Here is a 57671-nt window from a genome sequence, read left to right as displayed (position 1 = left end):
GCCGTATCGGCGTCGGCAACCACCTGATCCTCGGTGGCGACAACATGGACCTGGCGCTGGCCCATCTGGTCGAATCACGCATGAACGAAGCCGCCGGCGACAGCGCGCCGCGCGAACGCCTGAGCGCCGCGCGCCTGGCCCAACTGACCGAACGCTGCCGCGCCGCCAAGGAACAGTTGCTGGCGCCCGACGCGCCGGAAGTTGTGAGCGTGACCCTGCTCGGCTCCGGCTCGCGCCTGATCGGCGGCAGCCGCAAGGCCGATCTGCGCCGCGAAGACATCGAGCGCGTGGTGCTGGACGGCTTCTTCCCGCTCAACGTGGAGCAGGAAGGCGCACGGCGCGCGCGTGCCGGCATCGTCGAATTCGGCCTGCCGTATGCGAGCGATCCGGCTGTCACGCACCACCTGGCGGGCTTCCTGCGCCAGCACGCGGCGGCGGCGCGTGAAGCGCTCGGCCTGCCCGCGGACGACGACACCCTGCCCGTGCCGGACACCTTGCTGCTGAACGGCGGCGTGTTCCGTGGCGTGGCGCTGGCCAATCGCCTGAGCGAAGTGCTGGTACGCTGGCGCGGCGCCCCGCTCACCATCCTGCACAATGAGAATCCGGACGTGGCTGTCGCCCGTGGCGGCGTTGCCTATTCGCTGGCGCGCCAGGGCCAGGCCCCATCCATCGAAAGCGGCGCGGCGCGCAGCTACTACCTGCTGTTGGAAGGCGAACGCGCCAGCGGCGGCGCCCTGCGCGCGGTCTGCCTGCTGCCGCGCGGGACGCCTGCCGCCACCGAGGTACGCCTGATCGATCGCACGTTCGCGCTGCGCCTGGGGCGGCCGGTGCGCTTCCACCTGGTGTCGACGATTGCCGATGCCGGCCAGGCGCCGCAGCCGGGCGAACTGGTCGACCTGCCTGCAAATGACGTGGTACGCCTGCCGCCGATCGCCACCGTGCTGCGCGCCGCGCCCGGTGCGGCGGCCCTGAGCGACATTCCGGTGCAACTGGTGACGACGCTGAGCGAAGTCGGTTCGCTGGAAGTGCATTGCGTGGCCGCCGATGGCCAGCGCTGGCAATTGGCTTTCCAGTTGCGCGAGGCCGAAGGCGGCGACATCCTTGAAACGCCGGAAGAAGAAACGCTGCCGCCGCAACTGGGCGCTGCCATCGACAGGATCGACCGCATCTTCGGCACCCGCTCGAAACAGGTCGACCCAAAAGAGGTACGCCAGCTGCGCGCCAGCCTGGAACACCTGCTGGGCCGGCGCGAAGGCTGGGCCACGCCGCTGCTGCGCCGTTTGTTCGACGCGCTGATGGAACGCGCCAAGGGCCGCCGCAGGTCCGCCGAGCACGAACGCGCCTGGCTGAACCTGGCCGGCTACGCGCTGCGTCCCGGCTTCGGCCACCCGCTCGACGGCTGGCGCATTGAGCAGCTGTGGGCAATGTTCGAGCCTGGCGTGCAGTACCACAAGGACAGCCAGGTGCGCGCCGAATGGTGGACGCTGTGGCGTCGCGTGGCCGGCGGTCTCGACACCGACGCGCAGCTGCGTTTGCTCGACGACTTCGCCTTCAACCTGCAGGCCGATGCGTCGGAACGCGGCAAGCGGCCCATTACCCTGGTCGACGGCAGCGAAGAGGACATGCTGCGCCTGGGCGCCTCGCTGGAACGGATTCCGTCCGCATACAAGGCCGAGATCGGGAACTGGATGATGGAGCAGATCGAGGCCATTCCATCGAGCGGCGCGAAGCTGGATGCGAAGACGGCGGCCAGCTATACGCGCTATTTGTGGGCGCTGGGCCGGGTCGGTGCGCGCCAGTCCTTCCACGGCAGCGCGCACGAGGTGGCTCCAAGCGAGGCGGCCGAGGAATGGCTGGGCAAATTGCTGAAGCTGGACTGGAAGAAGGTCGAGCCGGCGGGCTTTGCCGCCACCCACATCGCGCGCATGACGGGCGACCGCTCGCGCGACGTGTCGGAGCCGGTGCGGCTTGAGGTACTGCGCCGTCTCGGGGCAACTGGCGCGCCCTCGTCATGGACCGCGATGGTGCGCGAGGTAGTAGAGCTGGACCAGGCCAGCGAGACGCGGATGCTGGGCGAGGCGCTGCCGCCGGGGCTGAAGCTGCTGCGCTAGCATGGCGGATCGTGGTGCGGCCTCCCGCCCGCACCGCGTCTGCGCAATATGCATGACCGATGGCACATGTGCGCCGTGTGCGGCTTTCCTAGAATCTGGGCTCCACCAACCAAGGAAAGCACCATGCTCAAATCACTCTTGCCCCTCGTCGTCGCCTCCCTGTTCGCATCGTCGGCGCATGCGCAGCAAGCATACGTCGGCGCCGCACTCGGCAACGGCACCAGCCTGAAGTACCGGACCGCGCCTGGCGCACCCGCCGGCGAGGACATGACCCTGTTCGGCAGACTGTACGGCGGCTATGCGTTCGACGACACCTGGGCGCTGGAAGGCGGTTTCGCGTCGTATGGAAAAGCGACGTTCGACAAGGCCGAGACCGGCGCGCCCTACGACACCACCCTGAAAACCAACCTGGTGTACGCGGCGGTACGCGCCAGCTACCGCCTCAACGATGCCTGGTCGTTCAACGGCAAGCTGGGCGCGGCGCGCCATTTCCAGGAACTGGACCAGGGCGACACGAGCACGCGACACCATGAAGTGCGGCCGATGTTCGGAATCGGCGCCGCCTACAACCTGACGCCAAGGGCCGCCCTGACACTGGAACTGAACGACTACGGCACGGTGCGCACGCCCGACTCGAAGCTCATCGTGCGCAAGCTCGAGGCGGGCGCCAGGTTCAGCTTCTGACATTCAGTAACGGTAGGTCAGCATCACCGACGACGCCAGGCTCCTGCGCCTGGCCACCCAGGGGCTGGTTGCCGCACTGCCTTCCAGCCGCCTGGATTCAAGCGTCATACTGGCGGTGTACTTCGGGTTTAATTCCCACAGCCAGGCGCCCTTCAGATAGACATCCTTTACTCCGCCCGACGCGTCCTTGCCGGCGTCGAAATTGGCCTGCAGGTAGCGCCGGTCCGACAGCCGCAGGCCGGCTGCAAGCCCGAGCGCGTGATGCGGCGCCACGCTGTTGAAAGACGCCAGCTGCAGGTCGAGCAGTCCGCCGTTGCCGCCGCCGGCCATGCGATGGCCACGCGCCCTGATGCTCAGGTTATGCAGCACCTGGTATTCCCAAAAGGCGCCGACGAGCGGCCGCGGGCTGCCATGCCCGCCATGCGCGGACACCCGGTCGCGCCCGAAGCTCAGCAGCGGCCCGTAGCGCAGGTGCGGCACGGTCGAGAGCTGCTTGCCCAGCCAGAGTCCCTGCAGGAATACGCCATTGCTCCACTCCCCTTCGAAGTGAGGGCGCAGAAAGGCCGAGCGCCGTGCGCTGCCCTCCTCCTCGTCCTGGTACACCAGCGCGGCGCCGACAACGAACTCGCGCGAGTGCTCGGGCATGAGAAAAGGCGCATCGGCGGCGCAGGCGGCGCCGGCCAGCAGCGCGGCCAGCGCCCAGACGGATCTCAGATGCACCCCATCTCCAGTCCACGCAGCACGGCGCGCACGCGGTCGCGCACGCCCAGCTTGGCGAGGATGCTGGACACGTGGTTCTTGATGGTGCCTTCGCTCGGCCCCAGCGCGGCGGCGATCTCGGCATTGTTGAAGCCCGCCGCCATCAGCGCCAGGATCTCGGTCTCGCGGCCGGTCAGCGCCGCTGCCGGTGCAGGCCCGATCTCGCTACTGCTGCGTTCATAGCTGGCGCGGGTACGCTCGGTCAGCGCGGGACGGAACAGGGTTGCGCCCGCCGCCACGCTGCGGATGCCATCGGCCAGGCGTTCGAGCGAAATGTCCTTCAACAGGAAGCCGCGGGCGCCGGCACGCATGCCGTCGAACAAGGCCGCGTCATCGTCGAAGGTGGTCAACAGGATCGTGGGCGGCAGTGCCGCGCCTTCGCGCTGCAGCAATTCGATGCCGGAAACCTCGGGCATGCGCACGTCCAGCAGCAGGACGTCCGCTTGCGCCGCGGCGATGACGCCTGGCGCGCCGGCGCCGTCGGCCGCTTCGGCCACTACGCGGATGTCGGGCGTCAGCTCCAGCAGGCCGCGTATGCCGCTGCGTACCAGCGTCTGGTCGTCCACCAGCACAACCCGGATCATGCCGCCACCCCGTACGCCGGCAGTTCGATCGACAGCGCGAAGCCGCGGCCGGACCTGCCGTCGATGCGCAGCATGCCGCCCAGTTCCGCCACCCGCTCGCGCATGCCGGCCAGGCCGTTGCCCTCGGGCGCGGCACTGCCGCGGCCATCGTCGGCCACCGACGCAACCAGCGCTTCGCCACGGCGCGCTACCCGGATCACCAGTCTCGACGCACGCGCATGGCGCATGGTATTCGTCAGTGCCTCCTGTACGCAGCAGAACAGGGCGTGGGCCGCCGCCGGCGAACAGGCGTCGATGTCGTCGGCCAGTTCGAGCGCGATCGCCGGCGCCGGAATGCCTGCGCATAACAGCCGCAGGGCCTGGCCGATACCGACCTGGCGCTGTTCGCGCTCCATGCCGACCACGCCGCGCACTTCCGACAGCAAGCCATGGGCCAGCTCGCGCGAGGTGTGCAGGGACGCGCCGGCGCCGGTCCCGGCCTGGCGTAGCGCCAGGTCGAGGTGCAGGTTGAGCGCAGTCAGGTGATGCCCGATGGAGTCGTGCAGGTCGCGCGCAATGCGCATGCGCTCGGATGCACGCACCGTGTCGCCCAGCAGCGCCTGGGTCGCCTGCAACTGCGCATGCGATGCGGCCAGCTTGAAACGCACTTCGCGGTCCTTGCGCACCAGCCAGGCGAAAGCAAAGGCCAGCGGCAGCATGCAGCGCTCGAAGACCAGCACCGCCAGCACCGTACGGACACTTGCGTCGCCCAGTTGCGACTCGGCCTGCAGCAGCAGCCAGGCGTCCAGCGCCATGCCCGCCACGAACTGTGCGGCCAGCCCGGCAAGGCCGGTGCGCAGCGGCAGCAGCGCCGCCAGCTGCACCGTCGCCAGCAGGCTGAAGACGAGCGAATCGAGCACCATGCCGATGGCCAGCTGGACTCCGATCAATAGCATCGTACCCGGGCCGCCCTTGCGGAAGGTGCAGCGGTACAGCAGGACGATGAAGAGCGCGATCAGCAGCGCCTCGGCGCCCACGAACAGGCGCAGCGCCAGCTCCGCTCTTTCCGAACCTGCCCTGACGAGCGAAGGCGCCGGCGTAAACATGGTCGCGACCTGGGTGGCAGCCATGCCGATCGGATTGTGCAGATTGTCTCCACTCGTCCCGCGCACCCAGCGCGACGCCAGTTCCGAGATGGCGCAAATGCCACCGGCGGCAAGCGCCGCGCCGGCGTAGCGCGTGGCGGCAGGCGGCCGTTCATGAAGAGGGAGTGGGTGCATGTTTGCGTTATGATATGTCCAAAATGCAATTTTACGCGAGCCCCTGCGGCGTAGGAAGCGTCTGGCCGCCCGGCCATGACTTTCGGCACATGGAAAGCACTTCCGGGGCGGCCATAGAATGGCGCTGCTGGATTACCACTGCGCCTTGACAGGATTCGATGAGGAAAACGATGTTCGCCGGCCTGGCGCTGGCTGTTGCAGCCTTGCTTGTGCAGGCCCGGGCCGCGCCGCAACCGGAGCAGGTACCGGAACCGGAACCGCCCAAGGTGTTCGTGAACGCGGCGCGCGACTCGGAATGGCACAGTTACCGGCGCGCCTACCAGGCGGCCCGCTTCTTCGAACCTTATCTGCGCACCCGGCCGCTGATCCAGGCGCACATGCAGATCCGCCCCTTGCGGCCGGACGTGCCGATGGAGGGCCTGCGCGTGCAAATCGTGGGCGAGACGACGAACGTCGAGATTGCGGTCGACGAAATCGGCCGCGCCGTGCTGCCCATGCTCAAGACCGCGTTTGACGAGGATGCCGTGCTGCGCCTGAACCGCCAGAAGGGCCACTACGCTTTCAGCGGACGCTACTCGATCCGGGAAAAGGCCGACGGCATCTATCCGTCCGCCGAACTGCGCGCGGCGTGCGCACAGTTGATCGATGCGCAGCGTGTATCGGGCTACCGCTTCCGGCTGCTGGGCAAGCACTGCGCCGGCGTCAAATTCGTCTACCGCCTGTCCGGTGGGCCGCCGCGGGTGCTGCATCGCGACGCGGCCGGTACCGAGCGGCTGCTGCCGATGAGCGAAGGACAGCCTTTCGAGAACAATACGATGGGGCGGTACAAGGTCGCGCTCTACCGGTTTGCCGACTGGCCGGCCGATGGCGTGGTGTTCACCGAGACAAAGCCGGTCGCCCTCGGCACCCTGTACGAATAAGCGCAGGCAGTCGAGGCGGCAGGATCTACTCCACCAATACGGAGAGGTCCCGCCCTTCCACGGCGACAAGCCCCGCGTAGTCGGCCACATACACCCGCAGGATGTATTCGCCCGGCGTCAGCCCGCCCACCTTCCAGCTCCCCGGCAGCGCCTGCCCACCCTGCAGGGTATTACTCACCGCATACGCAAAGCGCGTGGTCTTGCTGCCATATACCGTGATCCCGCTGCTGTCTGCATACATCAGCTTTACTGCCTCCTGATCGCGCGGCAGGCGATCGTACACCTGCGTGATCAAAGGCTGCTCGAAACCGGCCACCGGCGTCCCATCCGCACGCAGCACCTGGTAGCCCAGCTTGTACAGGCCCAGGCGCCGGCGCGCCAGGTTGCCGTCCATCTGGTCATACGCATCGACCACGATGTTCACGTCGCCCATCGCGCGCTCGATGCGCAGCGGCTCGCCCTTGCGCCCCGCCTTGATGCGCCGCCCGCCGCCGTCGTACAGGGCGATGCCGTTGATGGTCGGCGCGATCGTGTCGCGCAGGCCGATGAAAGGCAGCAGCAGCGGATTCGACGGCGCCCCGGCCGGGTAATGCTCCATGTGCACGTGCGCCATCGGATTGATGGTGCCGAGCGCATCGCCCACGGCAAAGCGGGTGCCGCGCTGCACGCGCACGCGCTCGGGCTTGCCGCGCGCGTCGAGCAGCAAATGGAAGCGCGGATCGAGCGCCTTGCCATTGCTCTCGCGCCCCACGCGCATGTGGATGTACGACAGCGGCCCGACGCTCATGCCCTCGACCAGGTTGCCGAAGGCCCAGTTCGGATACGGGTCGCTGACTTTGGAGGGCACGATGGCCAGCACGCGCGCGCCGACGTCGGCACGGATGTCCAGGCCCGCATGGAAGTGGTGGCGGCTTTCGCCATCGTAGCTGCCGCGCACCTCGCCCATCACGCCCACCACTTCGTGCACTTCGGTCTGCGGCCCCACCGGCCAGGGCATCGGTTCGGTGCGCGTGACCGGCGCCGCCGGCAGGGGTGTCGGTACCGCTTCGCCCTGGCGCGGCGCGGCCAGCGAGAACACGCGCAGCGCCTGGGCGTCGGCCACCACCAGGCTGCCGTCGCGGCGCACGGCAATGCCGCGCGGCCCGAACAGGCGCACCGTGCCGTCGCTGCCATAGCTGGTTTCCGGCGGACGGTCGGTGTCAGGCAGCGCGTGATAGGTGAAGTCCGGTGCGATCTGGACGATGCGCCCGCCCGCGCCGCTGGACACGTACAGGTAGCCGTCTTTTGTGAGCGCCAGCCCGGCGGGCCGGGTCAGCACCGGCTTCGGCTCGCCGGGGATCGGCGCCGCGACCGTCGTTACCATACCGTCCGCGCCGATGCGGCGGACCGCGTTGTTGCCGGTATCGGCCACGAACAGCGTACCGGCCTTGTCGACCGCGATGCCGACCGGCGTATCGAAGCTGGCCGTGGCGGCGGCGCCGTCCATCGCACCCGGCCGGCCATTCCCGGCCACCGTGGTCACCGCGCCGTCCGGGGCGATGCGGCGGATGCGGTCGTTGTAGGTATCGGCGACAAACACGTTGCCATCCCGGTCGACCGCCACGCCCACTGGGCCGTTGAAGCGCGCCGTGCGGCCGATGCCATCGAGGTAGCCGGGCTGGCCATCGCCGGCGAGCGTGGTCACGCTGCCGTCGCGCGCGATCTTGCGGATCGCGTGGTTGCCGGTGTCGGCCACGTACAGATTGCCGGCGCGGTCCAGCGCCAGCGCGGACGGGGTGTTGAAGGCAGCCGCTTCCCGCATGCCGTCGGCAAAGCCTTCGCGCCCGCCGGCGTAGGTGCCGACCACGCCGTCCGCGCCGATGCGGCGGATGCGGTTGCTGTCGCCGCCGTCGGCGATGAAGACGTTGCCCTTCACGTCGACCACCACGCCGAAGGGGTCGCTGAAGCGGCTGACGGCGGTGCCGTCGACCACACCGTTGATGCCGTCGCCGGCCAGCGGCGTCACGCGCGCCGTCCATGAGGGCTGGGTGGCCGCCTCGAGCAGCGGCAGCAAGGCGCGGCGCGGTGCGCTGGCGTCGCCGCTGTTCGTGAAGTACCAGGCTGCGCCGCCGCCCAGGAGAACGGCGCCTGCCAGCGCCGCGATGACCGTTATTCGTTTCACTGCTTACCGCCCGCTCGTTGCTGAACCCGGCAGTCTACCCGATCGGCAGGGTTTGCATTGGCGCCTCGCGCCTACCGTATGCCGCACTCTGCCGGGAATCGCTACCATCGATTACAGCCGCCGACACCGTCGGGTCGCGGCGCCACTTTCACCAACCCAGGAGCACACATGGATTCGAACAACGAGAAGCCGGCCGATGGTGCGCAGCCATCGCGCCGACGCTTCGTCAGCACCGTCGCCACCGGTCTTGCCGCATCGGCCGCCGCAGTCGCCACTTCCCCCGCCATGGCCCAGAACGGTGATGCCGCGCCAGGCCAGCCGCCCGCCGGCCGCGCAAAGGATGCCGCCGCACGCTACCCGCGCCCGCCCTTCGCCGTGCAGTCGCAGCCCTGGCCCGCGCTGGCCAGCAAGATGAACCCGCGCCCCGACCACGGCGAGACCACCTACCGCGGCAGCGGACGCCTGGCCGGGCGCAAGGCACTCGTCACCGGCGGCGACTCGGGCATCGGCCGCGCCGCCGTCATCGCCTTTGCGCGCGAAGGCGCAGACGTCGCCATCAACTACCTGCCGGCCGAGGAAGCCGATGCGCGCGAAGTAGTAAAACTGATCCAGGACGCCGGCCGCAAGGCGGTGGCCATTCCCGGCGACATCCGCGACGAAGCCTTTTGCCGCAAGCTCGTGGCCGAGGCGGTGCGCCAGCTGGGCGGGCTCGATATCCTGGTCAACAACGCGGCGCGCCAGCAGTCGCACGACTTCATCCTCGAGCTCACGACCGAGCAGTTCGACTGGACCTTCAAGACCAACGTGTATGCGATGTTCTGGATCACGAAGGCGGCGATTCCGCACCTGAAACAGGGCAGCTGCATCATCAACACCGCTTCGGTGCAGGCCTACAGCCCGTCGGAGAACCTGCTCGACTATGCATCGACGAAATCGGCCCAGGTGGCATTCACCAAGTCGCTGGCCAAGCAGCTGGGCAAGAAAGGCATCCGCGTGAACGCGATCGCACCGGGGCCGATCTGGACGCCGTTGCAGGTCTGCGGCGGGCAGACGCCGGAAAACCTGAAGAAGTTCGGGGAAGAGTCGCCGATGGGCCGCCCAGGCCAGCCGGCCGAACTGGCGCTGGCGTTCGTGACGCTGGCGGCGGACGAGTCGAGCTACACGACCGGGCAGGTGTACGGCGTGGCCGGGGGCGCGGGGAATCCGTAATCGCCGCCGCTACTACGGCAAGGATCGACGGCCGCGCGGGACAAGCGTCCTGGAGCGGCCGGCAAGGCTTGCCGGTAATGCGATCAGCGCTTGCGCAGCAGGCGCGTCAGCAGCGACGAGATCGAGCGGGTCGGGATCAGTTTGCCCAATGGGCCGGGGTGGTTGCAGCGCGAAGTGACGGTCATCTCTTTAGCCTCCGAAACATTACTTGGCAGAATAACTACACAGCTGAGTTTCTTCTGTGCGCCAGCGCGCATAGCGCTATCTTAGGCATGCTCGAATGACGCTACCGTGACAGGCAAACGCGCGCGCCCCGGCACGATTGAGCCATATCATGGGTGCAGCAAGGACGGCCCCTATCCTCGACAGGCGAGCGCTTGCAACCATATTTTCCATACAGACCAGGGAGAACGAAATGGGCTACGCAGATCGTGACAAATATGGCATGTACAAGGACACCGGCAGCGTCGGTCCCGGCCCCTCGCTGATGGGCGCCGACACGCTGATCGGCGACAGCGTCGTCAACGGGGCGGAAGAAGACCTCGGCGACATCAAGGAAATCATGCTCGACATGAACACCGGCCAGGTGGCCTACGCCGTGCTCGCCTTTGGCGGCTTCCTCGGCATGGGCGAAAAACTGTTCGCCGTGCCCTGGCAGGCCCTGCACCTCGACACCGTGAACAAGCGCTTCGTGCTGAACGTCGAGAAGGAACGCCTGAAAACGGCGCCCGGCTTCAACAAGGATTCCTGGCCCGACATGGCCGACGTCACCTGGGCTAACGGAATCCACAGTTTCTATGGCACCGACCCGAGCCGCGGCGGCGCCCCGACCATGGGTCCGGGCGTGGTGATGAGCGGAACGGTGGGCGGGCTGAGCGGCTCGGCCTCGAGCATGGGTGCGGGCGGCGGGCTGGGTGCCGGGCATGCGGGCAGCGGTACGGGTGCGGGTGCGGGCGGGAGCCTGGGCGGCGCCGGTGGAGGCACGATGGGTAGCGGCACGGGGATCAGCGACGATTCGGCGCTGGGCACCGGCGGTGGCGGCAGCATCGATCCGCGTCCGGGCAACCTGGGCGATGACAAGGACCTGAGCAAGATCAGGGGTAGCAATATCGGTTAAGAGTGACCGAGAGATCCGCCATCAACTTGGTGGCGGAGCTTCCGCAAGCCTGCGGCTACAACCGTACGGTGGGCACTCCGTGCCCACGCGAACGCATGCGCCGTGTTGGCTTCTCATGCTGACGCAGCCTAATCACACCAACACAGCATCCCAAAGCGCCAAGTTAGCGCCAACAATATCGCCGGCGTTCCGGAGCGCATCATCCCCGCCGCCGACGTTGGACGAGCACGTAACCGCGTGGGCACGGAGTGCCCACCGTACGGTTACTGCCGCTGGCCGAAAACGGCCTTAGCGAATCATCGACTCCCACACCTTCTGCAGTCGCTTCGCCGACACCGGCATCGGCGTCCTCAACTCCTGCGCAAACAAGGACACGCGCAATTCCTCCAGCATCCAGCGATACTCCGTCATGCGCGGGTCCAGGCTCTTGCCCGGCTGTTTGGAAATGCGCTGATACTGGCTGGCCGCGTTCTGCCATTCCGCCATCAACTGCGCATCGCGCGACGGATTCCCGCGCAGCTTTTCAAGCCGCACGTTCATCGCCTTCAGGTAACGCGGGAGGTGCGCCAGCTGGCTGTATTCGTTATCGGCAATGAAGCGCTTGTGCACCAACGCCTGCAACTGCGCCTGCATGTCGGCCGCCACCGGCGCAGCCAAGCCATTCAAGCGCTTCGGCATGCCATGGAACTCCGACAAAATCGACCCCACCAGGCGCGCGATCTCGTTGATCAGCAAGCCGATGCGTCCCTTGCCCTCGTCCTTGCGCTTGTTGAACGAGGCAGCATCGTGCGGCAGCGGGTCTTGCAGGCAGGCGATGTCGATCGCCTTCTGGATGATCTGGTCGCGCAGCTCCTCCTGCGAACCCACCGTCATGAACTGCATGCCCATGCCCTGCAGCCCCGGGATGTTCTTTTCGGCAAACTTCAGCTGGTCCTTCAACTGCAGCGCAAACAGCCGGCGCAGGCCGATGCGGTGCGTGCGCGCCGCCACGTTCGGATCGTCGAACACCTCGATGTCGCAATGCGTGCCCTTGTCCACCAGCGCCGGGAAGCCGATCAGCGTCAGCTTACCCTGCTTGATTTCCAATAGCTCCGGCAGCTCGCCGAAGCTCCAGCTGGTCAGCCCCGTATGCTGGCTGACGGCCGGCGCCGCAGCCGGAGCAGGCGCATTCCCGCCCTTCCCCTTGCCCTGCGGCGCAGGTGCAGCCGAGGCAGCGGCAGGCGCGGCTACCGGCGTCGAAGGCGCCTTGCCCTTGCCCCAGGCCGCCGGCGTCGCCACGGCAGGCCGCAGACCGCCCACGGCCGCCGGCGCCGCTTCTGCCATCTTCTGGAAACTCTCGCGCGCCTGGCTGCCGAGTTCGGCCTGCAAGGTGGCGAGATTGCGCCCCATGTCCAGCTGGCGCCCATGCTCGTCGATCACCTTGAAGTTCATGAACAGGTGGGCCGGCAGGGTCTCCAGTTTGAAGTCGCCGGTCAGCACGTTCACGCCGGTCTCGGCGCGCACGTCCGCAATCAGCACGTCGATCAGGTCGCCACGTCCGAACACGCCCGCCGCATGGATGCGCTCGACGAAGCGCGCCGCGTAGTCCGGCAGCGGCACGCAGTGGCGGCGCAGCTTTTGCGGCAGGGACTTCAGCATCAGGTGCACGCGCTCCTTCAGCATGCCCGGCACCAGCCAGGCCGCGCGCTCCTGCGGAATCTGGTTCAACGCGAACAGCGGCACCGACAGGGTCACGCCATCGCGCACACTGCCCGGCTCGAAATGATAGGACAGGCCCATCTCGATGCCGGTCACGTTCATCGTCTTCGGGAACAGCTCGGTGGTCACGCCGGCCGCCTCGTGGCGCATCAGTTCTTCGCGGTTCAGGTACAGCAGCTTGGGGTTGTCGCGCGAGGCGTCCTTGTACCACTTCTCGAAGCCGGCGCCGTTCACCACGTCCTTCGGAATCTCGGCGTCATAAAACGCCGCGATCAGTTGGTCGTCGACCAGCACGTCCTGGCGCCGCGACTTGTGCTCGAGGTTCTCGATCTCCTTGATCAGCTTGAGGTTGTGCGCGTAGAAGGGTTGGCGCGTGTCGTAGTCGCCGGCGACCAGTGCGTCGCGGATGAAGATCTCGCGCGCCTCGTACGGGTTGTGCAGCGCGTAGTTGATGCGCCGCCCGCTGTAGACCACGATGCCGTACAGGGTCGCGCGTTCCAGCGCACTGACCTGCGCCGGACGCTTTTCCCAGCGCGGCTCGCCCCAGGATTTCTTCAGCAGGTGCCCGCCGATCTTTTCCAGCCACTCGGGCTGGATTTGCGCCACGGTGCGCGCGTACAGGCGCGTGGTCTCGACCAGTTCGGCCGCCATGATCCATTTGCCGGGCTTTTTCACCAGCGAGGAACCCGGCCACACGTGGAACTTGATGCCGCGCGCGCCCAGGTAACCGGCGCCCGGCTCGTCCTCGCCCTTGAAGCCGATGTTCCCCAGCAGGCCGGTCAACAGCGCCAGGTGCAATTGGTCGTAGGTGGCGGCGGCCGCGTTCAGGCGCCAGCCCTGCTCGCGCACGATGGTCAGCAATTGCGAATGCACGTCGCGCCACTCGCGCAGGCGCACCTGCGACAGGAAGTTGGCGCGGCAGTTTTCCTGCAGCAGGCGGTTCGACTTCTTGTGCGCGATGGCGTCCTCGAACCAGGCCCAGATCTTCAGGTAGCTGTTGAACTCGGACTTCTCGTCGGCGAACTTCTTGTGCTTCTCGTCGGCCTGCTGCTGGTATTCCATCGGCCGGTCGCGCGGGTCCTGCACCGACAGGGCGGACGCAATGATCAGCATCTCGTTCAGGCAGTCGTTGTCGACAGCCGCCAGGATCATGCGGCCCACGCGCGGGTCGAGCGGCAGGCGCGCGAGCTTGCGGCCGAGCGGCGTCAGTTCGTTGGTGTCGTCGACGGCGCCGACTTCCTGCAGCAGCTGGTAGCCGTCGGCAATCGCGCGGCCTTGCGGCGGCTCGATGAAGGGGAAGGTCTCCACATCCGTCAGGTGCAGCGACTTCATGCGCAGGATGACGGCCGCCAGCGACGAACGCAAGATTTCCGGCTCGGTGAATTTCGGACGCTGCAGGAAGTCGTCTTCCTCATACAGGCGGATGCAGACGCCGTCGGCCACGCGGCCGCAACGGCCGGCGCGCTGGTTCGCCGCCGACTGCGCGATCGGTTCCACCTGCAGCTGCTCGACCTTGTTACGGAAGCTGTAGCGTTTGACGCGCGCCAGGCCGGCATCGACCACGTAGCGGATGCCGGGTACGGTCAGCGAAGTCTCGGCCACGTTGGTCGCCAGGACGATGCGGCGCGCATTCGTGGTGCGAAACACCTTGTCCTGCTCCTCCACCGACAGGCGCGCGAACAGCGGCAGGATCTCGACATGCGGCGGATGCTGCTTGCGCAGGGCTTCGGCGCAGTCGCGGATCTCGCGCTCGCCCGGCAGGAAGACCAGCACGTCGCCCTGGCCGATGCGGCACAGTTCATCCACGCCATCGACCACGGCGTCGATCAGGTCGCGCTTGTCGCGCGCCTGTTGCGCCTTCGGGGCGGGCTTGTTGTCGACGCCGCCGCCAACGACCACAGGATCGCGGTCGACCGGACGATAACGCACTTCCACCTTGTACAGGCGGCCCGAGACCTCGATAACGGGCACCGCCGGCTTGCCTTCCTGGGCAAAGTGGCGCGCGAAGCGATCGGCGTCGATGGTCGCCGACGTGATGATGATCTTCAGGTCCGGACGGCGCGGCAGCAGCTGCTTCAGGTAGCCGAGCAGGAAGTCGATGTTCAGGCTGCGTTCGTGCGCTTCGTCGATGATGATGGTGTCGTAGGCACGCAGCAGCGGGTCGGTCTGGGTTTCGGCCAGCAGGATACCGTCGGTCATCAGCTTCACCGAGGCGCCCGGCTGCAGGGTGTCGTTGAAGCGCACCTTGAAGCCCACGTGCTCGCCCAGCGGCGAACCGAGTTCCTGGGCGATGCGCTTGGCCGTCGAGGACGCGGCGATACGGCGCGGCTGGGTGTGGCCGATCAGCGCGTTCTCGCCGCGGCCCAGCTCCAGGCAAATCTTCGGCAGCTGGGTCGTCTTGCCGGAACCGGTTTCGCCCGACACGATCACGACCTGGTGCTCCATCAGCGCCTTGGCGATCTCGGCGCGGCGGCCCGATACCGGCAGGTCCTCGGGATAGCTGATCGGTGGCAGCGGATTGCGCACGCGCGGCGCGCGCGGCGCCCTGGCGTCGTCGCGCGGTGGACGTGGCGCACGTTCGGCGCGCTCGCCCTGCGGTGCACGCTCGGCACGCTCGCCCTGCGGCTGGCGCGGCTGGCGTGGCTCGCGTGGCTGCCCGTCCTGCGCCGGCCTGTCTTTTGCACTACGCTCGCCCTGCGGCTGACGTGGCTCGCGCGGCTGCGGCTTGTCCTGCGCGCCGCGCTCGTTCTGCGGCCGCGGCGCACGCTGCGCGCGGCGCTCGCCCTGCTCGCCGCCCTGCGCTTGCGCACCGCCCTCGCCCGCATGCCGGCGTTCGCCTTTCGTCTGCAAACGCCCGTCCGGCGTCTGCGTCATCGGCGCGCGCAACTCGCCGCCGGCACGCTCGCGCCGCGGGTTCGATTCGGATGGAGAAGATGCTGCGCGCGCCGCGTCCGGCGAAGGCTTGTTACTCTGTTCAGACATTGTTTTTACGAGGTATTTGGTGCGCAAGTCGCGCAGCGAATTATAATGCGGCAAATGGAAAACCCTACCCAATTCGTCCAGTGGCTGCGCTCTGTCGCGCCGTATATTCATGCATTTGGCGGCAAGACTTTCGTCGTCGCTTTCCCGGGTGAACTCGTGGCCGCCGGCGCCCTGCCGGTGCTGGCGCAAGACCTGTCCCTGCTGGTCGCACTCGGCATTCGCATCGTGCTGGTGCACGGTTCGCGTCCGCAGGTGGCCGAGCAGCTCGGCCTGCGCAATGTCGAAGGCCGCTTCCATAACGGCGTGCGGATCACCGACACCGCCGCCATGGAATGCGCCAAGGAAGCCGCCGGCGAACTGCGTCTCGACATCGAGGCCGCCTTCAGCCAGGGCTTGCCGAACACGCCGATGTCGAACGCCCAGATCAGCATCGTGTCGGGTAACTTCGTGATCGCCCGCCCGCTCGGCGTGATCGACGGCGTCGACTTCGAACTCACCGGCATGACGCGCAAGATCGCGGCCGACAAGATCGCACCGATCCTGCAAACCGAAGACAACCTGGTGCTGCTGTCGCCGCTGGGCTTCTCGCCGACCGGCGAGGTGTTCAACCTGACGATGGAAGACGTGGCCGCCTCGGCCGCCATCGCCCTCCACGCCGACAAGCTGATCTACATTACCGAAACGCCGATGATGACGGATGCTGCCGGCGCCGAGATCCGCGAATTGTCGTCGCACCAGGCCGAAGCCGTGCTGCAGGCCGGCTTCCTGCCGCAGGATGCGTCGTTCTACCTGCAGCACGCCATCAAGGCCTGCAACAGCGGCGTCGACCGCGCCCACATCGTGCCCTTCCAGATGGACGGCTCGGCCCTGCTCGAACTGTTCACCCACGACGGCGTGGGCACCATGATCAGCCACGAGAACCTGGAAAGCCTGCGCCAGGCCACAATTGAGGACGTTGGCGGAATTATCAAGCTCATCGAACCACTGGAAGCCGACGGCACCTTGGTCTATCGTGGCCGCGAGCTGATCGAACGCGAGATCGACCAGTTCTCGGTGATCGAGCACGATGGCGTGATCTTCGGCTGCGCGGCGCTCTACCCGTTCCCGGACGCGAAGATGGGCGAGATGGCCTGCCTGACCGTGAACCCCGACGTCCAGGCCCAGGGCGACGGCGAGCGCATCCTGAAGCACATGGAAAACCGCGCGCGCGCCGCCGGGCTGACCAAGCTGTTCGTGCTGACCACGCGCACCGCGCACTGGTTCAAGAAGCGCGGCTTCCAGCCGGCCACCGTCGACGACCTGCCGAAGGACCGCGCCCACATGTATAACTGGCAGCGCAAGAGTCAGATTTTCATCAAGACTTTATAATCTCGGTTTTAGAACCTCAAATAAACCGTCGCGAGCGGCAGCAATGTTGGCCGAGAAGCGCAGCTGTACGGTTGTACAGCGAGCATCGCAGGCCGACAGTGCAACGCGCAGCAGGTTTGTTTGAGGTTCCCTTTACTCACGAATTTCAGGAGCACAACCATGGCCCGCACCGTCAACTGCATCAAACTCAAGAAGGAAGCCGAAGGCCTGGACTTCCCGCCCGTGCCAGGCGAAATGGGCAAGAAGCTCTACATGCAGGTTTCGAAAGAAGCCTGGCAGGCATGGCTGAAGCACCAGACCATGCTGATCAACGAAAACCGCCTGAACCTGGCCGACGACCGCGCGCGCAAGTACCTGGCCACGCAGATGGAAAAGCACTTCTTCGGCGAAGGCGCGGACCAGGCTGTCGGCTACGTGCCGCCGACCGCGTAATCAGAGATCGAGTCCCAGCTGCTCGCCCCCTTCGGGCGGGTAGATGATGCGGGTGCCCTCCACCTGCGCGAACGGCGTCAGCTTGTGCGGACGCCGTTTTTGTTTGCCGATGATGTCTTCCACCTCCACCCCGCGCACCAGCAGCGCATCGCCCACCAGCGAACGGTGGCAGCGCCAGGGCACGGCTTCGGCGCACATCAGGGCGCAGCGCGTGGTCTCGGCCAGGTCGACCACCAGGTCCACGTTCCTGTTGAATTCCGGCGTCTGCATGTAGTCCGCGTAGCCCTGGAACGAGGTATTGCGCCAGCCGCCGTTGGGCGAATCCGGGCGCGGACGGCGCAGCCCGCCCAGGCCGGGAATCTGGCGGTAGGCGATGCCGGCTTCCTTCAGCGAGGCCGGCAACTGGTCTTGCCCGAACTGCGGATTGTGGCGCGACTTGGGAACGGTGCGGATATCGAGCACGCACTCGACCTCGTTCAGGCGCAGCAGCTCGATGAATTCCTCGATGGACTGGTTCGAATGGCCGATGGTGCAGACGGTGTGCGTGCTCACGGGGGTCTCCGGCGGGTAGGAGTCCTATTGTCGCGCAGGTGCGCGAACGGCAGCGCAAAGTAGCAAGGTAGGGTGGGCACTTGTGCCCACGCGGTAGAACATCAGATGATCGTACTGCTTCGCGAAGCGGTGGGGTGTACGAGAGTACGACCGCGTGGGCACAAGTGCCCACCCTACACGGTTTCGGCTGCGCGCTTCGACGCCTTCACCGGTGCCTTGTACCCCAGCACCACACCCTGCGCCAGCACCAGCGCCACATATCCCACCAGCTCGCACAACTCTTCCAGCACCTGCGAATGCGCCACCCAATCGCGCGCAAACGCCGGCACATGTCCTTCCCCGAAGGTCGAGCCGAGCGCGGCGCCGAGCACCACGAGCACGCACATCCAGGGGAAGCCGCCGCCCACGATCACACGCTTCAGGTAGCGGTGCACGCCATGACGCCAGCCGGTCACGAACGACGCCAGCACCAGCAAGCCGGCAATCGCCGGCACCAGCGGCCGGTAAGGCAGCACGCGCGACGAGAACACCGGCCCTTCGGGTCCGAAGCCCAGCGGCGGCAGGAACACGGCGCCCCAGCTCAGTTCGCGGCTGGCCAGCAGGAACCAGACCGGCACTGCGCACAGGCCCAGCATGGCGGCGCCGTCTCTCGGGCCGCGCAGCCAGGCACGGCCCGCCAGCACCAGGCCGGCCAGCAAGACCACTACCTGGGCATTTTCGATGATCCCGTTTTCCCAGCTCCATGCCAGCGGAATGACGAGCGACAGCGGATAACAGAGCAACAGGCACAGCAGCAAGACGCGCTGCAGGCCGACAAACGATTTGGTATGCATGAAGAAGTACGCCGGATCAGGCTTCTACCGTACGCGCACCGGCCAGCGCCGGCGCCTTGAAGCGCAGCAGCACGCTTTGCGCCGTCACCATCGCCAGGTAGCCCACGCATTCGGCCATCTCTTCCAGCACTTCCGAACGCTTGACCAGGTCGCGCGCGAAACTCGGCAAGTGGCCTTCGCCGATGGTCGAGCCGAGCGCGGCGCCGAGCACGATGAGCACGCACAGCCAGGGGAAGGCGCGGTGCGCGACGATATTCTTGAGGTGGCGGTGCACGCCGCGGCGCCAGCCAATGGCCAGGGACGCCAGCACCAGCAAGCCGGCCACGAAGGGGACCGCCGGCCGGTAGGGCAGGATGCTCGACGAGTAGACCGGACCGTCGGGGGTAAAGCCCAGCGGCGGCAGGAACACGGCGCCCCAGCTCAGTTCGCGGCCGGCAAGGATCATCCAGATCGGAATCGCGCACAGGGCCAGCGCCGAGCGCACATCGTTCGGGCCGCGCAGCCAGGCGCGCGCGGCAAAGAACAGGCCGGCCAGCAAGACCACGACCTGGGTATTTTCCACGACGCCGTTTTCCCAGCCCCAATCCACCGGCACCATGCGCGAGAGCGGATAGCAAAGGAAGAGGCACAGCAGCAGGAAACGCTGGAGGTAGATGCGGCGTGGGTCGATCCGGTCGAATTGGGCGGAAAGTGGATTCATGGATAAAAGGAGGAATCGGCAGGCCGAAGAGCCCGCCAAAAATGACTGGTCAGTCACTAAACCTGCCAATATACACGATTCATTCGGAGGCTTCACATCGACTTGCGCCTCGGCAAGCATCAGGAAAGCAACAGCCTTCCCGAAGCCGGCACGGTCTTACATCTTGCGGCACTGGCGCAGCTCGCAGCGCGCCATGAACACCTTGCCGTCGGCACATTGCATGCGGTAGACCTCGACCGGTCCTTCCGCGGTCACCAGCCCGGCGCCGCCGGTGCCAAGGCAGGCATGTTGCCGCGCCAGCTGCTCGACCGTGTTCGACGACACGCCCACCCGGTAGGGAACGCGCTCGATCGGCACGCCATTCGCGTCGGCCAGGCCCGCCGCGGGGGCACGGCTGGACGCCGGCGCCGCGGCCGCCGGCATGGGACTGGACCTGAACATCGCGCAGCCACCCACCAGGACCAGGGCCGTCAGCGCCAGCAGTCGTTTCATCGCGTCTCCGTGGAATGAACAGTCAGGATCAGAAGGACAGGGTCTTGACGCCGTCGGCGGTGCCGAGCAGGCAGACGTTGGCGCCGCGCTGGGCGAACAGGCCGACCGCGATCACGCCGACGATGCCGTTGATCTGGGTTTCCAGCGCCACCGGATCGGCGATCGCCAGGCCGGCCACGTCGATGATCTCGCCGCCGTTGTCGGTGATGAAGGCATCGGTGCTGCCTGGCTTGGTGCGCAGGCGCGGCTGGCCGCCGAGCGCCGCCAGCCGGCGGATCACGGCCGCGCGCGCCATCGGGATCACTTCCACCGGTAGCGGGAAGTTGCCGAGCGTCGGCACCAGTTTCGAGCCGTCGGCGATGCACACGAATTGCTTCGACACCGAGGCGACGATCTTTTCGCGCGTGAGGGCCGCGCCGCCGCCCTTGATCATCGCGCCTTCGTCGGTGATCTCGTCGGCGCCGTCGATGTAGACGGCAATCGATTCGACCTCGTTCAGGTCGAACACCGGAATGCCGTGGCCGCGCAGGCGCGCCGCGGTGGCTTCCGACGACGCGACGGTGCCCTTGATGCGGTCCTTGATCTTCGCCAGCTCGTCGATGAAGAAGTTGGCCGTCGAGCCGGTGCCCACGCCGATGATTTCGCCCTCGACCACGTAGTCGATGGCGGCGCGTGCAACGGCTTGCTTGAGTTCGTCCTGAGTCATGATGATTCGCCTGGATTGGTAATGGATAAATCGGTAATGAGGGTGACATTCTAGCGGATCGCCCCGCCCTTCTTCCGCCTTTCGGCCGGCGCGCCGCCCGGTTCCTGCGCGCCGGCGGCGTGCATATCCGAATTCGCCGCATGCATATCCATAATGCATTGCCGAAACGACAAAAATCTCCGACACTGTTCAAGATTAATCTCTGGCATCGGATTTTGACAGGCAGAACGGAATGAAGATCTTCACGAAGAAACGGGTCATCGTAGCCGCCCTCCTCCTCGGCGCCGGCGCCGTGGCCCTCGCCGTCGCCAGCCGCGGCAAGGAACCGAAGGTGCCGCCGCTGGCTTACCGCGTGGCCACCGTCGACACCGGCAGCATCACCCACACCGTTACCGCCACCGGCACCATCAACCCGGTCGCGCTGATTAACGTCGGCTCGCAGGTCTCGGGCACGGTGGTCGAGCTGAAGGCCGACTTCAACGACCGCGTGAAGAAGGGGCAGGTGCTACTGAAGCTCGACCCCACCATCTTCAACGCCCAGGTCGGCCAGGCGCGCGCCAGCCTGGCCTCGAGCCAGGCCTCGCTCAGCCTGGCCCAGTCCAACTACGAACGCAACCGCCAGCTGGTGGCGCAGAATTTCGTGTCCGGCTCGGCACTCGACCAGTCGCGCCGCGAGCTCGACGTGGCGCGCGCCAACATCCTGCTGGCCAAGGCCCAGGTCGACCGCGCCCAGGCAGACCTCGACAACAGCGTGATCCGCAGCCCGATCGACGGCGTGGTCATCAAGCGCACCATCGACCTGGGCCAGACCGTCGCCGCCTCGTTCAACACGCCGAACCTGTTCCAGATCGCCCAGGATCTCACCAAGATGCAGATCGACACCAGCGTCTCGGAAGCCGACGTCGGGGCGCTGAAGAGCGGCCTGGCCGGACGCTTCGTGGTCGATGCCTATCCGAACCGCGAGTTCAACGCCACCATGCGCCAGTTCCGCCTGGCGCCGAACGTGGTCCAGAACGTGGTCACCTACAACGTCGTGCTCGACGTCGACAACACCGACGAACTGCTGAAGCCCGGCATGACGGCCCAGGTGCGCCTGGTGGTCGACAACCGCCCGAAGGCGCTGCGCATCCCGACCGCGGCGCTGCGCTTCCGCCTGTCCGACGAGGAGCAGGAAAAGGAACGCAAGGCCGAGCGCGAAAAGCAGGATGCGAACAAGACCGCGGCTGCGGTCCCGGCCGCGGCGCCGGACGACGACCTGGCGCTGCAGGACCGCAGCGACACTGCGCGCGTCTTCAAGATCTACAAGCTCGACGCCCGCAACCAGCCCAAGCCGGTGGACGTGCGCATCGGCCTGTCGAACTTCCGCTATACCGAGATCGTGAGCGGCGACCTGAAGGCGGGCGAGCGCGTGGTCACGCGGTCGCTGGCGCCAAGCCAGGGCATGTGATGCATCAGGCCCTGATTGACATCCGCGCCGTCACCAAGAGCTACTTCTCCGGCAGCGTCGAAACCCCGGTGCTGTTCGGCGTCGACTTGCAGGTCGAGCGCGGCGACTTCATCGCGGTAATGGGTCAGTCGGGTTCCGGCAAGTCGACCCTGATGAACATCCTCGGCTGCCTGGACCAGGCGACCGGCGGCGACTACCTGCTCGATGGCGCCGATACCCGGGCATTGAGCCGCGCCCAGCTGGCCGAGATCCGCAACCGCACCATCGGCTTCGTGTTCCAGAGCTTCAACCTCATCAAGCGCATGAGCGTGGCCGAGAACGTGGCGCTGCCGCTGATCTACGCCGGCGTGCCGCGCGGACGCGCACTGGCCAAGGCCGCGACCGAACTCGAACGGGTGGGCCTGGCCGGCTTCGGCAAGCGCACGCCGAACCAGCTCTCGGGCGGCCAGCAACAGCGCGTGGCGATCGCGCGCGCCCTGGTGGGCGACCCGCCGCTGATCCTCGCCGACGAGCCGACCGGGAACCTCGACACGCAAACCAGCGACGAGATCATGCGCGGGTTCCAGGCATTGAACCGCGAACGCGGCATAACCATCGTGCTGGTCACCCACGAACCCGACATCGCGGCCTGGAGCCGGCGCCTCGTGCGCCTGAAGGATGGCCGCGTGCTGTACGACGGCCCGGCCGGGGAAGGCTTGCGCCAGCTGGCCGCCAGCCATGAGCACCTGGCGCATGCGCCAGGCCAGGGGAGCGATGCATGAAGCTCCTGCAAGTGATCGTCGAAGCCTTTCGCTCGATGGCGGCAAACCGCCTGCGCACCGCCCTGACCATGCTCGGCATCGTGATCGGCATCGCCTCGGTGGTGCTGATGCTGGCCCTGGGCGACACCATGCAGCGCTTCATCGCGAAGGAACTGCAGGCGCTGGGCACCAACATGGTTTATGTGTTCCCGGGCGGCGACCGGACCCAGGCCGAGCGCATGCGCAGCGGCGCCGCGCCCTCGCTGACGCTGGCCGACGCCGAGGCCCTCGGCCGCCTGCCGAGTTTGGCGGGCGCCGCGCCCGCGCTGCAGGGCAGCTTCAAGCTCGCGGCCGGCAACGAGACGTCGTCGAGCCTGGTGTTCGGCGTGACGCCGGCCATGTTCAAGATCCGCAACTGGAAGATCGACCAGGGCAGCATGTTCACCGACGACGACGTGCGCGCCGCCTCGCGCACCGTGGTCATCGGCCAGAAGGTGGCCGACCAGTTCTTCTACCGCCTCGACCCGCTGGGGCGCTACCTGCGCATCGAGAACGTGGCGTTCCAGGTGGTGGGCGTGCTGCAGGGCGAAGGGCGCCAGATCGACGGCGGCGACTTGTCGGAGATGGTGCTGGTGCCGATCACGGCGGCGCGCGCCTACATGGTGCGCGGCCCCTTCCCCGACAACGTGCACTACATCGCCGCCCAGGGCCGCTCGGAAGCGCTGATGAACGACGCGGTCGAGGACATGAAGGAAGCGCTGCGCGACCGCCACCGCATCAAGCTCGACGACCCGGACGACTTCCGCGTGCAGAACATGGCGACCTTCGCCGCCACCGGCGCCAAGATCAGCACGGGGATTGCCCTGCTGCTGGGCGTGATCGGCGGGATTTCGCTGCTGGTGGGCGGGATCGGCATCATGAACATCATGCTGGTCTCGGTGACCGAGCGCACCCGCGAGATCGGCATCCGCATGGCGATTGGCGCCAAACCGCGCGACATCCTGCTGCAGTTCCTGGTCGAGGCGGTAGTGATCTGCCTGGCCGGCGCCGCGGTCGGCATCGCGATTGCGGCGGCGGGCGCGGCGGCCGTCACTGCCTTTGCCGACTTCGAGGTGGCGGTCGGCCTGAAGGCCGTGATCGTGGCCTGCGCCTTTGCCAGCGCGGTCGGCGTGTTCTTCGGCTTCTATCCGGCGCGGCGGGCCTCGCGCCTGCTGCCGGTCGATTGCCTGCGCCACGAATAATTATCCAACAACGAACCTGGGGATCTGCATGCGCTTCACACTGCTTTCGCGCCGTACCTTCATCGCCACCGCCCTGGCTGCCGGCGCCGCCCTGCCGCTGACGAATGCGCTGGCCGCGCCTTTCGCCTCGGAACGCATCACGGTGCGTACCGAAGGTTCCGGTCCGGACGTGGTCCTGATCCCCGGCCTGAATTCCTCGCCGCGCACCTGGGCCTCGACGGTCGCCGCCGTGCCGGGCTACCGCTACCACCTGGTGCAGGTGTCGGGCTTCGCCGGCCAGCCGGCGGGCGCCAACAAGGAAGGCAACGTGGCCGCGCCGGTGGCCGAGGAGATCGCACGCTACATCAAGGAAGCGGACCTGAAGGGGCCGGCCGTGATCGGGCACTCGATGGGCGGCACCATCGGCATGATGCTGGCCGCGCGCCATCCGGACAGCTTGTCGCGCCTGATGGTGGTCGACATGTTCCCCTACCTCGGCATGTTCTTCGCCGGCCCGGGCGCGGGCCCCGACAAGGTGACGGCGGTGGCCGACCAGGTTGCCGCCGGCATGCGCGCGGCCTCGCCGGAGCAGCGCCGTACGAACGCCAACGCCACCATCGCCGGCATGGTCGATACCGAATCGATGCGCGCCGGCGCGGTAAGCGATTCAATGAGCAGCGACGCCGACGTGGGCATCCGCGCCTATCGCGAGCTGATCGTCACCAACCTGATTCCCGAGCTGGCGAAAATCACGGTGCCGGTGACGGTGCTCTACGTCCAGCCGAAGACGGTGCCGATCCCGGCCGCCCAGTTCGACGCCGCCTACAAGGGCGCGTATTCGCCGGTAAAGGCGCTGACCCTAACGCGCATCCCGGACAGCGCCCACTTCATCATGTGGGACCAGCCGGCGCGCTTCCAGGCAGAGATGAAGACCTTCCTGAACGCCCGGTAATGCAGCCACTCCTGCTGCGCTTGCGCTATCTGCGCAGCCGCGAAGCGCTGGCGACCGTCGTCCTGCCGGCGATGATCGCCTGGGCGTGGTGGGCCAAGGGAGTCGATGTCGCCTGGCCCCTGCGCACCGCTGCGCTGGCCCTGTTCACCTGGATCCTGGCGCAGGGCACGCTGTACTGGCACCTGAAACTGCGCGCAATCGAGAACGACATCGCACTGCCGCCCTGGTTCCCCCTGGTGTACCGCGGCTTCAAATGGTCGAACCTGATCGCCATCGGTGTCATGCTGGCGGTACTGCTGCTGGCCGACCGGGATGCCTTGACCAACGCCGATCTCGGCTGGACACTGGCCCTGCTCGCGGGCGCCGTGCTGGAGCAGATCAACTATTTCCATTACCAGCTGATGTACGACACGCGCGCCGCGTTTGCTTACCTGCTGCGCCATCGCCGGCTGCGCAAGGCGGCGCTCGGCATCGATATCGTCCGCTCGGCCGCAAAGCCGGCACGTATGGCGCCGGTCTAGGCTACTCGTCATGTACTCGCATGTGTTCGTGGGTGTCGCCGATTTCGAACGCGCCCTGCCATTTTATGCGGCGCTGATGGACGTCCTCGGCAATCCCCTGCGCTTCTGCGACCGCGAGCGGCCATGGGCGGGCTGGCAATCGGAGCCGGGGCCGCGTCCCCTGTTCCTGATCGGCGCGCCGTATGACCGGATGGCGCATGCCGCGGGCAATGGCCAGATGGTGGCATTCATGGCCGCCAGCCGGGCGATGGTGGATGCGGCGCATGAGGCGGCGGTGCGGCATGGCGGCGCAACCGAAGGCGCACCTGGCCTCAGGCCGGAATACCACGCGCATTATTACGCGGCCTATGTCAGGGACCCGGACGGTAACAAGCTGTGCGTCGTATGCCATGACCCAGAATCAGCCTGACCGGAGTCGATTCCTTTCATATTCATCTGTATTCGCGGATATTCATCTTTCAAGTCATGCATGAATGGCAAAGAATATGACTTTCCCATCAATAAAAGGAAAGCGGGTTATGAACTTTGGCGAACGACTGAAACAGATCCGAACCGAGAAAGGACTCACCCAGCCGCAGTTTGCGCAGGCGGCAGGCATCGAGCAATCCTATTTGTCGAAACTGGAAAACGATAAATCCGTGCCCTCGGCCGAGATGTTTTCCACCATCCTCGCCGGCTTGGGAATGGACGAGGCAAGCTTCCTGAAGGAGGTCGACAGGGACGTGCTGTCGACGACGCTCAACCATATTCCCGCCGTGACCCGGTTCACCACGGCGGCAAGCGTCACCCAACTGAAGGATTCGAAGAAGTGGCTGGTTGGTTCCGGCGCGGCCTGGATACTCGGCTTTGCCCTGATGCTGGCCGCGAACGACGGCATTTTCTTTTCCAACAAAATCTACAAATACACCTCGCCCGGCGTGATTCTCAACGGCGAGCCGGAAAACATCTTCGAGAAGCACGACGAAATCGTGGCCCTGAAGATGGCGGCCGGACTCCTGACGCAACCGGAAACGTCGAAGCAGATGGCGGTCTTCCGCAGCGACCGGGCGCGGCCCATGACCGTGGAGTGGCCGGAGAGCCGCGGCACCGTGTATGGCGAGCCGGCGCAAAACGGCCGCCGCCGCTTCGACCTGATCGATACCAGATATGTGCAGGCGCCCGCTAACCGCCTCCTGCAATACATCGGCGCGATCGTGCTGGCCAGCGGTTTCGTCGGTCTGTTCCTGGAATGGCGCCTGCGCCGCCTGAAAACCAAGTTACGTTGATTCGCCAACCCAAGGAGAAACCATGTCGCAGATTCGCACTTTTCTGACCGGCGCAGCCACCATGGCCGCCGCCCTGGCCGCCATCGTCACGCTCACCGGCGCCAAACTCCCCGCCCAGCACGCCAGCTTCGACGAGATTACCGTGGGCCGCATCAACATCGTCGAGCCGGACGGCACCAAGCGCATCATCCTGTCGAACAAGGCGCAGTTCCCCGGCGACTTCCTGCAAGGGAAGGAAGGCGCCCGCCCCGACCGGCGCGACGTTGCCGGCATGTTGTTCATTAACGAAGAAGGCACGGAAAACGGCGGCCTGATCCAGAAAGGCAGCATCGGCGCCGACGGCACGATCGCCTCCGGCCTGTCGCTCACCTTCGACCGATTCCGCCAGGACCAGGCCATGCAGCTCCTCAACAACGACAGCGCCAGCCACCAGATGACGGGCATCCGCATCAACGACGTCCCGAACTTCCAGACGACGTCGATAGACGACTTCGCACGCTTCCGCGAGGAAGCCGGCAAGCTGCCGCAGGCGCAGCAGCAGGCGTACTGGACAAAACTGTCCGAACAGGGCCGCCTCAACAAGAACCGCATCTGGCTCGGGAATACCGGCGACAAGGGCTCGTCGCTGCAGCTGAAGGACGCGCAGGGACGGATACGCATGCTGCTCCTGGTCAGCGCCGACGGCAAGGCCGAGATCCGCATGCTCGACGAACAGGGCAATGTCAGCAAGTCGATCACGCCAACGTCGAAGGACTAACGTCAGCCAGACCTGACCGCGGCCCTTGCCCTGCCTGCTTGCATCCGTCCCCCGCCTTCCTATCATGAAGGTTCGTCAACGAACCGTTGCGGAGGGATGCGATGAACACCGTAGGGGTAAACGAACTGCAGGAACTCCAGGCCGCCATCCGTGGCAGCCTGCTGCTGCCGGGCGAGCCGCAGTACGACGCCGCCCGCGCGATCTGGAACGCGATGATCGACAAGCGCCCGGCCATGATCCTGCGCTGCGCCGGTGCGGCCGACGTGCGCGCCGGCGTCAACTTCGCGCGCGAGCACGGCCTGCCGCTGGCGGTGCGCGGCGGCGGCCACAACATCGCCGGCAGCGCGCTGGTGAACGACGGCATCGTGATCGACATGAGCGCGATGCGCTCGGTGCAGGTCGCGCCCGATGCCAGGCGCGCCTGGGTCGAGGGCGGCGCCACCCTGCGCGACTTCGACCACGAGGCCCAGGCCTACGGGCTGGCGACGCCGCTCGGCATCAACTCCAGCACCGGCGTCGGCGGCCTGACGCTGGGCGGCGGCTTCGGCTGGCTCACACGCAAGCATGGCATGACGGTCGATAACCTGGTGGCGGCCGACATCGTCGTCGCCAGCGGCGAACGCCTGCACGTCGACGGCGCGCACCATCCCGATTTGTTCTGGGCGCTCCGCGGCGGCGGCGGCAACTTCGGCGCCGTCACCAGCTTCGAATTCGCGCTGCATCCGGTCGGCCCGACCGTTACGGCCGGGTTGATCGTGTTCCCGGGATCGCAGGCCGGGCTGGTGCTGAGGAAGTACCGCGATTACGCCGAGGCGCTGGGTCCGGACCTGTCGCTGTGGGCGGTGCTGCGCAAGGCGCCGCCGCTGCCCTTCCTGGCCGAGACCGTGTACGGCACCGACATCGTGGCCCTGGTCTTCTTTTCGCCGCAGCCTTCGCACGAGGTCGAAAGCGCGATCGCCGAGGTGCGCGCCTTTGGCGAGCCGCTGGGCGAACACGTCGGCGCCGTGCCTTATACGGCCTGGCAGCAGGTCTTCGATCCCTTGCTGATTCCGCCGGCGCGCAATTACTGGAAGTCGCACAACTTCAATACGCTGAGCGACGCCGCGCTCGACGTGGTCACCAGCTATGCGGGCAAGCTGCCGTCCGCGCACAGCGAAATCTTCCTGGGCCTGCTCGGCGGCGCGGCAAATACCCATGCGCCGGACGAGATGGCCTATCCGCACCGCGCGGCGCTGTATGCGATGAACGTGCACACGCGCTGGCTCGACCCGCAGGACGACGCCCGCTGCCTGGCCTGGGCGCGCGAGTTCTTCCAGGCGGCGGCGCCGCATGCGGCCGGCGGCGTGTACATCAACTTCCTCAACGAGGACGAGGTCGACCGCATCGCGGAAGCCTACGGCCCGAACTACGCGCGGCTGAAGGAGATCAAGGCGAAGTACGACCCGGACAACCTGTTCCGCAGCAACCAGAACATCCGGCCCGGCGGGTAAAGGCATCGCGCGCCAGCGGATTGCGCCGTGGATTAGTATGGACGGACCGCTTGTCATCCGATCCGGAAGAAGCAGCCATGATGCGCCTGCCCGACTTCATCATTGCCAACATCGAGGCGATACTCGACGACTGGGAGCGCTATGCCATGCAGATCCCGGCGGCGCAGGAGATGGACAAGGATGCGCTGCGCGACCATGCCCGCGAGATGCTGGAAACGATCGTCCGCGACCTGGACACGCCGCAAACGCTTGACGAGCAGAAGCAGAAGTCCGAAGGCGCCGGGCCCGGCAAGGGAAACGAGGGCAAGGAGGAAAGCGCAGCGCAGAAGCATGCCACGGCCAGGATGAAGGCGGGATTCACCGTCGAGGACCTGGTGTCGGAATTTCGCGCGCTGCGCGCCACCGTGTTGCGGCATACCGGGCGCGCGGCCGACACCGAATACCGCACCCACCTCGACGACCTGACCCGCTTCAACGAGGCGATCGACCAGGCGGTTGCCGAGTCGCTTGCGCGGCACTCGTCCATGATCCGCAAATCCCAGGATGTCTTCCTCAGCATCCTGGGACACGATTTGCGCAATCCGCTCGGCGCCGTGACCATGTCGGCCCAGTACCTGATGGGCAGCCAGGGCCTCGAAAGCCGCCATATCAAGGCCGCGGCGATGATCTACAACAGCAGCAAGCAGATGAACACCCTGATCGGCGACCTGCTCGACTTTACCCGGACCCGGCTCGGCCAGGGCATGCCCATGAAGCCGGCAGCGGCGAACATCGCCGAGGTCGCGCGGCAGGCCGTGGCCCAGGCCTGCGCCTTTCATCCCGAGCACCGCATCAGGCTGGAGATGACGGGGCAGCTCGACGGCCATTGGGACGCGGCGCGCATCGGCCAGGTCTTCTCCAACCTGATCGGCAACGCGGTCAAGCATGGCAGCATGGAAGCGCCCATCGACGTGGTCCTGAACGGCGACGACGCCAGCGGGATCGTGGCGACCGTGCACAATGGCGGCGAGCCGATACCCGAGGACGACCTGCCCCGCATCTTCGAGCCGCTGTGCCGCGCATCCACGTCATCGCACCAGGCACGCAACGATTCCGGCCTGGGGCTCGGGCTGTTCATCGCCCGCGAAATCGTCCAGGGGCATGGCGGCGCCCTCACCGTCGACTCGTCCGCGCAAGACGGCACCACCTTCAGCGTGCACCTGCCGCGTGCGCGCCATGGCGCCTGACGGCGGCGCTCAGCGCGGCTTGTCCAGCCAGGCGCGCAGGCCGTGCGTGAACACGAGGGGAAACACGCTGGCGTGGTCTTCGCCCGGGAAGACCTCGAGCCGCGTGCGCAGGCTTCGATAGCGGCGGCTCGTCAAGGCCGAATCGAATTCCTTCAGGTCGGCCACCATGTCGGCGTCTTCTTCCGAACGCGAACGGCGCTTGCCCGGCGCCAGCGTCTCGCGCCCGCCGATACCGAAGTAGACCGAGGCCGGCAAGTCGCGCTGCGCCCTGGCGTACGCCTCTTCGCGCGCGAACAGCACGCCGCGGTCGAACCACAGCGAAGGGCTGCCGAGGATGTAGTGCTCGAAGGTGGCCGGCTTCGTCAACAGGATCTCCAGCCCGAGCAGGCTGCCGTAGGAATGGCCGACGAAGGCCTTGCGCCGCATGTCGGCCCGGTACTGCGCGGCGATCAGGGGGAACACCTCGCCGGCGATGAAGCGGCCATAGGCGCCGGCTTCGCCAAAGGCGGGGGCGCGGCCCGGCATGTCCGACGTATAGGTTTGCAAACGCGGCGTGGAGGGCGTGTAGTCGCGGCGGCGGCTGTAGCCGGGCGTGTCGCCCTTCGCGTACGACAGGCCGACCACGATCGCTTCTTCCATGCCGGCGTGCTTGGCGAGGCGGCTGGCGATGGCGCGCGCCACCGGAAAGGCGTAGTCGGCGTCGGTGACGAACAGCACCGGGTAGCGGCGCTGCGACCTTCCGTAGGATTCGGGCAGCGCCACCAGCAGCTGGTAGTCGCGCTTCAGGCTGGCGGAGTGGATGTCGCGCACCTCGGTGCCGTCCAGCTGATACGGCAAGGGCGCGGCGGCGGCGCCCAGGCAGAACAGGAAAGCCGATGCGAGGATCAGTCGTTTCAAAGGGTGCTCCTGAAAGTGTCGGTATGCGTTGAATTCTGCCGTGCCGCCTGCCTGGCGGCAGCAGCGCAGGGATGAAAACCCGGTTTCGTGTGACGGCCGGGGCAGCGGCAGCGGTCCAACAATTGTTGCCACTGTTATACTTTTGTCGATGAAGGATCGCTCACAACCTGCCCCCATCGCCCCTGTATCCGCCGCCCGGACCATCGCCCTCGCGCTGCTGCTATGGACGGCGATCAGCATGCTCGGCGCGCTGCAAACCTACAGCGACAACCTGCGCGGCGGCATCGACAGCCATTACCCCGCCCTGCTCGCCACCTGGTTCCTCGAATACGCGGTGCCGCTGATCGTGCTCAGCGCCGGCCTGTCGCTGGCGCTGTCGCGCTGGCCCGGCCTCACCGAGCGGCCGCGCCACGTGTTCGCCCTCTTCCTCGGCCTGGTGCTGGTGTTCCAGCCCGCGCAATGGACCTGGATGGCGTGGATGCGCGGCTACCTCGATATCGCCAGCCTCGGCGACGTCTGGCAGTTGCTGCGCAAGATGCTGCTGGTCGGCTGGTTCTCGGCCACTGGCACCTTTGCCGCCGTCCTTGCCCTGCATACCTGGCGCCGCGCGCGCGAACGCGAACTGGCCTGGCAGCGCTCGCAGACCGACATGCTGCACCTGCGCCTGGCGCTGGAAGAGCAGCGCATGCTGGCCCTGCGCGCCCAGCTCGAACCGCACTTCCTGTTCAACGCCCTGAACGCGATCAGCGCCCTGGTGCGCGGCGGCGACACGGCCCTGGCCCTGGGCGGCATCGGCCGCCTGAGCGAGCTGCTGCGCTATGCGCTGGCGGCCAGCACGCGCAGCAGCTCCACGGTGGCCGAGGAGCTGGACTTCGTGCGCGGCTACCTCGATTTGCAGCGCCTGCGCTATGGCGAGCGGCTACAGGTGCGCATCGAAGGCGATGGCCCCCTCCTGCACGACGCCGCCTGCCCGCCCCTGCTGCTGCAGCCGCTGATCGAGAACGCGCTGCGCCATGATCTCGATTGCCGCGCCGGCCCCGGCGACATCCGCTTGAGCTTCGCGCAGATGGGCAACGCCCTGGCGATCCGCGTCACCAACCCGGCCGGCCCCGGCACGCCGGCCAATCCCGGCGCCGGGCTCGGGCTGGCCAACACGCGCGAGCGCCTGCGCCTGATGCACCCGGGCGCCTCGCTGCAGGCCGGGCTGCAGGGCGAACGCTTCGTTGCCGAAGTGCGCCTGCCGCTGGCCGGGGAGGACTAACATGCCCGTACGCTACCTGATCGTCGACGACGAACTGCCCGGCCGCAGCAACCTGCGCCTGGCGATGGACGCCCATCAGGACTGGCAGCTGGTGGCCGAATGCGCCAGCGCCGCAGAGGCGCGCACGGTCCTGGCCAGCCACGAGATCGACCTGGTCTTCCTCGACGTCCAGATGCCACAGGAATCCGGCCTGGTGCTGGCGCACGAACTGGCCCGCCTGCCTGAACCGCCGTTGATCGTTTTTGTGACCGCCCACAGCGCGCACGCAGTCGAGGCCTTCGAGGTCCACGCCCTCGACTACCTGCTCAAACCCGTCGACGATGCGCGGCTGGCCCAGGCCGTGGAACGCAGCGTGGCCCTGCTGCGCGGACGCCAGCGCGCGGCCTATGGCGCGGCCCTGCGCGACTATGCGCATGCGGGCAGGCCGGACCACCTCAACGTGCGCTCGGTCGGACGCATCGAGCGCATCGCCATCGATGAGATCTGCTGGGCCGCATCGGCCGGCAACTACGTCGAACTGCACCTGGCCGCGCGCAGCGTGCTGCACCGGATCACGCTGGGCAGCCTGGAAGCGCTGCTGGCGCCGGGCGCCTTCCTGCGCGTGCACCGCAGCGCCATCGTGCGGCGCGAGCAGATCGCGCGCCTGGACAGCAGCGGCGACGCCAGCTGGCGCCTCACGCTGCGCTGCGGCGCGGTGGTGGCCGTCAGCGAACGCCATCTCGATGCCGTGCGAGCGGCCATGTGACGAAACCCCGCGTGGGCGGGACGACGCTGCTGTTTGCGCCAGTCCGGCGCTCTTATACTATGAGGCCAGCCACCGCCAGAACGGAGCCATCGTGTCCATCCGCCGCCTCGCCATCGCCATTGTTTGTTCAGGCATCCTTCCCGCAGCAGCAGCAGCCACGCCGGACGCCGCCGCCATTCGCCGCATCGTCGACCGCGCCGTGCAGCCGCTGATGAAACAGCATGGCGTGCCCGGTATGGCGGTGGCCGTCACGGTCGACGGCCAGGCCCTGTTCTTCAACTACGGACTGGCCGCGACAGCGCCGGCCAGGCCAGTGAGCGAGCACACGCTGTTCGAACTGGGCTCGATCAGCAAGACCTTCACGGCCATGCTGGCCACCGATGCCGAGGCGCGCGGCAAGCTATCGCTCGACGACCATCCCGGCAAGTACCTGCCCGCCTTGCAGGGCAGCGCGCTCGACAAGGCCACGTTGCTCGACCTCGGTACCTATACCGCCGGCGGCCTGCCCCTGCAGGTGCCTGAGGAGGTGGAGGGCGAGGCGCAACTGCTGGCCTGGCTGGGCGCCTGGCAGCCGGACGCCGCGCCGGGTACGCAGCGCCGCTACTCGAACCCCAGCATCGGCCTGCTGGGAAGGATCGCCGCCACCGCGCTGCACACCGACTTCAGCGACGCACTCGAACGCGCGCTGTTTCCCAGGCTTGGCCTGCACCGCACTGCCATCCGCCTGCCGGCAGCGGCCATGCCCGACTACGCATGGGGCCACGACGACCAGGGCAAGCCGGTGCGGGTGAGTCCCGGAACCCTGGATGCGGAGAGCTATGGCGTGAAGTCGAACGCCGCCGACATGGTCCGCTACCTGCAGGCCAACATCGACCCTGCCAGCCTGGACAAAGCAACGCGCCGCGCCGTCGAAGGCATCCACATCGGCTACTACGCGGTGGGAACGATGGTACAGGGCCTCGGCTGGGAGCAGTACCGCGGCCCGCTCACCATGCAGCACCTGCTGGACGGGAACGCGGCGAGCATGATCCACGACGCCAATCCGGTGCGGAAGCTGACGCCGACGCCAGCGCCGCCCGGCACCCTGTTCAACAAGACCGGCTCCACGCGCGGCTTCGGCGCCTATGCGGCTTTCGTTCCCGAGCAGCGCATCGGTATCGTCATGCTGGCGAACAAAAACTACCCGATCCCCGCCCGCGTGGCGGCCGGCTATGCGATCCTCGACGATATCGCTTCGATCACCCGGCAGGACTCCGCTACCCGATGAACACCGGCACCCTGGCTCCGCAAGACGGCACGCGGCAGGCGGCCGCACATGCAGCGCCTGCGCGCAGCCGCAACGCCGGCATCGACTGCCTGCGCGGCCTGGCCATCCTGCTGGTGATCGTGCACCACCTCGCCCTGCCCTTCCGCCTGCCGCTCGGCCCCAGCCTGCTTGGCGAGTGGTGGCCGAAGCGCCTGGTCGACGCTGTCAGCTTCAACGGCTACGAAGCGGTGTTCGTGTTCTTCGTCATCTCCGGCTTCCTGATCACGACGCGCATCATCGACCGCGACGGCAGCCTGGAGCGCGTCGACCTGCGCCGCTTCTACGCCGCCCGCGCCAGGCGCATCCTGCCCCTGCTCGGGCTGGTCCTGGCGGTGCTGGCGGCGCTGGCCTGGCTGGGCGTGCCCGGCTTCGCGCCCGAGGGCGAACAATCGACCTTCGGCCTGCTGGCCTCGGCGCTCACCTTTACTTTCAATTTGTACGAAGGCCGCACCGGCTGGGCGCCGGCGGGCTGGGATGTCTTGTGGTCGCTGTCGATCGAAGAAGCGTTTTATCTCGGCTTCCCGCTGCTCTGCTTGTGGCTGCCGCGCCGCCTGCTGGTGGGCGTGCTGCTGCTGTGGGCGCTGGGGTTGTCGCCGCTGCGCGACCTGGTGCCGCCGCAGGACGAAGTCTGGCGCGAGAAGGCTTACCTGCCCGGCATGGCGGCGATTGCCTGGGGCGTGCTGGCGGCATTGCTGGCGCGGCGCTGGTCGCCGTCGCGAGGCCAGGCGCGGGCGATGGCCGTGTGCGGCGTGCTGTGCCTGGTGCTGGCCTTCGTGTGGAGCGACGTGGCCTGGCGCCACCTGTACAAGTCCGGCCTGTACTGGCTGTGCATCGGCGCCTGCTTGCTGCTGCTCGCCTTCCATGCGCATCCGCCGGCGCCACGGCGCGGCCTGGGCCCGCTGGCGCGCATGGGCGAGCTGAGTTACGAGCTGTATTTGTCGCACATGTTCGTGGTGCTGGCCGTGGTGGCCGGCTACCGCGCGCTGCTGGGCGAGGAGAACGCCTGGACCTTCGTCGTCTACCTGCCGGTCCTGCTGTTGTGCCGGGTGCTGGCCGGTGGGCTGGAAGCCCTGGCCGGACGCTTGGGCATGGCGGCGCCATCCGGCGCCGCGCGCTGAGCGGCCGGTCCCGGAACCGCGCTTAGAACTGCTCCCACTCGTCGGCACTGTCGGCCGCGTGCGCCAGCTTGCGGGTCGGCTTCGGTGCAGGCTGTTTGACGGCCCTGGCCGGCGCCGCCAACTGCTTCGCGGCGGCTTGCACCACGGGTTGCGCCACGGCTGGCGACGGATTCCCGGCCACCTGGAACACGCTCACCATCCCGGCCAGCTGGGCTGCCTGCTCCTGCATGGACTGCGATGCCGCCGCGGCTTCTTCGACCAGGGCGGCGTTCTGCTGGGTCACGACATCCATCTCGGCCACGGCGGTGTTGATCTGCTCGATGCCGACTTCCTGCTCGCTGCCGGCGGCGCTGATCTCGTCCATGATCTGGGTGACGCGGCGCACGCTGGCGACGATTTCCTGCATCGTCGTTCCCGCTTCGTTCACCAGCGCGCTGCCGGTGTAGACCTGTTCCACCGAATCGGTGATCAGCTGCTTGATATCCTTGGCGGCGCTGGCCGAGCGGTGCGCCAGGTTGCGCACCTCGGTGGCGACCACGGCGAAGCCGCGGCCCTGTTCGCCGGCGCGCGCCGCTTCCACGGCGGCATTGAGCGCCAGGATGTTGGTCTGGAAGGCAATGCTGTCGATGACGCCGATGATGTCGGCGATCTTGTCCGACGACTGGCTGATCGAGGCCATGGTGTCGACCACGCGCGAGACGATCTCGCCGCCCTGCACCGCGATCTGCGACGCCGAGCCGACCAGCTGGCTGGCCTGGCGCGCATTCTCCGAATTCTGGCGCACGGTCGAAGTCAGTTCCTCGAGCGAGGATGCCGTTTCTTCCAGGTTGGCGGCCTGCTGCTCGGTGCGGCTCGACAAATCGAGGTTGCCGGCGGCGATCTCGCCGCTGGCGGTGGCGATCGCGTCGCTGCCGCTGCGTACGCCGCGTACCGTGTCGGCCAGGCTGTCCTGCATCGCCGCCAGGCCGCGCATCAGTGCGCCCATCTCGTCCTTGCGGGTAGCATCGATGGTGTTGGTCAGCTTGCCGGCGGCGATGGCGTTGAAGTGGCCCAGGGCCTGCGTCAACGGCGTCATCACGGCGCGCAGCAGCAGCACGGTCGAGATCAGCGCCGCGAGCAGGCCAATCACAATGGCGGCGACCGAGAACGCCATGTTGCGGTGATAGGCCGCCTGGCTTTCCGTGTACTGCCGCGTGGCCGATTCGAGCTGGTAGGACGAGAGCTTTTCGGCGCTGTCGGTGTAGATGCGGAACAGGCGCGTGACTTCGCTCAGCATCAGGCGGTCGATCTCGGGCTGGTTCTTCTCACGCAGCGCCTTGATGGCGGCGCGGATGCCGTCCTTGACCAGGGCCTGGCGCGCGGCGTCGACCCCGTTCGCCATCGCCTGCTCGCCGTCGTCGAACGGCAAGGCGAGGTAACGCCCCCAGGCCTTGTCGCTGGCGTAGAGGAAGCCTTCGGCGCGGGTCAGGGTATCGGCGGCGTTTTCCGCATCCGGCTGGAGCGCGACGCGGTCGATCGACAGGCGCGCGCGGTCGATCTGGATCTGGGTATCCATGATGGACTTCATGGAGACCATCGAGTTTTCGTTGACGTTCTTGAGAACGGCATTGGTGTCGTTCAGGGCCAGGATGCCGGCGGTCCCGATGAAGATCATCAGGACGCTCAGCAATGCCATGGTCGCTATCAGGCGGGTTCGGATAGTCATGTCAGCAAGGTGTGGAAGATGTTCAGGAATCGTCTATCGGGATCGGATATCAAGACCGCGATGACGCAACAGTGCGTAGGTGATTCGATAACAGGCGGTGTGAATGGATTTGCGCTGCCAGGTTTGAAACAACACATCGACTGACAAGCAAGTTGAGACAAGTCTATACAGATGATTTCCGTACGGCAAAGGATTGATGCCGGGTTTACCGCGGGTTTACCGTTTAAGCGACAGTTCAATTCTTGTTTATTAACGAAGCGAATAACAAAGTGGCATCGGCATTATCTGATCGATACGCTACTTGTTTTCTTTTTATTGCAGAGCAATTCACATAAGTAAGAGATGAATTGCAGGAATCTGTGCCCAGCACACGGCCGCTTCGAATAAAAGCTTATTGGACCAACGAGCAGGCAGAGTTTTTATCGGGACTGGCCCGGCACAGTTTTTTTGCCTGGCTGGCAGTCGCCGCGCATGCCTATCGGGGAAATGCCCGTTCCAGCCGGGGCGCTCCCAGGCGCCAGGCAGAACCAGGCCAGGTAGCGCAGCGGACTGCCGGCGTTTTTCGCCTTGCGCGCATCGATCAGCACCTGATAGGCCTTGCCTGGTTCCAGCGCCGCCGCCGGCGTTTGCGGCAAGGCCTGCACCCGCCCGGCGTAGGGGATGCACATGCTGTGAGTAACGGGAAACGTACGTTCGCGCGGCATCGCCATTTTCCACATCGGCTTGCCACTGCTGTCGCTGACCGTCACTGCTTGGAAGTCCGGCGCGCCGCCGCGTTGCTCTTCACGCCTGGAAATCGTAAAGCACGGCACGCCATTCGCCCCCGCACGGACCTCAACCTCGCCGACGCGCCGCGCCGCGTGCGCCGGGAGCGCGAGCAGGACGGTCAGCAGCAGTATCGGCAACAGCTTCATGGCGTCGGAAAACAGGAGAGCAGGCAGGGATTCCAAGCCTAGGCTGTTGCCGCATGGCAGCATTGAGGAAACTCAATGCTGGATGGGTAGACAAGAAAGCCGCAACAGGCTGGACAGGGCTGTCAGGCGAAGCGGGCAATGCGGCCAGCCAGGCCGCGGTGCAGGCTGGCGCGGTCGCGCGGGTCAGCCAGGAAACCGGCCAGCACCCGCTCGTACAGCGCCAGCCCGTTGCCGTACTGGCGCTGGCGCATGGCGTCGGGCCGGCGCAGGAATTTCAGCACGAAGTAATCGGCCAGCAGGTCGCCCTGGGCCTCCATGTTGTAGTCGGCCAGCGTCGCGCCCTCGCGCAATTCGTAGCTGTACTGCAGGCCCAGGCGCACGGCGCCGCGCAGGCGCACTGGGTAGCCGAGCTGGTGCTGCCAGACGTGCACCATCTCGTGCATGAACCAGTGCTGGCCGGTGCTGTTCGCTTGAGAGTAATCGTCGAGGAAGCAGGAATGGTGGAAGTACATGCTGCCGTTGGGGGTCATGCAGCAGTTCTTTGGCTGGAAGGGCATGTAGCGCCTGCCGTGAATGCGCACGCGCCGGTAGTCGATAGCATCGCGGAACAGCAGCGTGGCCAACGCGATTTCGCCTGCGGTGAGCAGGCGCGGGCGAAGCGAACGCAGGAAACGAGAAGGGACTGCATCCATCGGCTGATTCGGCGAGAGTGAGAGGCAGTGGCAATCTTAATCGATGTTACTCGCATACCGTTTTGAACAGCCTCTTCACACGTATTACCGCGCTACTGACGCGTTTCATCGAGAGCACTGCGGTTTACCGCTATCGACCCAAAGCGGACTAAGCAACTACGAAAGCTCCGGTTAGAATCAAGATGTTCATTCCCCGCTGCCCATGCCGTGTCCATCGACCTCGGCTATTGGGTCAACGATTTGCCGTATCTCGTCCTCAAGGCTGACCGTTGCATCGAAGTGGCATCCATTCCTTGGTGTATCAGCTTGAGAAACGCTGTTCGTACCCTACTTGGGCCTTATTCAGCATCTACGTACGGAAAGACATAGACGTCACCATCCTGAATGTCGATGTTCTCGAAATCCAGTTCGGGTGCCGGATGCATGACAATGGGCATGATGACTTTGGCACAGTAATTGTCCCGATTTTCAAGTAACGCCACGTAGGCTTGGTTACTGCTGTCGGGGTAGGCAATGCATATCGCTTCGATGGATTCATCGCTTACCTGCGTTTTTGCAGAAGCTTGCATCGCGTTGAGAACTTCCGCGCGTTCATTTGCCGTATTAGCGATGCCTGCAGCGACATCAACGCTTCCATCGGCTCGAAGGAAGAGGCATAGCACCATCGCTTCGCGCGCAGCAAGTGCCTTGTTGACTCTTGCGGCAAAGTGGGCAAGGAGTTCCTGAAATTGCGATTCCGAATCTTCCATCGTCTCTCAAGTATTCATTTACGGAGCTTGGCGTCGCGAAACAGCAGGGACGCCAGTGCGATTTCGCCATCAGCCAGAGGGCACGCCCCGTTGCGCGCCCTGGCTTTTACCCATCGTCATCTGGAATCCGACGCAGGAAAGCGCCTGCCCCGGATTCCACAGCACGGCCGGCGCGCGGCGCCTGGTTAAACGCGCACGAGTTCGACGCGGCGGTTCTTCGCCTTGCCTTCTTCGGTCGTGTTGTCGGCCAGCGGCTGGTCCGGGCCCTTGCCGACGGCGCTCAGGCGCTCGGCGGCGATTTGCTTCGCAGTGATCGCCTGGACCACCGATTCGGCGCGCGCCAGCGACAGCTTGCGGTTGTGGACCGCGTCGCCGGTGGCGTCGGTATGGCCTTCGACGCGCAGCTTCAGGCTGGGCTCGCCCTGCATCAGCTTGACGATCTCGTCCACCGCCGGCTGGCTTTCCTGGCGCATGACCTGGCTATCGGTATCGAAGTTCAGGTAAAGCGCGACGTGGCCGTCCTTCTTCAGGGCGCTGGAGAGCTGGGCGGCGGGCAAGGCCTGCACCTGCTGTTGCATGGCCTTTTCTTCGACGGTCACGACGCCGACCTCGCCGCCGTCCACATACAGCGTGAACCAGATGTTCGTCTGGGGCGTGCGGATCAGCCATTGCTCGAAATTAGGCGCATCCGGGTCCGTGCTCGCATCGATATACGGCAAGTTCATTTTGCCGTACATGGCCTGGTAGCTGCCGCCATTGCGCTCGATGAATTTCTCGTTCCTCGGGTGGACGGCGTCGACCCGCGTGGCACCGAGGGATTTCAGGGCCATTTCATAGTTGCGGTGTGCAGCCAGCTCCGACCACTTCATGTCGCTCAGCGAGAATTTCCGGTGCATGACCTTGCCCTCGACCCGGCGCAGTTCCTCGCCGGCGATCACGTAGGCACGATCGAAATCGAGATCGCTGTCCACTCTCACATCGCTTGGTTTCAGCTCGGCAGGCATGGCGACATACGGGAAAGGCGGCAGTTCCTTGGTCGTCACCGGGACCGATTGCAAATCGAAAGGCTTGACCCCCGCCGTGGCGGGCGCCGCCGCAGGCGTCTCGGCTGCAGGCGCCGGAACCGCGGCAGGCGTCTCTGCCGCCTGCGTCGTAGCCGCAGGCACCTGCTTGTCCGCGTCCTGGGCGTCGTTCTGGTGGCGTTTGCAAGCGGTCAGGCTTGCGGCGATCAACAAAGGCAGGGCAAGAATCGAGAGACGCTTCATGGCGGTTCGTTCGGTATGAAAAAGTTAACAGGATCGCCAGAATAGCAGAGTTGTGGTTACATTTGGCGAGTCATAAGCTGCATGAACCGATACAAATGCCACGGCTATGCGCACCTGACAGCCCCGGCAAAAACGAAGGGGGACGGCCACAGGTGCCTGTAGCCGTCCCCCTCCCTTTCCGCCAGCGTATGGCGTAACCGGCTTACTGCTTGCGCAATGCCGCCGCCGCCTTTGCCAGCTCGGTAATCCGATCCCAGTCGCCGCTGGTCAGCGCATCCTTCGGCGTCAGCCAGGAGCCGCCCACGCAGGCCACGTTCTTGCAGGCCAGGAAAGCTGGGGCGGTGTCGATCGAGATGCCGCCGGTCGGGCAGAAGGTCACGTCCGGCAGCGGGCCGCCGATCGCATTGAGCATGCCGACGCCGCCTGCCGGCACGGCCGGGAACAGCTTCAGCTGCCTGAAACCGGCTTCGCGCGCCGCCATCACTTCCGACGGCGTCATCACGCCCGGCAGCAGCGGCAGGCCGCTCTTTTTCGCCGCTTCGATCAGCATTGGCGTCAGGCCGGGCGAGACGCCGAACACGGCGCCGGCATCGCGCGCGGCGGCGAATTCGTCCGGCTGGGTCAGGGTGCCGACGCCGACGATGGCGCCTTCGACCTGCGCCATGTCGCGGATCGCCTGCAGGCCGTGCGCGGTGCGCAGGGTCACTTCCAGCACGCGGATGCCGCCGGCCACCAGGGCCTTGGCGAGGGGTACGGCGTGCGCCGGGTCGTCGATGGCGATCACGGGGATCACGCTCGCCGAGCGCATGATGTCAAGTACGGTCATGGTCATTTCTGCGTCCTAAAGAGAAAGTCTTCGTCGGAACCGGGCACGACTTCGTTGGCATCGACGCCTTCATGCAGCGGTACGGTGGTGGGAATCGGCGACGGCAGCGGGAAGGTGGCCGCGCCCTCTTCCGCCGGGCTCGAATGGCCGCGGAACATGGCGAACAGCTCGCGGCCCATGCCGATGTGGCTCTTCGACAGGTCTGCCGTTGCCATGGTGCGCGCGGCCCAGGCGTCGTCCGGCACCAGGGCTTCGAGCGTACCGTTGGTGGCGTCGACGCGGATGATGTCGCCGTTGCGCACCAGGCCGAGCGGGCCGCCGGCCAGGATTTCCGGCGACACGTGGATCGCCGCCGGCACCTTGCCCGAGGCGCCGGACATGCGGCCGTCGGTCACCATCGCCACCTTGAAGCCGGCGTCCTGCAGGTTCGACAGCGCCGGGGTCAGGGCGTGCAGTTCCGGCATGCCGTTGGCGCGCGGGCCCTGGAAACGGATCACGGCGACGAAGTCGCGGTTCAGCTTGCCGTCCTTGTAGGCCTGCATGAACTCTTCCTGCGAGTCGAAGGTGAGCGCCGGCGCTTCCACCACGTGATATTCCTGCTTCACGGCCGAGACCTTCATCACAGCGCGGCCCAGGTTACCCTGTACCAGCACCATGCCGCCATTGCTGGCGAAGGGGTTCGAGGCCGGGCGCAGCACGCTTTCGTCGCCGCTCTGCTGTGGCAGGTCGCGCCAGACCACCTTGCCGTCTTCGCCCAGGAAAGGCTCCTTGCAGTGATTGCGCAGGCCGCGGCCGAGGATGGTGTTGACGTCCTCGTGGGCCAGGCCGGCGTCGAGCAGTTCGCGGATCACGAAGCCCGGGCCACCCGCGGCCTGGAAGTGGTTCACGTCGGCTTCGCCGTTCGGGTAGATCCTGGTCAGCGACGGCACCACCTTCGACAGCTCGTCGAAGTCGTTCCAGTCGATCACGATGCCGGCCGCGCGCGCGATTGCCACCAGGTGCAGGGTGTGGTTGGTCGAGCCGCCGGTGGCATGCAGGGCGACAATGGCGTTCACGATGCTCTTCTCGTCGACGATGTGCCCGATCGGCATGTAGCTGCCGCCCTGCTGCGAGATCGCCACCGCCTGGTGCGATGCCGCGGCGGTGAGTGCGTCGCGCAGCGGCGTGCCCGGCGTGATGAAGGCGGCGCCCGGCAGGTGCAGGCCCATCATTTCCATCAGCATCTGGTTGCTGTTGGCGGTGCCGTAGAAGGTACAGGTGCCGGCGCCGTGGTAGGACGCCGATTCGCCTTCCAGCAGTTCCTCGCGCGTGGCTTCGCCCTTGGCGTAGCGCTGGCGGATCGCCGCCTTTTCCTTGTTCGAGATACCGGTGGTCATCGGGCCGCCCGGCACGAACACGCCCGGGATATGGCCGAAGTGCAGCGCGCCGATCAACAGGCCCGGCACGATCTTGTCGCAGATGCCGAGGTAGAGGGCGGCGTCGAACATGTTGTGCGACAGCGCGACGGCGGTGGCCATGGCGATGGTGTCACGCGAGAACAGCGACAGTTCCATGCCCGGCTGGCCTTGCGTAACGCCGTCGCACATGGCCGGCACGCCGCCCGCGAACTGGGCCACGGCGCCGACGTCGCGCACGGCTTCCTTGATCACCTTCGGGAAGTATTCGAAGGGCTGGTGGGCCGACAGCATGTCGTTGTACGACGAGACGATGGCCACCGACGGCTTCTTCTGCTCGCGCAGCTTCAGCTTGTCGTTGGCGGGGAAAGCGGCAAAGCCGTGGGCCAGGTTGGTGCACGACAGCGCCCCGCGCTGCACGCCCTGGACACGTGCGGCCTCGAGATGCGCCAGGTAGGCCGCACGCGAGGCGCGGCTGCGCTTGATGATCCGGTTCGTTACCTGTTCAACTACAGGGTGCAGCGCCATAATCGTTCCTTCGAAAATTTGACTCTGAAATTTTACTACAGAATTGGGTTGGGGGTATCGGGTGGGGTTGGGCTTGCGGCTGCTCGGCGGTCCCATACCGCGTGGACACAGGTGTCCACCCTACGAAACCCGGATGCTCCTGTTGTCTGCCGTGGTAGGGTGGACTCCCGAGTCCACGCGGTACAACATTGGCATATCGAGCAACGACCGCGAGTCCGGACTCATCCATTGTGTAGTGAATTTACGAACGATTCCTGTATTATTCGATAACCTGTCCAAAACACTATCACGCGCGAGCCATGCCCCAGCCTTCCTTGACCAGCACCGCCAGCTTCCAGGCCCTTGAAACCCACGCCGTCGAGGCCGAAGACTGGCAGATGCGCCAGTTGTTCGCGGCCGATCCGCAGCGCTTCGAGCGCCTCTCGCTGGATGCCGCAGGCCTGTTCCTAGACTATTCAAAAAACCGGCTGGACGGGCGCACGCTTGAACTGCTGGCAAGCCTGGCGCGCGAGCGCGGCGTCGAGCAGCTGCGCGACGCCATGTTCGCCGGCGCCAGGATCAACAACACCGAGAACCGCTCCGTCCTGCACACCGCCCTGCGCGCCCCGCGCGAGGCGCAGCTGAACGTCGACGGCCAGGACGTGACCGCCGACGTGCACGCCGTACTGGCGCGCATCAAGACGTTTACCGATGCCGTGCGCAGCGGCGCCTGGGTCGGCCATAGCGGCAAACCAATCACCGACATCGTCAACATCGGCATCGGCGGCTCCGATCTCGGCCCGAAGATGGTCTGCCTGGCCCTGCGCCAGTACAGCCACCCGCGCCTGACCCTGCACTTCGTCTCGAACGTCGACGGCCACGACATGGACGCGGCCCTGGAAAAGGTCGATCCCGAAACCACCCTCTTCATCATCGCCTCGAAGACCTTCACCACGGCCGAGACCATGATGAACGCGCAGACCGCGCGCAAGTGGTTCCTGGCCCATGCGCCTGAAGAAGCGCTGGCAAAACACTTCGTTGCCGTCTCGACCAACGTCGAAGCGATCAAGACCTTCGGCATCGACCCCGACAACATGTTCCCGTTCTGGGACTGGGTCGGCGGCCGTTATTCGGTGTGGTCGGCGATCGGCCTGCCGGTGGCCCTGGCCGTCGGCTACGGCTACTTCGCCGACTTCCTGGCCGGCGCCCACGAGATGGACACGCACTTCCGCACGGCGCCGATCGAGCAGAACATGCCGATCATCCTGGCCCTGGTCGGCTTCTGGAACCGCCAGTTCCTGGGCGCGACCTCGGTCACCATCGCCCCTTACCACCAGGACCTGAACCGCTTCCCGGCCTACCTGCAGCAGCTCGACATGGAAAGCAACGGCAAGCGCGTGACGCGCGACGGCGAGCCGGTCGATACGCCGACCTGCCCGGCGATCTGGGGCGAGCCGGGCACGAATGGCCAACACGCCTACTTCCAGCTGCTGCACCAGGGCACCGACCTGACGCCGATCGACTTCATTGCCGCCCTGCGCCCGGCTCACGAGCTGCACAACCACCACACCGCCCTGCTGGCGAACTGCTTCGCCCAGTCCGAAGCCTTCATGAAGGGCAAGACGCTGGACGAAGTGCGCCAGGACCTGCAGGGCCAGGGCCTGTCGCTGAGCGAAGTCGAGCGCCTGGCGCCGCACAAGACCTTCCCCGGCAACCGCCCGAGCAATACCATCCTGATGGAATACCTGACCCCGGCCACGCTGGGCGCCCTGGTGGCCCTGTACGAGCACAAGACCTTTGTACAAGGCGCGATCTGGGACCTGAACAGCTTCGACCAGTGGGGCGTGGAGCTGGGCAAGGTGCTGGCCAAGAAGATCGAGGCCGAACTGGCGGGCGACGCGCAGCCGGCACAGCATGACAGTTCCACCAACGGCCTGATCGCGCGCGCAAAGGCCGCCGTTTAATCAGCAAAAGCACGAGTAAACACGCGGAAAACCACCATGAAGAATGTGAAGATCGAAGTCGTCCACGACGAAGCGATGCAGGTCGGCGAATGCCCGCTGTGGCACGACGTCGAATCGGCTCTGTACTGGGTCGACATCAACGGACTCACCGTGAACCGCGTGCACCCGGCCAGCGGCAAGTTCACGTCCTGGAAGATGGGCTCGGAGCCGTCGGCGATTGCCGCCGACGCCGACAACAACCTGGTGGTGGCCACCCGTAAAGGCTTCGTGCGCCTGAACACCACCAGCGGCGAGATGGAAGACATCTGCCCGGCCCCGTACGACACGAAGCAGGTACGCTTCAACGACGGCCGCGTCGACCCGATGGGCCGCTTCTGGGTCGGCACCATGTACGAGCCGCGCGACAAGCCGGCCGCCGAGATGTACGTGTTCGAACGCGACCAACTCCGCCTGGCCTGGTCGGGCGGCATGACGAATTCGAACGGCCTGGCCTGGAGCCTGGACGGGCGCTGCATGTTCCATGCCGATACCACCAGCCACCGCATCGACCTGTACGACTTCGACGCCGAGGCGGGCCAGGCGACGCTGAACCGCAACCTGGTCACCTTCGCCGCCGACAAGAACTCGGCCGACTACGGCGGCCGTCCGGACGGCGCCGCCGTAGACAGCGAAGGCAATTACTGGATCGCGATGTTCGAAGGCGCACGTTTGCTGAAGCTGTCGCCCACCGGCGAACTGCTGCGCGAAGTGCAGCTGCCGCTGCGTTGCCCGACGGCGCTGGCCTTTGGCGGCACGGATCTGCGCACCTTGTACGTGACCAGCGCCAGCCACGGCCGCTCGAACGCCGAGAAGGAGCAGTATCCGCTGACCGGCAAGGTGCTGGCGCTGCGCGTGGACGTGCCGGGACTGGTGCAGCCCGAGTACGTGCGCTGAACACCGCCCGCAGGCGCGCCACCGCCTGTGCGCCTTACCCCGCGCGCGATTGAAATAGTGTCTGAATTACCACGGCGCCTGGCTTACACTCGAAGCTTCACGAGGATGTCGGACCGGGCGTTTCCATGGACGAGCAGCAGCATATACGCGAACCTTTGCCGGCGGCGGACGGCGCTGCCGGCTTTCCCGTCGTGGGCATCGGCGCTTCCGCCGGCGGTTTGCCGGCGCTGATCGCCCTGCTGGAAAACCTGCCCGCCGCCCCGGGCATGGCCTTCGTGATCGTGCTGCACCTGTCGCCCGACCATCCGAGTTCGGCCGCGCGCCTGCTGCAGCGCGCCACGCAGCTGCCCGTGATCCAGGTCAGCGAGCGCACGCGGCTCTTGCCCGACCACGTGTACGTCATCTCCCCCGGGCATGGCCTGACCATGAAGGACGGCCATCTGCTGGCCGGCGAGCGGCGTCCCCTGCCCGGCATCCCGATGACCATCAACATCTTCTTCCGCACCCTGGCCGTCGCCCACGGCGAGGGGGCCATCGGCATCGTTTTATCGGGCATGGGGTCCGACGGCGTGGCGGGCCTGGCCTGCATCAAGGAGCATGGCGGCGTGACGCTGGCGCAGGCGCCGGGCGAGGCCGAGGAAAGCGGCATGCCGCAGGCGGCGGTGGATGCCGGCGCGGCCGATTTCGTGCTGCCGGCGGCGCAGATGCCGGCCAGGCTGGTCGACGTGCGCAACGCCATGCGCATGATGCGCCAACAGCAGCAAGAGCGCCGCGGCGCCACGCCGGCCGAGCCGCCGCGCGCTGCGGACGGGTTGCCGCGCGCGGGCCTGGACGCGATCCTGTCGCTGCTGTGGTCGCGTACCGGGCACGACTTCCGCCATTACAAGCAGGCGACCATCCTGCGCCGCCTCGAGCGCAGGATGCAGATCCACGGCGCGCCCGACATGGCGGCCTACCTCCTGCTGCTGCAGCGCGACCACGGCGAAATCCAGGCGCTGCTGCAGGATCTCCTGATCGGCGTCACCAGTTTCTTTCGCGACCGCGACGCCTTTGCGGCGCTAGGAGAAGCCCTGCTGCCGCGCCTGGGCGCAGCGGAAAAGAACGGCGGCCAGTTCCGCGCCTGGGTGGCGGCCTGCTCCACCGGCGAAGAAGCGTATTCGCTTGCCATGCTGCTGGCCGAACCGGGCGGCGCCCCGGCGGCGACGTCCCACGTGCAGATCTTCGCCACCGATACCGACGAACGCGCGATCGTGCTGGCGCGCGCCGGACGCTATCCGCAGGGCATTGCCGCCGACATGGCGCCCGGCCTGCTGGCGCGCTGGTTCACTTCCGAAGACGGCGGCTACAAGGTGCGCAAGGTGCTGCGCGACCGCATCCTGTTCGCCCACCACGACCTGCTGCACGACCCGGCCTTCTCCAGGCTCGACCTGATCACCTGCCGGAATGTGCTGATCTACCTGAACCGCGACCTGCACCGCCACGTGCTGGAGATGTTCCACAGCGCCCTGAATCCCGGCGGCTACCTGTTCCTGGGCGAAGCCGAATCCGCCGACTGCGCGCCCGACCTGTTCGCACCCGTCAGCGCGCGCCACCGGCTGTACCAGGCCATCGCGCTCGACAACGCGGCGCGGCGCCTGTCGATGAGTACCGCCGACACCGAGGCCAGGCGCCAGCGCCTGTTCTTGGCCGGCGCCACGGCGCCCGCGCCCGAGCCGCGCCCGTCCTCGTTCGCCGCCATCCACGAGCAGGCGCTGCTGCGCCTCGCGCCCCCGAGCGTGCTGCTGAATGCGGAAGGCGACGTCGTGCACGCCACCGAAAGCGCGGCCGCCTTCCTGCGCCACGGCGGCGGCGAACTGAGTACCAGGATCCTGGCCCTGGTGCTGCCCGAACTGCGCACGCCGCTGCGCACCCTGCTGCTGCAGGTGCAGGAGACCGGCATGCCGGCGCGTTCCGGCCCCTTGCAGTACGTGTTGCAGGAGCGCGCACGCAGCACCAGGATCGCGGTCAGCCCGGCGCCGCAGGCCGGCGCCGGCGCGGCGACGCTGGTCGCCTTTGAAGAAACGGACGCCCTGGGCGTGGCGCCGCCGCCCGGCCGCGGCGCGGCGCCGGAGGCCGATGGAGACGAACTCGCCTGCCTGCGGCGCACCCTGCGGCAGACCATCGACCAGGCGGAACTGTCCACGTCCAGGCTAGTCGCCGCCAACGATACGCTGCGCGAGACCGTCAAGGCGATGCGCGCGACCATCGACGAACTCGAGATCGGCCACGAGGAACTGCAGTCGCGCAACGAAGAGCTGCACACCGTGAACGCCGAGCTGCGCATGCGGGTGGACGAAACCGCCAAGGCCAACGACGACCTGCGCAACCTGATCGCCTCGACCGACATCGCCACCCTCTTCCTCGACCGCGAGCTGCGCATCCAGCGCTACACGCCGCGCGCGACCCGCATCTTCAACCTGATCCCTGCCGATGCCGGACGGCCGCTGGCGCACATCACCAACCGGCTCGACCATCCGCGCCTGCTGGACGACGCCGCCGCGGTGGTCGCAACCCTGGAACCGAGCGAACGCGAGCTGCGCAGCAGCGACGGCCGCGACTACATCCTGCGCATGCACCCCTACCGCACCGCCTACGACCGCGTCGAGGGCGTGGTGCTGACCTTCTTCGACATCAGCCAGCGCCGCCTGGCCGAGGACGCGCTGCGCGAGAGCGAGGAGCGCTTCCGCGCCTTTGTCACGGCCAGCTCGGACATGCTGTACAAGATGAGCCCCGACTGGAGCGAGATGCGCACCCTACAGGGCAAGAACATCCTCGCCGATACCGACGACCCCACCTGCAGCTGGATCGAGAAATACATCCCCGAGGACGCGCGCCCCGAAGTGCTGGCCACCATCGGCCGGGCAATCGCCAACAAATCCACCTTCGAGCTCGAGCACCGCGTCTTCCGCGCCGACGGCGAGATCGCCTGGACCTTCTCGCGCGCGATTCCAATGCTGGGCGAGGATGGCAAGATCGTCGAGTGGTTCGGCGCCGGCAGCGACATCACCGAGCGCAAGCGCGGCGAGGAAGCGCTGCGCGCCAGCGAAGTGCGGCTCGCGGCCGAGCTGTCGGGCGCGCGCCTGCTGCAGCGCCTGAGCACCAGCCTGATCCCCGGGCAAAGGCCGGAGGCGCTGTACGACGCCATCCTCGACGCCGCGCTCTCGCTGGCGCAGGCCGACGCCGCGACCATCCAGCTGCTCGACCCGGGGGGCGGGCGGCTGCGCCTGATCGCCGCGCGCAACATCCATCCGCAGTCCGCGGCGTTCTGGCACGAGGTCGATACCGGCCACGCCACCGCATGCGGGCGTTCGGTCGCCGAGCGCCGCCGCGCCGTGGTCGAGGATACCGACACCGACCCCGCCATGGCCGGCACTGCCGACCTGGAAGAACTGCGCCGCTCGGGCATCCGCGCGATCCAGTCGACGCCGCTGAGCGCGCGCTCGGGCCGCCTGATCGGCCTGATCTCGACCCACTGGCGCCAGCCGCGCCGCTTCAGCGACGACGACTTCACCCTGTTCGACGTGCTGGCGCGCCAGCTGGCCGACCTGATCGAACGCACCCAGGCCGAGGACGCCCTGCGCGAGCACGAAGCGCGCCACCGGGCCGACCTGGAACGCCAGGTGCAGGAGCGCACCGCCGAACTGAAGCAGAGCCACGACCTGCTGCAGGCCACCATGGACGCCTCGACCGACATGATCCAGGTGTTCGAGGCGGTGCGCGGCGAGACCGGCGAGATCGTCGATTTCATGTGGGCGCTGAACAACTACACGTCCGAGACGCGCTTCGGCAAGGTCGAAGGCGAGAGCCTGCTGGAGAGGAATCCCGGCGTCGTGGAGACCGGCATCTTCGACGCCTTCCGCCAGGTCGCCGAAACCGGCGAGCCGATCAGCGCCGAACGCCACTACGTCCACGAACAGTTCGACGGCTGGTTCCTGCAGACCGTCGTCAAGCTGGGCGACGGCGTGGCCACCACCACCAAGGACATCTCGGCCTGGAAGGCGGCGCAGGAAGAAGTGCAGCGCCTGCGCGACGAAATGGCGCAAACCCGGCTGCGCGAAAGCGAAGCCAAGTACCGCGAGCTCATCGATTTCATTCCCGCGGCCGTGTATGCCTGCCAGGCCGACGGCCGCCTGGTCTACTACAACGCACGCGCCGCCGCCCTGTGGGGACGGGAGCCGCAGGACGGCGATCCGGCCTGGTCCCTGCTCGGCAGCGCGCCCGGCCAGGAGGGGGCCGAGGACGCAGCCTCGCCGCTGGCCACGGTGCTGGCCAGCGGCGAACCGGTGGTGAACCGGGAAATGCGCATCGAGCGCCCCGACGGTTCGCGCATCGACATCCTGGTCAACATCACGGCCCTGCGCAACGCGTCCGGAGGGATCGACGGCGCCATCAACATTTTCCAGGACATCAGCGAACGCAAGCGGGCCGAGGAAGCCCTGCGCACCGCCGACCGCCGCAAGGACGAATTCCTGGCGACCCTGGCGCACGAGCTGCGCAACCCGCTGGCGCCGATCAGCAATGCGCTGCAGTTCGTGCGCCACCCGGAAGGCAGACGCAATCTCGACGCCCTGCTCGACATGGTGGCGCGCCAGGTCAGGCAGATGGTGCGCCTGGTCGACGATTTGATGGAAGTGACCCGCATCAGCCGCGGCAAGGTCGAACTGCGCTGCGCGCCGGTGGCGCTGGCCGAGGTATTGCACTGTGCGCTCGAGACCAGCGCGCCGTCGTTCGAGCAGAAAGGCCAGTATCTGGGGGTGGCGCTGGGCGACGAGGCGCTGGTGCTCGACGCCGACAAGGTGCGCCTGACCCAGGTGTTTTCCAACCTGCTGAACAACGCCTCGAAGTACACCGGCCACGGCGGGCAGATCTGGCTGCGCGCCTCGCGGGACGGGCGCGAGGCCGTGGTGTCGGTGCGCGACACCGGCATGGGCATCGCGCCGGACCAGCTGCCGCTGATCTTCCAGATGTTCTCGCAGCCGCATGGGCGCGCCGGCCATACCGACAGCGGCCTCGGGATCGGGCTGGCCATGGTGCGCAGCCTGGTGCAGCTGCATGGCGGCAGGGTCGAGGCGCGCAGCGGCGGCAGCGGGCAAGGCAGCGAATTCCTGGTGCGCCTGCCGCTGTGCGAGCGCGCAAACGGGCCGGCCGGCGGCGAGGACCTCGATACCGGCGCGTCGCTGGACGGCCTGCGCATCCTGGTCGTGGACGACAACCGCGACGCCGCCGATTCGCTGTGCCAGCTGCTGGCCGCGCGCGGCGCGCACACCGGCGCCTGCTACGACGGTGCGGCGGCGCTGGCGCAGCTCGGCGCGTCCGCCCTGCTGCCGCAGGCGGTCGTGCTCGACATCGGCATGCCGGGAATGGATGGATGCGAAGTGGCAGAGCGCATCCGCGCCGATGCGCGCCTGGCGGGCGTCCGGCTGGTGGCCCTGAGCGGCTGGGGACAGCGCGCCGACCGCGAACGCTCGCAGGCCTGCGGCTTCGACCACCATCTCACCAAGCCGGCCGAATTGCCGGCCCTGGTGCGCATCCTGAGGCAGGACGAGTAAGGCCCGCATCGCTGCCTACCCGCGCCGGCTAGCGGCGCGCGCTCCAGGCTGCGCCTATGGCACCATAGGCCAGCAATGCACTTTGCGTAGTAGAATTTCTTGCAAAGAGCATATTCATGTAGTAAATTTACATGAACCTTATCTTCACTCATTTGTCCTCGATACCACCATGGCCCTTTCCGATTTCGACCTCGTTTTCTTTGGCGGCAGCGGCGACCTTGCGATGCGCAAGCTCCTGCCCGCGATGTATGCGCGCGACGTCGCCAGCGATTTGCCCGACACGGCGCGCATCATCTGCGTCGGCAAGGACGACAGTTCGCAGGAAGCCTTCCTGAACATGGTCGAGACCAACTCCAAGCCGCACATCAAGGAAACCGTGGTCGAGGACAAGTGGCAGCGCTTCCTGCAGCGCATCACCTACGTCGCGCTCGACGCCACCCAGGCCGACAGCTACGGCCCGCTGGTCGACGCCCTGCGCGACGACGAGGCGATCACCCGCGTCTACTACCTGGCCACGCCACCAAGTTTGTTTGCGCGCATCTGCGACAACCTGGCCGAGACGGGCCTGGCCACGCCGCATTCGCGCGTGGTGCTGGAAAAGCCGCTCGGCCGCGACCTGGCCTCGGCCAAGCAGATCAACCTGGATGTCGGCAAGGTCTTCGCCGAATCGCAGATCTACCGCATCGACCACTACCTCGGCAAGGAAACTGTGCAGAACTTGCTGGCCCTGCGCTTCGGTAACGTGCTGTTCGAGCCGCTCTGGCGCCGTGAATGGATCTCGGACGTGCAGATCACCATCGCCGAGAAGATCGGCGTCGGCAACCGCCTCGGCTACTACGACAACTCGGGCGCGCTGCGCGACATGCTGCAGAACCACCTGCTGCAGCTGCTGTGCATCGTGGCGATGGAGCCGCCGACCTCGATTGCACCGGACGCCGTGCGCGACGCCAAGCTGCAGGTGCTGCGCTCGCTGAAGCGTTTTACCCCGACCACGCTCTCCCAGAACATCGTGCGCGGCCAGTACCGCGGCGGCTACGTCGACGGCCAGGCCGTGCCGAGCTACCGCGACGAGCCGGATGCGCCGAAAAGCTCGAAGACCGAGACCTTTGTCGCCATGAAGGCCGAAGTGGACACCTGGCGCTGGGCCGGCGTGCCCTTCTACCTGCGCACGGGCAAACGCATGGCCGATCGCCTCGCCGAGATCGTGGTGCGCTTCAAGCAGATTCCGCATTCGATCTTCAACCAGCCGACGTCGAGCTTCCAGCCGAACAGCCTGGTGATCCGCCTGCAGCCGGACGAAGGCCTGTCGCTGAATTTGATGGCCAAGACGCCGGGCGATTCGATGCGCCTGAAGCAGGCCGAGCTCGAACTCGACTTCCGCGAGCAGTTCAAGGCGCCGCGCATGGAAGCCTACGAACGCCTGCTGCTCGACGTGCTGCGCGGCCAGCTGACCCTGTTCATGCGCGGCGACGAACTCGAAGCGGCCTGGGAATGGGTCGAACCGATCCTGGAACACTGGGAGCAGGACGACAGCGCACCGGTGCCGTATGCATCGGGCACCTGGGGCCCGGCGGCATCGAGCGCCCTGATCGGCCGCGACGGCCTGCAGTGGCGCGAAGAAGCGCTGCCTGAGGATTGAACCAGCCATGCTGCTCGATTCGATCCGCACCCAGCTCGACTCGCTCTCGAAGTCCGAGCGCAAGGTAGCGCTGGCGGTGCTGGAAGCACCCAGCGCCACCGTCAGCCAGAACATCACGGCCCTGGCGAAAAATGCGCAGGTGTCCGAGCCGACCGTGGTGCGCTTCTGCCGCACCCTCGGCTACGACGGCTGGCACGAGTTCAAGCTGAAACTGGCGCAGGGCCTGGCGCTGGCCCTGCCCGCCGCCAACGAGCAGCCGGCCCAGGACGATCTGGCGGCCGACCTGGTCAATAAAATCTGCAGCCGCTCGATCAACACCCTGCTCGATTTGCGCAACAACCTGAATGCCGAATCGGTCCAGAAAGCGCTCGACATCCTGTCGCGTGCGAACAAGATCGAGTTCTACGGCCAGGGCACCTCGGGCTTCGTCGCAGCCGACGCCCAGCACAAATTCTTCCGCTCGGGCGTGCCGACGGTCTGCTACACCGACCCGGCGATCCACTCGATTGCGGCGGCCCTGCTGCGCGAAGGCGACTGCGTGGTGGCGATCTCCCAGCGCGGCAACAACCCCTCGCTGACGCGCTCGGCCAAGCTGGCGCGCCGCGGTGGCGCCGACGTGATCGTGCTGGCGCCGTCGGGCACGCCGCTGGCCGACATGGCGACCGTGCTGATCCCGATCGACCTGGTCTTCAACATCGACCCCTACACGCCGATCTCGGCGCGCCTGGCCTATCTGGTCGTGATCGACGTGCTGGCCGTGGGCCTGGCGCTGCAGCGCGGACCGGAGTTCCGGCGCAAGATGCAGAATGCGCAAAAGGCGCTGCAGGAGTTCGATATGCAGTTCGATTCCTTCATCGGCTGAAGCAGAGCGCAAGCCGGCACAATCTAGACAAACTGGTCTACAATGCGAAGCTCCACCACACGGAGCTTCGCATGCGCGTATTTGCCACGTCCCTTGCCGTTGTCCTGTTCTTCTTCACAGCGGGTGCCAGCCAGGCTGCCGCCGTCTTCGATTTCCCGAATCCTCCCGGCCCCTACAAGGTCGGCCTGCAGGTCGTGCACCAGTACGACGAAGCACGCGCCTGGCGCGGCGAGATCGACCCGGTGTCCGGCCAGCGTAACGAGGGAGAGACGGCGCGGCCGGTGCAGACCCTGGTCTGGTATCCCGCCACCGGCTCGGGCAAGCCGCTGGTCTATGGCGACTACCTGCGCCTGATCGGCAGCGAAGACGATTTCACGCGCAGCGCGCAAGCGGCGCAAAAGGTAGCGGACAGTGTTGTCCGCCGTGGCTACCTGTCCGAGTCCGGCCCGGTGCAGGGCCAGGCGGCGCTGGCCGGCGCAATGCGTGCCCGGCTGGACGCCGCCGCTGCGAAAGGCCGCTTTCCGGTCGTGATCTATGCGCCCAGCATCAGTGCGCCGGCCATGGAGAACGCCGACCTCTGCGAATACCTGGCCAGCCACGGCTACATCGTGCTCGCCAGCCCCAGCATCGGCACGCGTGCACGCGAGATGGCAAGCGACCTCGAAGGCGCCGAAACCCAGGCCGCCGACATCGCCTTCCTGATCCGCCATGCCCACGGCTTGCCGAATGCCGACGTCAAGCGCCTGGCGGTGGCCGGCTACAGCTGGGGCGGACTGGCCAACGTACTGGCCGCGGCCAAGGACCGGCGCATCAAGGCGCTGGTCGGTCTCGACGGCTCGGTGCGCGCCTACCCGGAATTGCTCGCCGAGGCGAAGTACGTCACGCCGCTCACCATCCGCGTGCCGATGCTGTACGTTGCAGGGCGCCCGGCGTCGATCGAGCAACTCGCCGCGCGCAAGAAGGCGGTCTCGGGCTTCCTCGACGACATCAGGTACGCGGACCTGTACAAGCTGACCATGCATCCGATGGAGCACTTCGCCTTTTCGTCGACCTACCTGCGCTTTGCTTCCGACGGGATGTTCAACCAGTATCCGCGCGCCGAGGTCAATCGTGCCCACGGCTGGACCGCCGAGTACGTGCTGCGCTTCCTCGACGCCTACCTGAAGCGAGACGCCGCTGCCAAGGCCTGGCTGGACGCGCCGCCGTCCAGCCACGGCATGCCCACCCATGCCGTCACCATGGAAGCGCGGCCTGCGGCAGCGGCGCCGGCGGGCCGCGAGGAACTGGCGGCGGAACTGGCGCGGCACGGTTTCGAGCATGTCCACACCGCCTACGCCGCCATGCGCACACGCGACAAGACCTTTTCACTGCGCGAGGGTGAGCTGAACGACTGGGGTTATCAACTGTTGAACCGCGGCGAGCCGCAACAGGCCATCCATATTTTCAAGCTGGCCACTTTCCTGTACGCTGACAGCGCCAATGCCTACGACAGCCTGGCCGACGCCTGTGAACAGGCCGGAGACACGGCGGCAGCCATCGAGAACTACCGCCGCTCCTTGCAGCTCGACCCGGGCAACAAGAATGCCGAAGCACGCCTGGGCGTGCTCGACCCACACAGGAAAACATGACCCGAGCGCTATTCATCTGCACCCAGAACCGCCTGCGCAGCCCGACCGCCGAGCAGGTGTTCGCCACCTGGCCCGGCGTCGAGACCGACTCGGCGGGCGTGGGCAACGACGCCGACGTGCCCCTCTCGCCGGAACAGCTGGCCTGGGCCGAGATCGTCTTCGTGATGGAAAAGGCGCACCGCAACCGCCTGTCCGCAAAGTTCCGGCGCCACCTGAACGGCAAGCGCATCGTCTGCCTCGACATTCCCGACGACTACGCGTACATGCAGCCCGAGCTGGTGCGGCTGCTGGAAAAGAAAGTGGCGCCCTTCCTGCGCCGCGCCTGAAACGGTTGAAAACGACGATCTTCCATCATGAATCCGCGCACCGTCCATCAGCACATGAAAGCATTCCCGAGCGTGGATGGACACCTGCGCACCTGGATCAACCTGATGGAGCGTGACGGCAGCGTGCGCCAGGAAGCGCTTGCGGCACTCATTGCCGAACACATCGGCGCAAGCGAGCTGCTGGTTTGGGCCGGCCGCAAGACCGGCGGCTTGTTCCCGCGCGAGCAAGCCCTGGCCTTTATCTGCGAACATCTCGGCAAAGGCGAGATGCGCATCGCCGACAAGGGCTTTACCGGATTCGTCGTGGTCGCATCGAATGGCGTGGCAACCGGATGGTCGCAGACCGCTCGCTGCATAACCAGGTTGGACTGATCGACAAGAACGGGCGAAAAACGGCAACTGGATTTGCGCCGGGCATTCCACCACGCAATGAGGCCGCGCATTTCACCTTATAATGCCTTTTTGCCACAAGGCCAACCATGCAGTCGACTCCCGGTTTCACCCTTTCGCTGCGCCGGCTGCTCATCCTCCTGAGTGCGATCGGGCTGTTGCCGCTCGCCCTGCTCGGCCTGTGGTCGCTGGACATGGCCGACCAGTACCAGCAGCGCGAACAGGAGCGCGCGATGCTCGACCAGGCGCGCGCCCTGTCGAGCGCGGTGGACGCGGAACTCGACGGCGCCATCGCCACCCTGGCCAGCATGGCGCGCACGCCGGCCATGGATACCGGCGACCTGCGCGCCTATTACGAAGCCGCACGCGCCCAGGCGGCGGCCCAGCCGGAATGGCTGGCCGTGATCCTGACCGACGCCGACGGCAAGGTCCTGTTCCGTACCACGAATCCCTTTGGCGCACCGGGCGGACGCGTGGCCGACCCCGAGAGCCTGAAGCAGCTGCTGGCCGTGCAAAGGCCGCTGGTCGGCCGCGTCACCCACGGTCCGCGCGGGCGCGCCGCCTTCCCGGTGCGCGTGCCGATCCGCGACCAGGCCGGGCGCCTGTACGCCCTCACCGCCGTGATCCAGCCCGACCGCATCCTGCGCGTCATCGAGCGCCAGCAAGCGCCGGCCGGATCGGTCATCGGCGTGTTCGACGCCACCGGCGCGGTGGTGGCGCGTTCGCTGAACCAGGCAGCCACCGTCACCCGCCCGCCCAGCCCTTCGCTGGCCAGGC

At 66.7% G+C, this 57671-nt stretch carries 48 protein-coding genes (1 of these 48 running past the window's edge); 30 read left to right on the top strand and 18 right to left on the bottom strand.

Features of this window, described 5'->3' with window-relative positions:
- On the top strand, positions 1-2111 hold the 3' portion of the coding sequence (locus LK540_RS20990) for an Hsp70 family protein (protein ID WP_229439271.1). Its footprint begins 730 nt before the window's first position; 2111 of the gene's 2841 nt are visible here — the last part of the coding sequence; its start codon lies off the left edge, out of view; the stop codon is at positions 2109-2111.
- A 123-nt stretch (positions 2112-2234) separates the two neighbouring features.
- Positions 2235-2795 carry a porin family protein gene (locus tag LK540_RS20985; protein ID WP_229439270.1) on the top strand — a complete coding sequence of 187 codons (561 nt, stop codon included), beginning with the start codon at positions 2235-2237 and terminating at the stop codon, positions 2793-2795.
- A gap of 3 nt (positions 2796-2798) precedes the next feature.
- Here the strand turns inward: LK540_RS20985 and LK540_RS20980 are convergent, their stop codons facing one another.
- Genes LK540_RS20980 through LK540_RS20970 form a run of 3 tightly spaced genes read right to left on the bottom strand, consistent with a single transcriptional unit; the run spans position 2799 to position 5397 of the window.
- Positions 2799-3515 (bottom strand): MipA/OmpV family protein, encoded by a 717-nt coding sequence (locus LK540_RS20980; RefSeq protein ID WP_229439269.1) that lies wholly within the window; start codon positions 3513-3515, stop codon positions 2799-2801.
- Complete coding sequence (locus tag LK540_RS20975; RefSeq protein ID WP_229439268.1) at positions 3506-4138, bottom strand: response regulator transcription factor; 633 nt, start codon at positions 4136-4138, stop codon at positions 3506-3508. Before LK540_RS20975 ends, LK540_RS20980 begins: the two co-directional genes overlap by 10 nt.
- Positions 4135-5397: a sensor histidine kinase gene (locus tag LK540_RS20970; RefSeq protein WP_229439267.1), complete on the bottom strand. Its 1263-nt coding sequence runs from the start codon at positions 5395-5397 to the stop codon at positions 4135-4137. The genes LK540_RS20975 and LK540_RS20970 overlap by 4 nt, the downstream gene beginning before the upstream one ends.
- A 170-nt stretch (positions 5398-5567) precedes the next feature.
- Here LK540_RS20970 and LK540_RS20965 point away from each other — a divergent pair, with 170 nt between their 5' ends.
- Positions 5568-6317: a hypothetical protein gene (locus LK540_RS20965; protein WP_229439266.1), complete on the top strand. Its 750-nt coding sequence runs from the start codon at positions 5568-5570 to the stop codon at positions 6315-6317.
- A 25-nt stretch (positions 6318-6342) separates the two neighbouring features.
- Here LK540_RS20965 and LK540_RS20960 read toward each other — a convergent pair whose 3' ends face one another.
- Entirely contained in the window at positions 6343-8478 is a 2136-nt protein-coding gene (locus LK540_RS20960) for an NHL repeat-containing protein (RefSeq protein ID WP_229439265.1), read from the bottom strand.
- A 168-nt stretch (positions 8479-8646) separates the two neighbouring features.
- Between LK540_RS20960 and LK540_RS20955 the strand changes: the two genes are divergently transcribed.
- Both LK540_RS20955 and LK540_RS20950 read left to right on the top strand, forming a co-directional pair.
- Complete coding sequence (locus tag LK540_RS20955; RefSeq protein WP_229439264.1) at positions 8647-9687, top strand: SDR family oxidoreductase; 1041 nt, start codon at positions 8647-8649, stop codon at positions 9685-9687.
- A gap of 415 nt (positions 9688-10102) precedes the next feature.
- Positions 10103-10804, top strand: coding sequence for a PRC-barrel domain-containing protein (locus tag LK540_RS20950; protein ID WP_229439263.1), 702 nt, complete (start codon positions 10103-10105; stop codon positions 10802-10804).
- Positions 10805-11092: 288 nt separating this feature from the next.
- Here LK540_RS20950 and hrpA read toward each other — a convergent pair whose 3' ends face one another.
- A complete protein-coding gene (gene hrpA, locus LK540_RS20945) occupies positions 11093-15484 on the bottom strand; it encodes an ATP-dependent RNA helicase HrpA (RefSeq protein ID WP_229439262.1) in 4392 nt (1463 codons plus the stop codon).
- 54 nt (positions 15485-15538) lie between these two features.
- On the opposite strand from hrpA, the gene argA reads away from it, so the two are divergent.
- Positions 15539-16852 (top strand): amino-acid N-acetyltransferase, encoded by a 1314-nt coding sequence (argA, locus tag LK540_RS20940; protein WP_229439261.1) that lies wholly within the window; start codon positions 15539-15541, stop codon positions 16850-16852.
- Positions 16853-17011: 159 nt separating this feature from the next.
- Entirely contained in the window at positions 17012-17284 is a 273-nt protein-coding gene (locus LK540_RS20935; RefSeq protein ID WP_229439260.1) for an oxidative damage protection protein, read from the top strand.
- Here LK540_RS20935 and LK540_RS20930 read toward each other — a convergent pair whose 3' ends face one another.
- The 5 genes from LK540_RS20930 to rpiA form a co-directional block, all read right to left on the bottom strand.
- On the bottom strand, positions 17285-17836 hold the full coding sequence (locus LK540_RS20930) for a DUF488 domain-containing protein (RefSeq protein WP_229439259.1): 552 nt from the start codon (positions 17834-17836) through the stop codon (positions 17285-17287).
- 173 nt (positions 17837-18009) lie between these two features.
- Positions 18010-18669, bottom strand: coding sequence for a hypothetical protein (locus LK540_RS20925; protein WP_229439258.1), 660 nt, complete (start codon positions 18667-18669; stop codon positions 18010-18012).
- Positions 18670-18685: 16 nt separating this feature from the next.
- The gene (locus tag LK540_RS20920) at positions 18686-19369 is read right to left on the bottom strand and encodes a hypothetical protein (protein ID WP_229439257.1); all 684 of its coding nucleotides are present in this window, start codon (positions 19367-19369) and stop codon (positions 18686-18688) included.
- A gap of 156 nt (positions 19370-19525) precedes the next feature.
- Positions 19526-19861 (bottom strand): hypothetical protein, encoded by a 336-nt coding sequence (locus LK540_RS20915; protein ID WP_229439256.1) that lies wholly within the window; start codon positions 19859-19861, stop codon positions 19526-19528.
- Positions 19862-19889: 28 nt separating this feature from the next.
- Positions 19890-20567 (bottom strand): ribose-5-phosphate isomerase RpiA, encoded by a 678-nt coding sequence (rpiA, locus tag LK540_RS20910; RefSeq protein WP_229439255.1) that lies wholly within the window; start codon positions 20565-20567, stop codon positions 19890-19892.
- Between the two features lie 232 nt (positions 20568-20799).
- Between rpiA and LK540_RS20905 the strand changes: the two genes are divergently transcribed.
- From LK540_RS20905 to LK540_RS20860, 10 genes are all read left to right on the top strand, one after another.
- Complete coding sequence (locus LK540_RS20905; protein WP_229439254.1) at positions 20800-22014, top strand: efflux RND transporter periplasmic adaptor subunit; 1215 nt, start codon at positions 20800-20802, stop codon at positions 22012-22014.
- Positions 22014-22775 carry an ABC transporter ATP-binding protein gene (locus tag LK540_RS20900; protein WP_229439253.1) on the top strand — a complete coding sequence of 254 codons (762 nt, stop codon included), beginning with the start codon at positions 22014-22016 and terminating at the stop codon, positions 22773-22775. The genes LK540_RS20905 and LK540_RS20900 overlap by 1 nt, the downstream gene beginning before the upstream one ends.
- Entirely contained in the window at positions 22772-23995 is a 1224-nt protein-coding gene (locus tag LK540_RS20895; protein ID WP_229439252.1) for an ABC transporter permease, read from the top strand. The genes LK540_RS20900 and LK540_RS20895 overlap by 4 nt, the downstream gene beginning before the upstream one ends.
- Positions 23996-24023: 28 nt before the next feature.
- The gene (locus LK540_RS20890) at positions 24024-24926 is read left to right on the top strand and encodes an alpha/beta fold hydrolase (protein ID WP_229439251.1); all 903 of its coding nucleotides are present in this window, start codon (positions 24024-24026) and stop codon (positions 24924-24926) included.
- Positions 24926-25447, top strand: coding sequence for a hypothetical protein (locus LK540_RS20885; protein ID WP_229439250.1), 522 nt, complete (start codon positions 24926-24928; stop codon positions 25445-25447). Before LK540_RS20890 ends, LK540_RS20885 begins: the two co-directional genes overlap by 1 nt.
- A 10-nt stretch (positions 25448-25457) precedes the next feature.
- On the top strand, positions 25458-25856 hold the full coding sequence (locus LK540_RS20880; RefSeq protein ID WP_229439249.1) for a VOC family protein: 399 nt from the start codon (positions 25458-25460) through the stop codon (positions 25854-25856).
- Between the two features lie 76 nt (positions 25857-25932).
- Positions 25933-26712, top strand: a complete 780-nt coding sequence (locus LK540_RS20875; protein WP_229439248.1) for a helix-turn-helix domain-containing protein — start codon at positions 25933-25935, stop codon at positions 26710-26712.
- A 22-nt stretch (positions 26713-26734) separates the two neighbouring features.
- On the top strand, positions 26735-27469 hold the full coding sequence (locus LK540_RS20870; protein WP_229439247.1) for a hypothetical protein: 735 nt from the start codon (positions 26735-26737) through the stop codon (positions 27467-27469).
- A 101-nt stretch (positions 27470-27570) separates the two neighbouring features.
- Positions 27571-28959 carry an FAD-binding oxidoreductase gene (locus tag LK540_RS20865; RefSeq protein ID WP_229439246.1) on the top strand — a complete coding sequence of 463 codons (1389 nt, stop codon included), beginning with the start codon at positions 27571-27573 and terminating at the stop codon, positions 28957-28959.
- 77 nt (positions 28960-29036) lie between these two features.
- Positions 29037-30185 carry a sensor histidine kinase gene (locus LK540_RS20860; protein WP_229439245.1) on the top strand — a complete coding sequence of 383 codons (1149 nt, stop codon included), beginning with the start codon at positions 29037-29039 and terminating at the stop codon, positions 30183-30185.
- A gap of 9 nt (positions 30186-30194) precedes the next feature.
- Here LK540_RS20860 and LK540_RS20855 read toward each other — a convergent pair whose 3' ends face one another.
- Entirely contained in the window at positions 30195-31082 is an 888-nt protein-coding gene (locus LK540_RS20855) for an alpha/beta hydrolase (RefSeq protein ID WP_229439244.1), read from the bottom strand.
- A gap of 148 nt (positions 31083-31230) precedes the next feature.
- Between LK540_RS20855 and LK540_RS20850 the strand changes: the two genes are divergently transcribed.
- From LK540_RS20850 to LK540_RS20835, 4 genes are all read left to right on the top strand, one after another.
- Positions 31231-32343: a sensor histidine kinase gene (locus tag LK540_RS20850; protein WP_229439243.1), complete on the top strand. Its 1113-nt coding sequence runs from the start codon at positions 31231-31233 to the stop codon at positions 32341-32343.
- Position 32344: 1 nt separating this feature from the next.
- Positions 32345-33088: a LytTR family DNA-binding domain-containing protein gene (locus LK540_RS20845; RefSeq protein ID WP_229439242.1), complete on the top strand. Its 744-nt coding sequence runs from the start codon at positions 32345-32347 to the stop codon at positions 33086-33088.
- An 88-nt stretch (positions 33089-33176) separates the two neighbouring features.
- Positions 33177-34355, top strand: a complete 1179-nt coding sequence (gene ampC / locus LK540_RS20840) for a class C beta-lactamase (protein WP_374041382.1) — start codon at positions 33177-33179, stop codon at positions 34353-34355.
- Complete coding sequence (locus tag LK540_RS20835; protein WP_229439240.1) at positions 34352-35512, top strand: acyltransferase; 1161 nt, start codon at positions 34352-34354, stop codon at positions 35510-35512. Before ampC ends, LK540_RS20835 begins: the two co-directional genes overlap by 4 nt.
- Before the next feature lie 22 nt (positions 35513-35534).
- Here the strand turns inward: LK540_RS20835 and LK540_RS20830 are convergent, their stop codons facing one another.
- The 7 genes from LK540_RS20830 to edd form a co-directional block, all read right to left on the bottom strand.
- Positions 35535-37217, bottom strand: coding sequence for a methyl-accepting chemotaxis protein (locus LK540_RS20830; protein WP_267498862.1), 1683 nt, complete (start codon positions 37215-37217; stop codon positions 35535-35537).
- Between the two features lie 419 nt (positions 37218-37636).
- Complete coding sequence (locus LK540_RS20825; RefSeq protein WP_229439238.1) at positions 37637-38167, bottom strand: hypothetical protein; 531 nt, start codon at positions 38165-38167, stop codon at positions 37637-37639.
- Positions 38168-38253: 86 nt separating this feature from the next.
- Positions 38254-38823: a Rhs element Vgr protein gene (locus LK540_RS20820; RefSeq protein ID WP_229439237.1), complete on the bottom strand. Its 570-nt coding sequence runs from the start codon at positions 38821-38823 to the stop codon at positions 38254-38256.
- Positions 38824-39161: 338 nt separating this feature from the next.
- Positions 39162-39572 (bottom strand): hypothetical protein, encoded by a 411-nt coding sequence (locus LK540_RS20815; RefSeq protein WP_229439236.1) that lies wholly within the window; start codon positions 39570-39572, stop codon positions 39162-39164.
- A gap of 185 nt (positions 39573-39757) precedes the next feature.
- Positions 39758-40837 (bottom strand): OmpA family protein, encoded by a 1080-nt coding sequence (locus LK540_RS20810; protein WP_229439235.1) that lies wholly within the window; start codon positions 40835-40837, stop codon positions 39758-39760.
- Positions 40838-41039: 202 nt separating this feature from the next.
- The gene (gene eda / locus LK540_RS20805; protein ID WP_229439234.1) at positions 41040-41669 is read right to left on the bottom strand and encodes a bifunctional 4-hydroxy-2-oxoglutarate aldolase/2-dehydro-3-deoxy-phosphogluconate aldolase; all 630 of its coding nucleotides are present in this window, start codon (positions 41667-41669) and stop codon (positions 41040-41042) included.
- Positions 41666-43585, bottom strand: coding sequence for a phosphogluconate dehydratase (gene edd / locus LK540_RS20800; protein ID WP_229439233.1), 1920 nt, complete (start codon positions 43583-43585; stop codon positions 41666-41668). Before edd ends, eda begins: the two co-directional genes overlap by 4 nt.
- 299 nt (positions 43586-43884) lie before the next feature.
- On the opposite strand from edd, the gene pgi reads away from it, so the two are divergent.
- The 9 genes from pgi to LK540_RS20755 all read left to right on the top strand — a co-directional run.
- Entirely contained in the window at positions 43885-45528 is a 1644-nt protein-coding gene (gene pgi / locus LK540_RS20795; protein WP_229439232.1) for a glucose-6-phosphate isomerase, read from the top strand.
- Positions 45529-45564: 36 nt separating this feature from the next.
- Positions 45565-46461 carry an SMP-30/gluconolactonase/LRE family protein gene (locus LK540_RS20790; RefSeq protein WP_229439231.1) on the top strand — a complete coding sequence of 299 codons (897 nt, stop codon included), beginning with the start codon at positions 45565-45567 and terminating at the stop codon, positions 46459-46461.
- Positions 46462-46586: 125 nt separating this feature from the next.
- The gene (locus LK540_RS20785) at positions 46587-52049 is read left to right on the top strand and encodes a CheR family methyltransferase (protein ID WP_229439230.1); all 5463 of its coding nucleotides are present in this window, start codon (positions 46587-46589) and stop codon (positions 52047-52049) included.
- Between the two features lie 169 nt (positions 52050-52218).
- Positions 52219-53688: a glucose-6-phosphate dehydrogenase gene (gene zwf / locus LK540_RS20780; RefSeq protein WP_229439229.1), complete on the top strand. Its 1470-nt coding sequence runs from the start codon at positions 52219-52221 to the stop codon at positions 53686-53688.
- Positions 53689-53695: 7 nt separating this feature from the next.
- Positions 53696-54550, top strand: coding sequence for an SIS domain-containing protein (locus LK540_RS20775; RefSeq protein WP_229439228.1), 855 nt, complete (start codon positions 53696-53698; stop codon positions 54548-54550).
- Positions 54551-54621: 71 nt separating this feature from the next.
- Positions 54622-56178 carry a dienelactone hydrolase family protein gene (locus tag LK540_RS20770; protein WP_229439227.1) on the top strand — a complete coding sequence of 519 codons (1557 nt, stop codon included), beginning with the start codon at positions 54622-54624 and terminating at the stop codon, positions 56176-56178.
- Positions 56175-56504, top strand: a complete 330-nt coding sequence (locus LK540_RS20765) for a low molecular weight protein tyrosine phosphatase family protein (protein WP_229439226.1) — start codon at positions 56175-56177, stop codon at positions 56502-56504. The genes LK540_RS20770 and LK540_RS20765 overlap by 4 nt, the downstream gene beginning before the upstream one ends.
- Positions 56505-56531: 27 nt before the next feature.
- On the top strand, positions 56532-56876 hold the full coding sequence (locus LK540_RS20760) for a hypothetical protein (RefSeq protein WP_229439225.1): 345 nt from the start codon (positions 56532-56534) through the stop codon (positions 56874-56876).
- Between the two features lie 107 nt (positions 56877-56983).
- Positions 56984-57671 (top strand): cache domain-containing protein (locus tag LK540_RS20755; RefSeq protein ID WP_229439224.1); only part of this gene is annotated, 688 nt, incomplete at its 3' end.

The organism is Massilia sp. IC2-278 (assembly GCF_020708045.1).
Classification (GTDB): Bacteria; Pseudomonadota; Gammaproteobacteria; order Burkholderiales; family Burkholderiaceae_D; genus Telluria.
The sequence above is the reverse complement of the archived record's forward strand: the minus strand, read 5'-3'. Positions and strand labels throughout refer to the sequence as shown.

Coding starts and splice junctions, on each gene's coding strand:
- LK540_RS20860 (WP_229439245.1), top strand. CDS start 29,037: ATGATGCGCCTGCCCGACTTCATCATTGCCAACATCGAGGCGATACTC.
- LK540_RS20870 (WP_229439247.1), top strand. CDS start 26,735: ATGTCGCAGATTCGCACTTTTCTGACCGGCGCAGCCACCATGGCCGCC.
- LK540_RS20835 (WP_229439240.1), top strand. CDS start 34,352: ATGAACACCGGCACCCTGGCTCCGCAAGACGGCACGCGGCAGGCGGCC.
- LK540_RS20970 (WP_229439267.1), bottom strand. CDS start 5,397: ATGCACCCACTCCCTCTTCATGAACGGCCGCCTGCCGCCACGCGCTAC.
- LK540_RS20880 (WP_229439249.1), top strand. CDS start 25,458: ATGTACTCGCATGTGTTCGTGGGTGTCGCCGATTTCGAACGCGCCCTG.
- edd (WP_229439233.1), bottom strand. CDS start 43,585: ATGGCGCTGCACCCTGTAGTTGAACAGGTAACGAACCGGATCATCAAG.
- LK540_RS20900 (WP_229439253.1), top strand. CDS start 22,014: ATGCATCAGGCCCTGATTGACATCCGCGCCGTCACCAAGAGCTACTTC.
- rpiA (WP_229439255.1), bottom strand. CDS start 20,567: ATGACTCAGGACGAACTCAAGCAAGCCGTTGCACGCGCCGCCATCGAC.
- LK540_RS20955 (WP_229439264.1), top strand. CDS start 8,647: ATGGATTCGAACAACGAGAAGCCGGCCGATGGTGCGCAGCCATCGCGC.
- LK540_RS20950 (WP_229439263.1), top strand. CDS start 10,103: ATGGGCTACGCAGATCGTGACAAATATGGCATGTACAAGGACACCGGC.
- argA (WP_229439261.1), top strand. CDS start 15,539: ATGGAAAACCCTACCCAATTCGTCCAGTGGCTGCGCTCTGTCGCGCCG.
- LK540_RS20865 (WP_229439246.1), top strand. CDS start 27,571: ATGAACACCGTAGGGGTAAACGAACTGCAGGAACTCCAGGCCGCCATC.
- LK540_RS20935 (WP_229439260.1), top strand. CDS start 17,012: ATGGCCCGCACCGTCAACTGCATCAAACTCAAGAAGGAAGCCGAAGGC.
- LK540_RS20830 (WP_267498862.1), bottom strand. CDS start 37,217: ATGACTATCCGAACCCGCCTGATAGCGACCATGGCATTGCTGAGCGTC.
- LK540_RS20845 (WP_229439242.1), top strand. CDS start 32,345: ATGCCCGTACGCTACCTGATCGTCGACGACGAACTGCCCGGCCGCAGC.
- LK540_RS20785 (WP_229439230.1), top strand. CDS start 46,587: ATGGACGAGCAGCAGCATATACGCGAACCTTTGCCGGCGGCGGACGGC.
- LK540_RS20815 (WP_229439236.1), bottom strand. CDS start 39,572: ATGGAAGATTCGGAATCGCAATTTCAGGAACTCCTTGCCCACTTTGCC.
- LK540_RS20885 (WP_229439250.1), top strand. CDS start 24,926: ATGCAGCCACTCCTGCTGCGCTTGCGCTATCTGCGCAGCCGCGAAGCG.
- LK540_RS20985 (WP_229439270.1), top strand. CDS start 2,235: ATGCTCAAATCACTCTTGCCCCTCGTCGTCGCCTCCCTGTTCGCATCG.
- LK540_RS20775 (WP_229439228.1), top strand. CDS start 53,696: ATGCTGCTCGATTCGATCCGCACCCAGCTCGACTCGCTCTCGAAGTCC.
- pgi (WP_229439232.1), top strand. CDS start 43,885: ATGCCCCAGCCTTCCTTGACCAGCACCGCCAGCTTCCAGGCCCTTGAA.
- LK540_RS20850 (WP_229439243.1), top strand. CDS start 31,231: ATGAAGGATCGCTCACAACCTGCCCCCATCGCCCCTGTATCCGCCGCC.
- LK540_RS20770 (WP_229439227.1), top strand. CDS start 54,622: ATGCGCGTATTTGCCACGTCCCTTGCCGTTGTCCTGTTCTTCTTCACA.
- zwf (WP_229439229.1), top strand. CDS start 52,219: ATGGCCCTTTCCGATTTCGACCTCGTTTTCTTTGGCGGCAGCGGCGAC.
- eda (WP_229439234.1), bottom strand. CDS start 41,669: ATGACCATGACCGTACTTGACATCATGCGCTCGGCGAGCGTGATCCCC.
- LK540_RS20820 (WP_229439237.1), bottom strand. CDS start 38,823: ATGGATGCAGTCCCTTCTCGTTTCCTGCGTTCGCTTCGCCCGCGCCTG.
- LK540_RS20765 (WP_229439226.1), top strand. CDS start 56,175: ATGACCCGAGCGCTATTCATCTGCACCCAGAACCGCCTGCGCAGCCCG.
- LK540_RS20790 (WP_229439231.1), top strand. CDS start 45,565: ATGAAGAATGTGAAGATCGAAGTCGTCCACGACGAAGCGATGCAGGTC.
- LK540_RS20760 (WP_229439225.1), top strand. CDS start 56,532: ATGAATCCGCGCACCGTCCATCAGCACATGAAAGCATTCCCGAGCGTG.
- LK540_RS20975 (WP_229439268.1), bottom strand. CDS start 4,138: ATGATCCGGGTTGTGCTGGTGGACGACCAGACGCTGGTACGCAGCGGC.
- LK540_RS20890 (WP_229439251.1), top strand. CDS start 24,024: ATGCGCTTCACACTGCTTTCGCGCCGTACCTTCATCGCCACCGCCCTG.
- hrpA (WP_229439262.1), bottom strand. CDS start 15,484: ATGTCTGAACAGAGTAACAAGCCTTCGCCGGACGCGGCGCGCGCAGCA.
- LK540_RS20965 (WP_229439266.1), top strand. CDS start 5,568: ATGTTCGCCGGCCTGGCGCTGGCTGTTGCAGCCTTGCTTGTGCAGGCC.
- LK540_RS20925 (WP_229439258.1), bottom strand. CDS start 18,669: ATGCATACCAAATCGTTTGTCGGCCTGCAGCGCGTCTTGCTGCTGTGC.
- LK540_RS20875 (WP_229439248.1), top strand. CDS start 25,933: ATGACTTTCCCATCAATAAAAGGAAAGCGGGTTATGAACTTTGGCGAA.
- LK540_RS20915 (WP_229439256.1), bottom strand. CDS start 19,861: ATGAAACGACTGCTGGCGCTGACGGCCCTGGTCCTGGTGGGTGGCTGC.
- LK540_RS20905 (WP_229439254.1), top strand. CDS start 20,800: ATGAAGATCTTCACGAAGAAACGGGTCATCGTAGCCGCCCTCCTCCTC.
- LK540_RS20920 (WP_229439257.1), bottom strand. CDS start 19,369: ATGAATCCACTTTCCGCCCAATTCGACCGGATCGACCCACGCCGCATC.
- LK540_RS20810 (WP_229439235.1), bottom strand. CDS start 40,837: ATGAAGCGTCTCTCGATTCTTGCCCTGCCTTTGTTGATCGCCGCAAGC.
- LK540_RS20895 (WP_229439252.1), top strand. CDS start 22,772: ATGAAGCTCCTGCAAGTGATCGTCGAAGCCTTTCGCTCGATGGCGGCA.